Annotated in this window: 49 protein-coding genes, 2 tRNA genes and 2 pseudogenes (1 of these 53 cut by a window edge); 33 read left to right on the top strand and 20 right to left on the bottom strand. The window is 72.2% G+C overall.

Annotated features, from left to right (window positions below; all coding sequences use genetic code 11):
• Positions 1-4277 carry the 5' portion of a pullulanase-type alpha-1,6-glucosidase gene (pulA, locus tag Y09_RS04420; RefSeq protein ID WP_053916434.1) on the bottom strand. The gene continues 1612 nt to the left of window position 1, outside the view, so the window shows 4277 of its 5889 coding nt (coding positions 1-4277); the start codon lies at positions 4275-4277; its stop codon lies off the left edge, out of view.
• A 212-nt stretch (positions 4278-4489) separates the two neighbouring features.
• Between pulA and glsA the strand changes: the two genes are divergently transcribed.
• The 4 genes from glsA to Y09_RS04400 are packed head-to-tail and all read left to right on the top strand — an operon-like array spanning position 4490 to position 8316.
• Positions 4490-5542 (top strand): glutaminase A, encoded by a 1053-nt coding sequence (gene glsA, locus Y09_RS04415; protein WP_053916433.1) that lies wholly within the window; start codon positions 4490-4492, stop codon positions 5540-5542.
• A complete protein-coding gene (locus tag Y09_RS04410; RefSeq protein ID WP_053916432.1) occupies positions 5539-6018 on the top strand; it encodes a GNAT family N-acetyltransferase in 480 nt (159 codons plus the stop codon). The genes glsA and Y09_RS04410 overlap by 4 nt, the downstream gene beginning before the upstream one ends.
• Positions 6019-6028: 10 nt before the next feature.
• Positions 6029-6859 (top strand): DUF5926 family protein, encoded by an 831-nt coding sequence (locus tag Y09_RS04405; protein ID WP_053916431.1) that lies wholly within the window; start codon positions 6029-6031, stop codon positions 6857-6859.
• Positions 6856-8316 (top strand): glycosyltransferase, encoded by a 1461-nt coding sequence (locus tag Y09_RS04400; protein WP_053916430.1) that lies wholly within the window; start codon positions 6856-6858, stop codon positions 8314-8316. The genes Y09_RS04405 and Y09_RS04400 overlap by 4 nt, the downstream gene beginning before the upstream one ends.
• On the opposite strand, the gene Y09_RS04395 is transcribed toward Y09_RS04400, so the two are convergent.
• Positions 8317-10311, bottom strand: a complete 1995-nt coding sequence (locus Y09_RS04395; protein ID WP_053916429.1) for a hypothetical protein — start codon at positions 10309-10311, stop codon at positions 8317-8319.
• Between the two features lie 79 nt (positions 10312-10390).
• On the opposite strand from Y09_RS04395, the gene Y09_RS04390 reads away from it, so the two are divergent.
• From Y09_RS04390 to Y09_RS04360, 7 genes are all read left to right on the top strand, one after another.
• Positions 10391-10795, top strand: a complete 405-nt coding sequence (locus Y09_RS04390) for a GntR family transcriptional regulator (RefSeq protein ID WP_053916428.1) — start codon at positions 10391-10393, stop codon at positions 10793-10795.
• 34 nt (positions 10796-10829) lie between these two features.
• Complete coding sequence (locus Y09_RS04385; RefSeq protein ID WP_053916427.1) at positions 10830-11351, top strand: GNAT family N-acetyltransferase; 522 nt, start codon at positions 10830-10832, stop codon at positions 11349-11351.
• A 168-nt stretch (positions 11352-11519) separates the two neighbouring features.
• Complete coding sequence (locus tag Y09_RS04380) at positions 11520-13148, top strand: 13E12 repeat family protein (protein ID WP_234695626.1); 1629 nt, start codon at positions 11520-11522, stop codon at positions 13146-13148.
• Positions 13149-13165: 17 nt separating this feature from the next.
• Entirely contained in the window at positions 13166-13714 is a 549-nt protein-coding gene (locus Y09_RS04375; RefSeq protein WP_082358630.1) for a GNAT family N-acetyltransferase, read from the top strand.
• Positions 13715-13756: 42 nt separating this feature from the next.
• On the top strand, positions 13757-14734 hold the full coding sequence (gene pheA / locus Y09_RS04370) for a prephenate dehydratase (protein ID WP_053916426.1): 978 nt from the start codon (positions 13757-13759) through the stop codon (positions 14732-14734).
• Between the two features lies 1 nt (position 14735).
• A complete protein-coding gene (locus Y09_RS04365; protein WP_053916425.1) occupies positions 14736-15275 on the top strand; it encodes a YdeI/OmpD-associated family protein in 540 nt (179 codons plus the stop codon).
• Positions 15272-15757 (top strand): hypothetical protein, encoded by a 486-nt coding sequence (locus Y09_RS04360; protein ID WP_148639519.1) that lies wholly within the window; start codon positions 15272-15274, stop codon positions 15755-15757. The genes Y09_RS04365 and Y09_RS04360 overlap by 4 nt, the downstream gene beginning before the upstream one ends.
• Positions 15758-15809: 52 nt before the next feature.
• On the opposite strand, the gene Y09_RS17445 is transcribed toward Y09_RS04360, so the two are convergent.
• Together Y09_RS17445 and Y09_RS04345 are read right to left on the bottom strand one after the other, a co-directional pair.
• The gene (locus Y09_RS17445; RefSeq protein WP_159419634.1) at positions 15810-15983 is read right to left on the bottom strand and encodes a hypothetical protein; all 174 of its coding nucleotides are present in this window, start codon (positions 15981-15983) and stop codon (positions 15810-15812) included.
• Positions 15984-16816: 833 nt separating this feature from the next.
• Entirely contained in the window at positions 16817-17968 is a 1152-nt protein-coding gene (locus tag Y09_RS04345) for a diacylglycerol kinase family protein (RefSeq protein WP_053916421.1), read from the bottom strand.
• Positions 17969-18030: 62 nt separating this feature from the next.
• On the opposite strand from Y09_RS04345, the gene serS reads away from it, so the two are divergent.
• The 3 genes from serS (at position 18031) to Y09_RS04330 (ending at position 21220) form a co-directional block, all read left to right on the top strand.
• Positions 18031-19302, top strand: coding sequence for a serine--tRNA ligase (serS, locus tag Y09_RS04340; protein ID WP_053916420.1), 1272 nt, complete (start codon positions 18031-18033; stop codon positions 19300-19302).
• Between the two features lie 94 nt (positions 19303-19396).
• Complete coding sequence (locus tag Y09_RS04335) at positions 19397-20263, top strand: HAD family hydrolase (protein WP_053916419.1); 867 nt, start codon at positions 19397-19399, stop codon at positions 20261-20263.
• Positions 20264-20338: 75 nt separating this feature from the next.
• A complete protein-coding gene (locus Y09_RS04330; RefSeq protein WP_053916418.1) occupies positions 20339-21220 on the top strand; it encodes a hypothetical protein in 882 nt (293 codons plus the stop codon).
• 16 nt (positions 21221-21236) lie between these two features.
• Here Y09_RS04330 and Y09_RS04325 read toward each other — a convergent pair whose 3' ends face one another.
• Positions 21237-22319: a hypothetical protein gene (locus Y09_RS04325; protein ID WP_053916417.1), complete on the bottom strand. Its 1083-nt coding sequence runs from the start codon at positions 22317-22319 to the stop codon at positions 21237-21239.
• Between the two features lie 138 nt (positions 22320-22457).
• On the opposite strand from Y09_RS04325, the gene Y09_RS04320 reads away from it, so the two are divergent.
• Positions 22458-22961 carry a YcxB family protein gene (locus Y09_RS04320; protein ID WP_053916416.1) on the top strand — a complete coding sequence of 168 codons (504 nt, stop codon included), beginning with the start codon at positions 22458-22460 and terminating at the stop codon, positions 22959-22961.
• Positions 22962-22970: 9 nt separating this feature from the next.
• Here Y09_RS04320 and Y09_RS04315 read toward each other — a convergent pair whose 3' ends face one another.
• Genes Y09_RS04315 through Y09_RS04305 form a run of 3 tightly spaced genes read right to left on the bottom strand, consistent with a single transcriptional unit; the run spans position 22971 to position 25389 of the window.
• The gene (locus tag Y09_RS04315) at positions 22971-23390 is read right to left on the bottom strand and encodes a hypothetical protein (protein ID WP_053916415.1); all 420 of its coding nucleotides are present in this window, start codon (positions 23388-23390) and stop codon (positions 22971-22973) included.
• Complete coding sequence (locus tag Y09_RS04310) at positions 23387-24367, bottom strand: NAD(P)H-quinone oxidoreductase (RefSeq protein ID WP_053916513.1); 981 nt, start codon at positions 24365-24367, stop codon at positions 23387-23389. Before Y09_RS04310 ends, Y09_RS04315 begins: the two co-directional genes overlap by 4 nt.
• 44 nt (positions 24368-24411) lie before the next feature.
• The gene (locus tag Y09_RS04305; protein ID WP_053916414.1) at positions 24412-25389 is read right to left on the bottom strand and encodes an MDR family oxidoreductase; all 978 of its coding nucleotides are present in this window, start codon (positions 25387-25389) and stop codon (positions 24412-24414) included.
• Positions 25390-25483: 94 nt separating this feature from the next.
• On the opposite strand from Y09_RS04305, the gene Y09_RS04300 reads away from it, so the two are divergent.
• Positions 25484-25571, top strand: a tRNA-Ser gene (locus Y09_RS04300).
• 46 nt (positions 25572-25617) lie between these two features.
• Positions 25618-26142 (top strand): PH domain-containing protein, encoded by a 525-nt coding sequence (locus Y09_RS04295; protein WP_053916413.1) that lies wholly within the window; start codon positions 25618-25620, stop codon positions 26140-26142.
• Between the two features lie 6 nt (positions 26143-26148).
• On the opposite strand, the gene Y09_RS04290 is transcribed toward Y09_RS04295, so the two are convergent.
• Together Y09_RS04290 and Y09_RS04285 are read right to left on the bottom strand one after the other, a co-directional pair.
• On the bottom strand, positions 26149-26943 hold the full coding sequence (locus Y09_RS04290; RefSeq protein WP_053916412.1) for a DUF1684 domain-containing protein: 795 nt from the start codon (positions 26941-26943) through the stop codon (positions 26149-26151).
• A gap of 83 nt (positions 26944-27026) precedes the next feature.
• Positions 27027-27968 (bottom strand): SDR family NAD(P)-dependent oxidoreductase, encoded by a 942-nt coding sequence (locus tag Y09_RS04285; RefSeq protein WP_053916411.1) that lies wholly within the window; start codon positions 27966-27968, stop codon positions 27027-27029.
• A 187-nt stretch (positions 27969-28155) separates the two neighbouring features.
• On the opposite strand from Y09_RS04285, the gene Y09_RS04280 reads away from it, so the two are divergent.
• Together Y09_RS04280 and ptsP are read left to right on the top strand one after the other, a co-directional pair.
• Positions 28156-28665 (top strand): hypothetical protein, encoded by a 510-nt coding sequence (locus Y09_RS04280; RefSeq protein ID WP_053916410.1) that lies wholly within the window; start codon positions 28156-28158, stop codon positions 28663-28665.
• A gap of 72 nt (positions 28666-28737) precedes the next feature.
• Complete coding sequence (gene ptsP, locus Y09_RS04275) at positions 28738-30456, top strand: phosphoenolpyruvate--protein phosphotransferase (RefSeq protein WP_053916409.1); 1719 nt, start codon at positions 28738-28740, stop codon at positions 30454-30456.
• Positions 30457-30535: 79 nt separating this feature from the next.
• Here ptsP and Y09_RS04270 read toward each other — a convergent pair whose 3' ends face one another.
• From Y09_RS04270 to Y09_RS04245, 6 genes are all read right to left on the bottom strand, one after another.
• Positions 30536-30808, bottom strand: a complete 273-nt coding sequence (locus Y09_RS04270; protein ID WP_010550035.1) for an HPr family phosphocarrier protein — start codon at positions 30806-30808, stop codon at positions 30536-30538.
• 77 nt (positions 30809-30885) lie between these two features.
• Positions 30886-32037: a mannitol-1-phosphate 5-dehydrogenase gene (locus Y09_RS04265; RefSeq protein WP_053916408.1), complete on the bottom strand. Its 1152-nt coding sequence runs from the start codon at positions 32035-32037 to the stop codon at positions 30886-30888.
• Positions 32038-32042: 5 nt separating this feature from the next.
• Positions 32043-34235 (bottom strand): PTS sugar transporter subunit IIA, encoded by a 2193-nt coding sequence (locus tag Y09_RS04260; protein ID WP_053916407.1) that lies wholly within the window; start codon positions 34233-34235, stop codon positions 32043-32045.
• A 201-nt stretch (positions 34236-34436) separates the two neighbouring features.
• Positions 34437-35078, bottom strand: a complete 642-nt coding sequence (locus Y09_RS04255; RefSeq protein ID WP_234695625.1) for a TVP38/TMEM64 family protein — start codon at positions 35076-35078, stop codon at positions 34437-34439.
• 77 nt (positions 35079-35155) lie between these two features.
• Positions 35156-35467: a putative quinol monooxygenase gene (locus Y09_RS04250; RefSeq protein WP_053916405.1), complete on the bottom strand. Its 312-nt coding sequence runs from the start codon at positions 35465-35467 to the stop codon at positions 35156-35158.
• A 170-nt stretch (positions 35468-35637) separates the two neighbouring features.
• A complete protein-coding gene (locus Y09_RS04245; protein ID WP_053916404.1) occupies positions 35638-36576 on the bottom strand; it encodes a Ku protein in 939 nt (312 codons plus the stop codon).
• Between the two features lie 100 nt (positions 36577-36676).
• Between Y09_RS04245 and Y09_RS04240 the strand changes: the two genes are divergently transcribed.
• Entirely contained in the window at positions 36677-39181 is a 2505-nt protein-coding gene (locus Y09_RS04240; RefSeq protein ID WP_053916403.1) for an ATP-dependent DNA ligase, read from the top strand.
• Positions 39182-39675: 494 nt separating this feature from the next.
• Positions 39676-39879: a cold-shock protein gene (locus Y09_RS04235; protein WP_010550042.1), complete on the top strand. Its 204-nt coding sequence runs from the start codon at positions 39676-39678 to the stop codon at positions 39877-39879.
• A 100-nt stretch (positions 39880-39979) separates the two neighbouring features.
• Here Y09_RS04235 and Y09_RS18080 read toward each other — a convergent pair whose 3' ends face one another.
• Complete coding sequence (locus Y09_RS18080) at positions 39980-40951, bottom strand: alpha-L-rhamnosidase C-terminal domain-containing protein (protein WP_255351640.1); 972 nt, start codon at positions 40949-40951, stop codon at positions 39980-39982.
• A 77-nt stretch (positions 40952-41028) separates the two neighbouring features.
• Positions 41029-42303, bottom strand: a pseudogene (locus Y09_RS18075) (family 78 glycoside hydrolase catalytic domain); the annotation flags it as partial.
• Positions 42304-42410: 107 nt separating this feature from the next.
• Here Y09_RS18075 and Y09_RS04225 point away from each other — a divergent pair.
• The 4 genes from Y09_RS04225 to Y09_RS04210 all read left to right on the top strand — a co-directional run bounded on the left by Y09_RS04225 (position 42411) and on the right by Y09_RS04210 (position 46123).
• Positions 42411-43121, top strand: coding sequence for a M50 family metallopeptidase (locus tag Y09_RS04225; RefSeq protein WP_053916401.1), 711 nt, complete (start codon positions 42411-42413; stop codon positions 43119-43121).
• Between the two features lie 104 nt (positions 43122-43225).
• Complete coding sequence (locus Y09_RS04220) at positions 43226-44710, top strand: lipase maturation factor family protein (RefSeq protein ID WP_082358627.1); 1485 nt, start codon at positions 43226-43228, stop codon at positions 44708-44710.
• Positions 44711-44759: 49 nt separating this feature from the next.
• Complete coding sequence (locus Y09_RS04215) at positions 44760-45377, top strand: biotin transporter BioY (protein WP_053916399.1); 618 nt, start codon at positions 44760-44762, stop codon at positions 45375-45377.
• Positions 45378-45448: 71 nt separating this feature from the next.
• Complete coding sequence (locus tag Y09_RS04210; protein WP_053916398.1) at positions 45449-46123, top strand: helix-hairpin-helix domain-containing protein; 675 nt, start codon at positions 45449-45451, stop codon at positions 46121-46123.
• A 74-nt stretch (positions 46124-46197) separates the two neighbouring features.
• On the opposite strand, the pseudogene Y09_RS18070 reads toward Y09_RS04210, so the two are convergent.
• A pseudogene (locus Y09_RS18070) lies at positions 46198-46281 on the bottom strand (hypothetical protein); the annotation flags it as partial.
• Positions 46282-46478: 197 nt separating this feature from the next.
• On the opposite strand from Y09_RS18070, the gene Y09_RS04205 reads away from it, so the two are divergent.
• The 3 genes from Y09_RS04205 (at position 46479) to Y09_RS04195 (ending at position 48929) form a co-directional block, all read left to right on the top strand.
• A complete protein-coding gene (locus Y09_RS04205) occupies positions 46479-48215 on the top strand; it encodes an NAD-binding protein (RefSeq protein ID WP_053916397.1) in 1737 nt (578 codons plus the stop codon).
• Between the two features lie 41 nt (positions 48216-48256).
• On the top strand, positions 48257-48733 hold the full coding sequence (locus tag Y09_RS04200) for a peroxiredoxin (protein WP_053916396.1): 477 nt from the start codon (positions 48257-48259) through the stop codon (positions 48731-48733).
• Positions 48734-48840: 107 nt separating this feature from the next.
• A tRNA-Ser gene (locus Y09_RS04195) sits at positions 48841-48929 on the top strand.
• 60 nt (positions 48930-48989) lie between these two features.
• Here Y09_RS04195 and Y09_RS04190 read toward each other — a convergent pair.
• Positions 48990-49790 (bottom strand): GntR family transcriptional regulator, encoded by an 801-nt coding sequence (locus Y09_RS04190; RefSeq protein ID WP_010550051.1) that lies wholly within the window; start codon positions 49788-49790, stop codon positions 48990-48992.
• A 265-nt stretch (positions 49791-50055) separates the two neighbouring features.
• Here Y09_RS04190 and Y09_RS04185 point away from each other — a divergent pair, with 265 nt between their 5' ends.
• The 5 genes from Y09_RS04185 to ppc all read left to right on the top strand — a co-directional run bounded on the left by Y09_RS04185 (position 50056) and on the right by ppc (position 56320).
• Positions 50056-51006 carry a transporter substrate-binding domain-containing protein gene (locus Y09_RS04185; protein ID WP_148639516.1) on the top strand — a complete coding sequence of 317 codons (951 nt, stop codon included), beginning with the start codon at positions 50056-50058 and terminating at the stop codon, positions 51004-51006.
• A gap of 46 nt (positions 51007-51052) precedes the next feature.
• Entirely contained in the window at positions 51053-51829 is a 777-nt protein-coding gene (gene ehuC / locus Y09_RS04180; RefSeq protein ID WP_053916395.1) for an ectoine/hydroxyectoine ABC transporter permease subunit EhuC, read from the top strand.
• Entirely contained in the window at positions 51826-52485 is a 660-nt protein-coding gene (gene ehuD, locus Y09_RS04175) for an ectoine/hydroxyectoine ABC transporter permease subunit EhuD (RefSeq protein ID WP_053916394.1), read from the top strand. Before ehuC ends, ehuD begins: the two co-directional genes overlap by 4 nt.
• Positions 52478-53275 (top strand): ectoine/hydroxyectoine ABC transporter ATP-binding protein EhuA, encoded by a 798-nt coding sequence (gene ehuA, locus Y09_RS04170; protein ID WP_053916393.1) that lies wholly within the window; start codon positions 52478-52480, stop codon positions 53273-53275. Before ehuD ends, ehuA begins: the two co-directional genes overlap by 8 nt.
• Before the next feature lie 216 nt (positions 53276-53491).
• Positions 53492-56320: a phosphoenolpyruvate carboxylase gene (gene ppc, locus Y09_RS04165; RefSeq protein ID WP_053916392.1), complete on the top strand. Its 2829-nt coding sequence runs from the start codon at positions 53492-53494 to the stop codon at positions 56318-56320.
• The last annotated feature ends 225 nt before the right edge of the window (positions 56321-56545 follow it).

Raw genomic sequence — 56545 nt, 5'->3', positions numbered from 1 at the left:
ATGGCGCGGAACTCGCGGGTGCGCTCGCCGCCGACCTGGTGGCCCTCGGTCGCGTACGAGCCCTCGGGCGCCCTGTAGTGCAGCGGGTCGTAGCCCCAGTTGTAGGCGTCCTCGCCCGCGACGGCCGCGACGGCCTCCTGCTGCGCGGGGGAGGCGGGGCCGGCGTCGGCGGGGATGTCCGGGCGCAGCTGTGCGGCGCGGTCCTCCTCGATGGTGGCGATGTCGAAGGTGGGCAGCAGGTGCACGGTGGTCATGCCCGCCTCGGCGAGCTCGGCCAGGCGCGCGGAGCCCGCGGAGTCCGGGTGGCCGACGGCGGCGTAGGAGCCGCGGATCCCCTCGGGCAGCGCCTCGTCCCCGGCGGAGAAGTCCCGCAGGTGCATCTCGTAGATGGTCTGGTCGGCGAACTGTGCGACCTCGGGCGCGGGCGTGTCGGTCCACACCTCCGGCGCCCAGCGCGGGTCGTCCAGGTCCACGAGCACCGAGTGGGTCGAGTTCACGGTCAGGCCCACGGAGTACGGGTCGGTGACGACGTTGGTGACGACCTGGTCGAGGGCGGGCACGTACACCTCGACTGCGAACGTATAGGCCTGGCCGGTCCAGTGCTTCCTGCCCTCGAACGTCCACGCGCCGTCCGCGCCGCGCCGCATCGGGTACGTCCGCACGGGGTCCGACGGGGCGGTCGCCTCGTCCGCCGGGCCGTGCAGCTGCAGGGTGACGGAGCGGGCGGTCGGCGCCCACAGCGCGAGGCTCGGCGCGCCGTCCTCCCAACTCGCGCCGAGCTGCCGGTCCGCGGCGGCGTCGGCGTAGAGCGCGTCGAGCACGCCGGGGATCTGCAGCCCGGTGAGCACCTCGAGGCCGTCCGGTCCGTGCTGGGCGACGACCAGCTGGCCGCGCAGCGCCTTCTCGAGCACTCCGCGCTCGAGCTCGGGCAGGGCGAGGGCGAGGTGGCCGGACAGGTGCGCGCGGCCGACGAGCTCGTCCTCGGCGAGGCCGCCGTCCCGCAGGGTCAGCTCGCCGAGGCTCTGCCCGCCGGTGACCTCGTCGCCGTCGGCGGAGATCCCGCCGCCGGGCGCGGTGAACAGCTCCCAGCGCGTCGCCTCCGCATCGGTCACGAGGTCCGCGGGCCAGGCGATCGTGTCCGTGTCGACGAAGTGGGCCAGCTGCTTGCCGGAGCCTGCGGTCAGCGAATCGGAGGCCTCGATGGTCAGCTGATGGGTGGCCGGGTCGTACTCGAAGGTCACGATCTCTCCGTCCTGGGTGGAGAAGGTGTGGTTGGCGCCGTCGAGCACGCCGTCCACGCCGTAGTTCTCCGCCCACGATCCACCATGGGCGACCTTCACCTCGTAGGACCCGCGGGGCAGGTCCCCGGTGGAGAAGGTGTAGATCCCGTCGCCGTCGGCGTCCTGCATCCAGGTGCGCATGCACCCGGGCATCCAGTCCTCGGGGCAGCCGAGCGCGGCGTTCATCGAGCCGGGGAGGGTGAGGAAGGGGCCCTGGGCGCTGTTCTGCACGATGTGGGTGACCGGGTCGTACCAGAAGGTGAGCGGCCCGCCGTCGTGGGTGTAGGTGATATCGCCGCCGCCGGGCACACCGCCTGCGCCGTAGTTCTCGTCCCAGCTGCCGCCGATCGCGACCTTGTAGGCGTAGTCGCCGGCGGGCACGTCGAAGGTGCCGGTGTACTTGCCGGAGTCGGCGTCCAGGTCCAGCTGGGCGGAGGTGCAGTCGGGCTGCCAGTCGCCCGCGCAGCCCATCGCCGCGTTGTGCGATCCGGGCAGGGTCACGGACTGCTCATCGACCTCGCCGGTGTCCTCGTCCTGGGAACCGGTCGCGGAGAGGTCCGCGCCCACCACCGCGGTCGCGGAGTCCGCCACGCGCTCGCCGCTCGCGTCGGTGGAGACGGCGCGGTACTCGATCAGGGTGCCGACGGGCAGGTCCGCCACGTCGTGGAAGATGCGCGGGGTGTCGTCCTCGGCGGTGCCGAGCGGGGTCCACGCCACCTCGCCGGCCAGTCGCCAGCTGAACGAGGTCTCGGCCCAGCGGTCCGCGGCCACGGTCGCGGAGATCGGGGCACGGCCCTCGACCTTCCCTCCGTCGGCCAGATCCAGGGTGATCTCCTGTGCGTCTCCTGCGGCGGCGACGGGTTGATCGGCCATAAGTGCCACGGCGCCGAGCGAGGGGACGGTGACCTCGAGGGTCCCGTCGGCCGCGGCGGTCACCGCGGCGTGGTCGCCGTACAGCGGCGCGTAGGTCGCGCCCGGGGTGAGGGCGGTGAGGGTGACGGTGCGCTCCTCGGGTGCGTTGTTCAGCGCAACCAGGTGCTCGATCTTCTCGTCGCGGTCCACGCGGGAGAAGGCGTAGACGCCGGCGCCGTCCTCGGCGTGCAGCTCGATCTGCGCGCCCGTGGACAGCGCAGGCGTCTCGCCGCGCAGTGTCGCGAGCTCGCTGATCAGCGGGTACAGCTGCGCCTCGGTCGAGAAGTGCTCGCCGCTGCCGTACGGGGTGCCGTCGATCAGGGTGTCGTCGAGGTAGGACGGCACCTGGCTGGCGAACATCGACTGGCGGGCGTCCTTGTCGTTGCCGTCGCCCACGAAGCCCTGCTCGTCGCCGTAGTAGATGACGGGCTGGCCGCGGGTCAACAGCATGGTCTCGTGCGCGAAGGCGGCGCGCTCGTCGAGCCGGTCGGAGCTGCTGAGCAGGTTCCCGATGCGGCCCATGTCGTGATTGCCCAGGAAGGTGGGCAGGTCCGCGGCGGAGGAGTCGGCGGTCGTGTAGTGGTCGTCGGCGGCGAACAGCCCGGCCATGCCCTGCGCGGTGTAGCCCTTGGCCCAGTTGGTCGCGGAGGCCTGGTAGGCGAAGTCGAGCACCGAGTCCATCTCGGTGTCCCGCACGTAGGGGGACAGCAGCGTCGCGTCGGCGTCGTACACCTCGCCGAAGGTGAAGAACTGGTCCCCGGCCGGGGTCGCGGCCTGGTGGTCGACAAGGGCGGAGGTGAAGGTCTGCCAGAAGGCGAAGTCGACGTGCTTGGCGGTGTCGATGCGGAATCCGTCGATCCCGAAGTCCATCCAGGTGGTGTAGATGTCCGTCATCGTCTCGGCCACGCGCGGGTCCTCGGTCATCAGGTCGTCGAGGCCGTCGAAGTCGCCGAAGGTGACGGACTCGCCCTCCCACGTCGAGTTGCCGCGGTTGTGGTACATCGTCACGTCGTTGAGCGCCTCAGGGACCATCACGCGGTTCTGCTCCGAGCGGACCGGGGTGTACGGGAACGAGGTCTCCGCATCGAAGGCGGGGAAGTCCGGGGACTGGGCGAGCGCGGTGACGTCCACCGGCTCGCCGTTCTCGTCGACATAGGGGGCGGTGGCCTGGTCGACGTAGCCGTACTCGCCCTCCTCGTAGTCGATGAGGTCCGCAGTGTGGTTGGTGATGATGTCGAAGTACACCTTGATCCCGCGCGAGTGCGCGTCCTCGATCAGCGCCTTGAGCTCCTCGTTGGTGCCCAGGTGCGGATCGATGGTGGTGAAGTCGGTGACCCAGTAGCCGTGGTAGCCGGCGCTCGCGTCGGCACCCTCGCCCTGCACGGGGTTGTTGGTGAACGAGGGCGTCAGCCAGATGGCGCTCATCCCCAGGCCCTCGATGTAGTCGAGCTGCGAGTGGAGCCCGGCGATGTCCCCGCCCTGGTAGAAGCCCTTGTCGGTGGCGTCGAAGCCGTGGTCGAGGCGGTCTCCCTCGAGGCCGCCGGTGTCATTGCTCGGATCGCCGTTCTCGAAGCGGTCGGTGAGCACGAAGTAGAAGGTCTGCCCGCCGCCGGGATGGCGGTAAGGGGCCGCGGCGAGCTCGTCGTCCGCCTCGGTGTACTCCCCGCCCTGCTCGGCCAGTGCGACGGACAGCCGCGAGGTCTCCGCATCGAAGCGGAAGGTGATCTCGGCGGGCGCGGCGACGGCCAGCGGGATGTTGTCCTCCCCGCCGTCCAGGCCGTAGGCCTCGTCCCAGCTGCCGCCGATCGTGGCCTTGACCTCGAACTGCCCAGCGGGCACCTCGAAGGTCGACTCCCACTGCCCGGCCGTGTCGGTGGGGGAAAGGGCGGTGGCCTCGCAGGTCGGGTCCCAGTCCTCGCCGCAGCCCAGCTCGTCCTGCAGGGAGCCGGTGAGCACCGGCTGCCCGGGGCCGACGGCGTGCACGAGCGGGGCGGTGCCCAGCATCGTCGCCGTGCCCATCGCGAGTGCTCCGGCGATCGCGAGCAGACGGGTTCTCATCGGGCGGGCGGAGGGCTGGATCGACATGCGGGGACTCCTCTGTCCGGGCAGCAGCGTCGACCGGGGCCGACGGGAGAGGCAGGCGGTGCGGAGCACCCGACCTGCAAGAACTTGCAGTGCATCTGCCGCTCCTGTGCGGCCGACGCGTCGACCACCGTAGGCGGGCCAGGTCGCATGCTCAAGGGAACCCGCAAAACCTGCAAGAACTTTCAGGGCGGTGGGGGCGGTACCGTCGAGGCGTGACCAGCGCACTGACCACGTACCTCGACCGGCTCACCGCGGCCCTCGCCTCCGCGCAGACCTCCGATGTCGCCGATGCGCACGACCCCGGCGACCTGGTGCTCCCCGACCGCGGCATCTCCGGCAGCGCGGAGGAGGATGGCGACATCCCCGAGCTGTCCTTCCTCTCCGGCGCCCGGGAGGATCACCTGGGCGTCGCCGTCTGCACGATCGACGGCGAGATCACCGCCTCGGGCACCGGGCACGCCTTCCCGATGCAGTCCATCTCGAAGGCGTTCGCCTACGGCGCGGCGATCGACCTGCACGGCGCGGAGTATGTCGAATCGCTCGTCGACGAGGAGCCGACGGGGGAGGAGTTCAACGCCCTCAGCCTCGACCCGTACACCAAGAAGCCAAAGAACCCGCTGGTCAACATCGGTGCGATCCGCACCCACGCCATGCTCGGCACCACCCGGGAGGAGCGCACGCAGCGGCTGCGCGCGGTGCTCGACGCCGCGGCGGGCCGCCCGCTCGCTCCGCACGAGGTGACCTGGCGCGAGGAGCTCAAGAGCGCCGACCGCAACTACGCGCTGGCCTACATGCTGCGCGCCGCAGGCTCGATGACGGAGGACGCGATCGAGGTGGTCGACGGCTACATCGAGGGCTGCTCGGTGCTGACCACCGTCACCGACCTCGCCGTCATGGCCGCGACGCTCGCCTCCGGCGGCACGAATCCGCTCACCGGCCAGGAGGTGTTCTCCCGCGTCGCCGCCCGCCAGGTGCTCTCGGTGATGCTCACCTGCGGCATGTACGACAACGCCGGCGACTGGGTCAGCGACGTGGGCCTGCCGGCGAAGTCCGGGGTGGGCGGCGGGATCATCGCGGGCCTGCCCTCTCGCTTCGGCGTCGCGAGCTACGCCCCGCAACTGGACCTGCACGGCAACTCGGTGCGCGGCACCCTCTTCTTCGAGCGGCTCAGCGCCGACTTCGCCCTGCACATGCTCGACGGCGTCGAGCCGCGCGAGCTCGAGGAGTGCGCGCGGGAGCTGATGGAGGCGGGGACGCACCCGTGAACGAGGTGCGGGAGATCGACGCCTCGGAGTGGGAGACCTGGCGCGCGTTGCGCCTGAGAGCGCTGCGCGAGGACCCCGACGCCTTCGCCAGCACCCTCGCCACCACCCTCGAGCGGGAGGCGCGGGACGGGGAGGCCTACTGGCGCGGGTACTTCACCCGCACGGGCCCGGCGCTCATCGCCGAGGTCGACGGCGCCCCCGCCGGGACGGCGCGCGTGGTGGTCGAGGACGGCCCCGCGCACCTCTACTCGATGTGGGTCGCACCCGAGGCGCGGGGGAGGGGCGTCGGCGCGCGCCTGATCACGGCCGGTCTCGACTGGCTCGACGCGCACCACCCGGGACGCACGCTGCGCCTGGAGGTGGTCGAGACGAACCTCCCCGCGCGCCGCCTCTACTCCCGCTGCGGCTTCGCCGTCGTCGGCCCGAACCCCGAGGACGCGGCCGAGATCGTCATGGAGCACGTTCCCGATCGGTAGACTCCCCGCCATGAGTTCCCCTTCGCGCAACGAGCTGGTCCGTCGCCCCTTCGAGGGCCTCCCGAACGAGCAGGACCTGGTCGCGATGCGCCAGCTGATCCCCGCGGCGACCATGTCGGCGAGGACCACCGAGGAGTACGGCGCCGTCGACGTCGAGCTCGCCACGATCCTGCCGATGGCCTGGCCCGCCGTGCGCCGCACCGACGGCACCGTCACCGTCGGCGTGCAGGCCCCGTTCCCCGGCGGCGACCTCTCCCGCGGCCTCGGCCAGGCGATCCGCCAGGCGGTCGCGCTCGAGCCGGGCAGCCCGATCACCTCCGTGTCCCTCGAGGACGACTCCCCGCGCCTGCAGGACGTGCTGGACCTCTCCGGCGACTTCACGATCCGGGTCCAGGACACCTTCGAGTTCTGGCTCGACCCGAGCGCCGAGCGCACCGGCGAGATCGAGCAGGCGATCACCCAGGCGAACGACTCGATCATGCCCACCCGCCCGGTCGAGGGCCTGCCCCACGCCTACTGGGTCGACGCCGGCCCCAAGGAGCACGTGCGCTGGGTGCTGGACGCCGACGAGGACCGCGTCATCGACGCCGTCACCCGCTTGCATGCCCGCCGCGAGTCCGCGCTCTGCGAGGGCGCGAAGTACGTCGGCTCCTTCCGCGCCGAGGGCCTGTCGATCCCCGTCTGGGACCTGCCGAAGGGCTCCGGGGTCGAGGCCGCCGAGGCGGAGGCCGAGTCGTTCCGCGCCCGCTTCGAGGAGGCGCTGGCCTCCACCGAGCCGCTCACCGCGATGGAGCGTCGCGCTCGGGGCGGCATCGTCGCCCGTCAGGTGACGCTGCGATGAGCGCCGCGGGGCCGCTGACGGCGCACCGCCCCGAGCGGGTCGCCGTCGTGATCCCCGCCAAGAACGAGGCGGAGCGGATCGAGACGACCATCGCGTCGGCCCGGGGGATCCCGGGGGTCGACCTGGTGGTGGTCGTCGACGACGGGTCGTCCGACGCCACCTCCGCCGTGGCGATGGGGGCCGACGCCCTGGTGGTGCGGCACAAGACCAACCGCGGCAAGGCCGCGGCGATGGCGACCGGCGCGCAGATGGTCGCGATCCAGGAGGGCGCCGAGCGGGCCGACGGCGGGGAGAGCTTCTCCGAGGAGCTGCACGCCGAGCCCCGCTCGCCCGGCCACACCGGCCCGCTGCCCGTGATCGACGACCGCGCCTCCGAGCCCCGCGCCCTGCTGTTCCTCGACGCGGACATGGGCGGGAGCGCCGCCGCCGCGCAGCCGCTGGTCGAGGCGGTCCTCGGCGAGGGCGTCGACATGGCGATCGCGCTGCTGCCGCCGCAGCCCGGCGCCGGCGGGATGGGCGTCGTGGTGCGCACCGCCCGCCGCGGCATCCTCCGCGCGACCGGCTGGGAGGCGACGCAGCCGCTGTCCGGCACCCGCTGCATCACCCGCGAGACCTGGGACGCCTGCCAGCCCCTCGCCCCCGGCTGGGGCGTGGAGACCTCGCTGACGATCGACGCGCTGACCGCCGGCTTCTGGGTCAAGGAGGTCCCCGCCGATCTCCACCACCGCGCCACCGGCAACGACCTGCGCGGCCGCCTGCACCGCGCCGCGCAGCTGCGCGACGTGCTGCGCGCGCTCGTCCGCACGCGCCACCTGAGCCCGGAGCTGGAGGAGGACGCCGCGGCGGAGACGCCCGAAGCCCTCCCGGCGACGGCCGAGGAGCAGGAGGTCGCGGCAGCGCCGTCTCCGTCGGAGGAGAAGACGACGACTGCGTCAGAGGAAGCGACGGCGATAGAGAGGACGAAACCGGCGGAGGCGGCTCCCGCCCCGTCGGCCGGAGTCCCCGCACCCCTCCCCGTCGGCGGCGCCGACCACGACGAGGCGAAGGTCTGGGCCGGCCTCGCGGACCTCGACGAGCCGGACGCCGAGCTCGCCGAGCAGCGACGTCTCACTCTCGCGGACCTCCCCGTCGACGGCGAGTTCTCCGACGACGAGACCCGGGCGCTGGGGGATGTGGACCCCGCCGAGCTCGACGCGCTGCTGCGCGCCCTGAAGGTCGAGGGCGACTTCGCGCCCGACGACATCGTCTATCTCGCCGGCACCGATCTCGAGCAGCTCGCCGAGCGGCTGGACGCCGCGCCCGTCGAGGGCCGCTTCGAGCCGGCGCACGCGGTCATCATCGCCTCCCACCTGCAGGTGGGGGAGCCGGAGATCCCCGCCTCGCTCACCGCGCCGCTCACGCCCGAGGAGTACACCTCCCTGGTCGTGCACGCCGCGGTCGACGCCGAGAACAGCTGATCAGACGCGCTGCTCCGTCGTCCTGCCGGCCGGGAGCGGGTCCGGCAGCGTCGGCGGCAGCAGCGCGAGCCAGATCCCGAGCATCGCGGCGATCAGCACCGGCCCGGTGTCGTTGACGGCGTAGCCCACCCACGCCCCGACCACGAGCGCGATCCGCACCCGGTGCGCGACAGGCTGGGCCGCATCGAGCGCGGCGAGCCGCCGCCACCGCAGCCGGCGCGGCATGAGGATCGCGATCGAGGCGAGCACCGCGAGCACCAGCACCAGCGCGAGCGCCCAGTACCCGGTGGCCATGGCGATGTTCTGGGCGAGCTTGCGCACGATCACGGAGAGCAGCTCGCCGCTGAGCAGCTCGTCGATGAAGCGCCCCAGGTGGGTGCGGTCCTCGGGCGGGCGCAGCCAGTCCAGGAAGGACACCGACAGCACCGCCGCCGCCCCGCCGACGCCGAGGGCGAGCACGTGCCACACCCGCAGCCGGATCCCGGAGACGAGCAGCGCGAGCAGGCCGAAGGCCGGGACCGTGGCGAGGCCCGAGCCGAAGTCCGCACCCATCGACGGCGCGACGCACACCGCGGCGACCGCGAGCCCGACGCCGACGGTCCACAGCACCCGCGCCCGAGGCGTGCGCACCGCCGTGAACAGGCACAGCAGCGCCATCATCGCCGCGGCCAGCACCATCCCGAAGAGGTGGTTGGAGAGCCCGTAGAAGCGCCCACCGGAGATCGGCTGCGCCCCGAGCGGGGAGGAGAGCTGCAGTCGCGACCCGACCGCGGACTCGGCCAGGATGATCCCCGCGACCAGCGCCGCGGAGACGCCGACGGGGCCGAAGCGGCTGCGGCGCCAGGGCCCGGCGAGCACGAGCACGGACAGCAGCGCGCACCCGCCCCACACCACGCCCGCCAGGGCGAGCGTCGGGCTGCCCGACCGCCACCACGGCATGAGCGAGGCGCACACCCCCACCGGCAGCGCGAGCGGCGCGACCGCCGCGAGTGCGCGGCCGACGGCGGCGAGGCGCCGGCGTCGGGCGAGCGCCGGGACCAGCACGATCACGAGGCCGATCACGCCGAGGGCGAGCCAGGACCCGAGCGCGGGGACGGTCGCGGCATCCACCAGCCGGGCCGCCTCGGAGCGGTCCCAGGCGAGCTGCTGCGCGTCGTCGCTCTCGGTGCCGCGGAAGGGCTGGCCGGGGATCAGCCCGTCGGCGCTCGCGTCGTGGGAGGAGAGCACGGTCGCGACCACGTCGGTGATCATCACGACGCCGGTCTGCTTGGTGGCGCCGGAGGTGAGGGCCTGGCCGGGCAGGGCGGTGTCCATCGCGACCTGCAGGCCGACGGTGCGGGAGGCGACCGCGCCGGTGCGCTCGACCTCCTCGGGATGCTCGGGGTCGGTCGCGGCGACGGAGACCAGCAGGGTCCGCGGAAGGTCCGCGGCCTCACAGCCGCCGAGGTCCTCGAGCGCCGCGGCGACGGCGCCGTCGAGCTCCGTGAGCGCCTGCTCGCGCGAGGAGTCGTCGTGGTCGGGGACCGACGGGGCGATCAGCTCGACCACGTCCCCGTCCTGGAGCGCGCCGGCGACGGCGGCGGGGTCGTCGGTCTCGGTCACCTCTCCTGGCAGCTGCTGCCACTGGTCCGTCGGCGGGGTGGGGATGCCGCTGGTGCGCGGCGCCTCCTCGGCCAGGCCCCGGTAGCCGGTGTGCAGGGTCTCGAGACCCTGCCGCTTCGTGGAGACGACGGTGGTGGAGGTGGTGTTCATGGCGCCGACGCCGGAGCGGTCCGCGAGGCACTGCAGCGTCGGCGTACTCTCTGCGTCGATGTCCTCCCAGGTCAGCCCGGCCGTCGCGATCACCAGGCGCACGGGTGCGTCGGCCTCCGCGCCCCCGTCGGCCCGTGCGGAGGCGCCCGGCAGCAGGGCGAGCGCGGCCAGGAGCGCGAGCAGCAGCACCCGCAGGGCGCGGACGACGGGCAGGGAGGCGGAACGGGCGGGGGAGGCGGGCACGCCCCGATGCTACGGGGCGGTCCTCGACACCGGCCGTGACGTGCACGAGGCCTCCACGTCCTCCGCCTATCGTGTCCTCATGCCCTCACCCCAGCCCCCGTACGAGCAGGTCCGCCGCGAGATCGTCGAGCAGGTGCGCGGCGGCGAGCTCAGGCCCGGCGACCGGCTCCCCGCCATCCGGGCGCATGCCGCGGACCTCGGGCTCGCCGCCGGCACCGTCGCCCGCGCCTACAAGATGCTCGAGGAGGCGCAGATCATCGTCACCCGCCGCGGCGCGGGCACGACGATCGCCCCCGGCGCCGTGGAGAGCGCCCGACGGGAGGCCGAGACCGCCGAGCGCGAGGACGGCGGACCCGTCGACGCGGCGCTGTTCTCCCTGTTCGCCGGACCCGTCGCCGAGGCCCGCACCCGCGGCGCCCGTGACGTCGAGATCCTCGCGACCGTGCGGGCGGTGCTCGCGGGGGAGAGAGCGGGCGGGCAGTGAGGCGGTCCAGGAGTCGGTCGTCGAGCCGCGCGGCGTGAGGATCCGCCTCGAGCGCCTGGGCCCGGGACATGCCGAGGAGATCCTCACCGGCCAGGACGAGGCGCTGGCCAGGGAGATCGTCGGCTGCCCCTGGGACCGGGAGCGCCTCGAGGAGTTCCTCGCCCGCTGCGCGCGCTGGCGCGAGGACGGCCCGGTGGTCGAGTTCGCCGCGCTCGAGGAGGGCAGCGGCCGGCTGCTCGGCGGGGGAGGGCTGAACCGGCTCGCGCCCGGGCTCGGACCGGGCCAGGTGGCGCTGACCTACTGGCTGCTCGCCGGTGCCCGGGGGCGCGGCCTCGGGGTGCCGCTCGCAGAGGCACTGGCCGACCGGGCGCGGGACCTGCCTGCAAGGCGCGGGACGACGAGGTCCGAGGCCGTGCTCCTGATCGCCCCGGACAACACCGCCTCGCAGAGCGTCGCCCGCACTCTCGGCGCTCGGCCGACGGGCGAGCTCGTCCCGCACCCCGCGGGCGGCACCTGTCGGGCGCAGCGCTGGGTGCTGGATCTGCGGGAGAGCTGACCCCGGTCAGCGCTTCGACCTCTCCTCCACATCCCGCACGCTTCCACATCTCCCGTCGGTCCGTGGCGGTCGGGCGCTTCGGATGTCAGGGTGGGTCCGTAGGGTGATGAACAGCTGGAACACCCAGCACGGCGGCATCGATGACGAGTCCACGAGGAGGTGGGGGCGATGACCACGACGGACCACCGCTCCGTGGCGTCTCCCGCCTCTGCGCGGTCCTCGCGCAGCTCGTCGGCCGGACCGTCGGCCTCCCGCACTCCCGCCTCGCGCGGCCCTGTGCCGCGCACCGCGACGGCCCCTCCCCGTGCCCGCGTGCGGGCACGGGCACGGCTCACCGAGGACTCCCTCCTGCGCCGCGGCGGCGTCGAGCCCGGCGCCGACGCTCGCACCATCGCGCGCCTGCTCGAGGAGGAGCGGGAGGACTCTCGTCGCCACGCGCGCCGGCTCGCCGACCTCGCCCCTTTCTGGATCGACCACGAGGACCCCGACCTCGACGACGACCGCGAGGAGCGCAGCCTCGCCGTCGCGATCGCGACCCGTACCACCACCGCGATCGCCTCCTATCGGATCGCGGACGCGCACACCGCCGTCACCGAGATGCCCGCGACCTTCGAACGACTCACCGCCGGGGACATGCCTGTCGAATGGCACACGCGCATGCTGAAGGCGGTCCGCGACCTCACCGCCGTCCAGCGCGCCCAGGTCGACGAGATCGTCGCCTCATGGGATCTCGCCTCTGTGCCTGCGGACCGCTTCCGTGACGAGCTGCGCCAGCTGCGCTCCTGGTTCGACCGCGAGATGAGCGCCCCGCGGCCCGAGTCGCTGCGCGACGTGTCCCTCGAGAACTCCCTGCACGACGACGGCACCGCCTGCCTGCGCATCACCGGCCCGATCCCCGAGATCCTCGATCTCGCCCGGCGCCTGGACCGCTCCGCGAAGACCGTGCAGGCGCGTCAGCGCCGCGCCCTCGAGGAGGGCGAGCCGATCCCCTTCGACCTCGACGGGGACGCAGCCCGTGGCGGGAAGGCCATGAGCCAGGCGGCGCTGCGCTATGCGATCCTCCTGCGCACCGAGCTCGACACCGGCGGGGTCGAGATCCCCGCGCCCCGGCACCGCGTGAACGTCGTCGTCCCCGTGCTCACCCTGATGGGCCTCAGCGACATCCCGGCCCTGTACGACGGGATCCACCCGCTGCCCGCGCAGATGGCCCGCGACCTCGCCGCCGCCGAGCCCGTCTGGCACCGCGTCCTCGCCGACCCCGCGGACGGCGGATTCCTCCCGCTGCCCGCCGAGCGCTACCGCCCCTCCGCCGAGCAGGTGGAGCATCTGCGGCTCCTGCACCCGCGCTGCGCCGCCCCCTGCTGCACGCACACCACCACCGACGACGCCGAGAACGACCACATCGAGGAGTTCGACCACGCCGATCCCGCCCGCGGCGGACCGACCAGCCTCCACAACCTCCACCGCCTCGACTGGAGGCACCACGATCTGAAGACCGCCGGGCGCATCGATCCCGTGCGCGAGCCCGACGGCGCCACCACCTGGACGGTCGGCTCCCCGGCCCTGATCACCACCCGCGTCGCACCCCGTGGTGACCTCGCCGCGCCCCACCACGCGAAGGCGCTCATGGAGTCGTGGGAGGAGTTCTGCTGGCACCGGGACCTCGACCAGATGCAGGCGATCGGCGAGATCGACCGGATCCTGCAGGAATGGGGACCGGCGGACCCCCTGCACGACCCACCGCCCGACCCCGAGGACGAGAGCAGGCAGCGCTGGGAACAGGACCCGCCCTTCTGAGCCCGTACGATCATCCGATGCCCATGGACATCGAGCTCGTGCCACCGACCCCCGCCCTGCGCGACGAGGTCTCGGACTGCCTCGCCGACTTCGCCGGGACTGCCGTGGACGGATCCGGCATCACCGACCCCTCCCGCACGCCGCGGACCGACGACGAGCTCAGCGAGTTCATCGCCCGGCGCCTGGCGGAGGAGGACCCCTCCACGGAGCTCGCCGACGGCTGGGTCCACTGCACGAGCCGCTGGATCCGAGAGCCCGGAACCGGGCAGGTGCTCGGCTTCCTCGCCGTCCGCCACCAGCTCACGCCCTTCCTCCGCGAGGTGGGAGGACACATCGGCTACTCCGTCCGCCCCGGTGCTCGCCGCAGGGGAGTCGCCACCGCGGCCCTCGCGCAGGGTCTGGAGAGCGCGGCCGCGCTCGGCATCGACCCCGTGCTGGTCACCTGCGACACCGACAACACCGCCTCGCGCCGCACCATCGAGGGCGCGGGCGGCTCCCTCGAGGACATCCGCGACGGGAAGCGCCGCTACTGGATCGGCGACGGTGAACGTCCCGTGCGGCGCTGACACAAGCCGCGGCGCGCTCGGGGCGCCGAGTACCCTTCCCCCATGCGGTACGGATTCCTCGGTCCCGAGACGACCTTCACCCATCAGGCACTCCTCCAGGCGCTCACGGAGATCCCCGAGGAGTTCCGGGCCACGGAGCCCGAGCTGGTGCCCTTCGCCTCGGTCGCCACCGCCACCACCGACCTGATCGCCGGGGACATCGACGCGCTCATGGCCCCGATCGAGAACTCCGTCGAGGGCGGCGTCTCCGGGACCCTCGACGTGCTCGCCGCGACCGACTCCATCACGATCGTCGCCGAGCAGACCGTGCAGATCACCTTCGTGCTCGCCGCGCGCGAGCAGACCGCGCTCGAGCAGCTGACCACCGTCTCCTCCCACCCGCACGCCCAGGCGCAGGTGCAGGAATGGCTGCGCACCAACGTTCCCGGCGCGCACATCGCCGCCGCCTCCTCGACCGCTGCCGCGGCCCGTGACCTCGCGAGCATGAGCGAGGACGAGGCCTGGGGCCGCGCCGCGGTCTGCTCGCCGCTGGCGGCGGAGCACTTCGGCCTCACCGTCCTCGCCGAGGGGATCGAGGACCATCCCGGCGCGATCACCCGCTTCGTGCTCGTCACCCGCGAGGGCCGGATCCCCGCCCGCACCGGCTCCGACAAGACCACCGTCGTGATCCAGCTGCCGCACAACCGCTCCGGCGCCCTGCTCGAGGCGCTCGAGATCCTCGGCTCCAACGGCGTGAACATGTCCCGCATCGAGTCCCGGCCCGTCGGCGACTTCCTGGGCCGGTACTCCTTCTCCCTCGACCTCGAGGGGCACATCGAGGACCGGCGGGTCTCCGCGGCGCTGCGCGAGCTCCACCGCCTGTGCCCCGTGGTGCACTACCTCGGCTCCTACCCGCGGGTCGTTGGCGAGCAGCCCGAGGTGCGCGAGGACTTCGCCGACGGCGCCTACGACGAGGCGCACGACTGGCTCGAGCGCCTCACCGGCATGATCACCCCCGCCGACCCGACCACGGAGATCTGAGATGGCCCCGAAGGCACCCGTCACCGTCACCGGCACCGCCCAGGTGCGCGCGATCGACGAGCGGCTGATCCTGCCGCTGCCGCAGGAGGCGAGCGCGCAGCTGCCCTCCCGCGGGCAGGTCGCCGTGCACGCCTCCCTCGACGGACACGAGCGCGACCTGGTCGTCGAGCCCGACGGGCGCAAGGGGCACTGGCTCGACCTCGACGCGGAGCTCGTCGGCGCTCTCGGCGCGAGTGAGGGCAGCACCGTCGAGTTCACACTCACCACCACGAAGGACTGGCCCGAGCCGGAGGTCCCCGCCGACCTCGCCGCCGCGCTCGAGGACGCCGACGACCTCGCCGAGACCTGGCCGTCGCTCACCCCGATGGCGCGCTGGGAGTGGGTGCGCTGGATCGGTGCGACCCGCAGCGAGAGCACCCGCGCGAAGAGGGTCGACGTCTCCATCGACAAGCTCCGCAACGGATCGCGCCGCCCGTGCTGCTTCGACCTCTCCTCCTGCACCGACCCGGAGCTCGCCCGCAGCGGCAAGCTGCGGGCGTGAGCGGAACGGTGGCAGTGCTGCAGCGCCGCAGTTCGCGACGTGATCTCGCGGCCGTCGCCGTCTTCTCGGGGGTCGGCCTGGTCCTCGGCGGCTGCGGGCTCCTGCCCGGGCGCCGACGGGAGATCGAGGTGGCCGCGAGCAGCGGTCTCACCGATGCCGTCATCGCGGTCGGCGAGGACCATGAGCCGCGTGACGTCGCCTCGGCCACTGAGGAGGAATTCGACTGGGACCGCTTCGCGATCTACACGATCGGCACGCCCGCGACGACGATCAACGGGGAGTCGGGGGTGATCGTCGAGACCGGCGAGCGCTACTCCACGCAGGAGGTCCTCTTCGTCTTCCATCGGGACGGCACCGCCGTGCGGGGCGCGCCCTCGGGCTTCGAATTCTTGGCGCACGGAGCAGGGACCTGGTGGGGTCCGCGCACGCGGCTCGTGTGGGATTCGGAGCAGGGCACGCGGCTCGAGGACCCCGACGGCTGAGAAAGTGACGCTGATGGGGACGGTGCCGTTCCCAGGATCCCGCCGACCGGTCTCAGCCGCCGCGCTGCCACATCTCGACGGTGTGCTCGCCAGGTGCCAGGGAGTCGTTCTCCTCGATCCGGTGGCGGGAGTCCCCGGGCGGGAGGCTGCCCACGCGGAACCCGATCCGCGAGTCGATCCGGTTGGTGCCCTCGAGCACGAGGCGCCCGCCCAGGGTGAGGTCCACGGCCGCGGTAGCCGTCCACGCGCACGCCGTTGTCGCCGCCGGTGATGGTCAGGCCGCCGCGGAAGCAGTCCACGCCGCGCAGGTCCGTGATCGTCGCGTCCGTCGCCGTCCACAGGTGGATGCCGTCGGAGACCGAGTTCTGCACCGTGACCCCGCTGATCCGCACCACCTGGCGGTACGAGCCGCCCCTCTGCCCGTTGAGGAAGATCAGGGAGGACTGCTCCTGCTCGTAGCCGCGGAACGCGCCCTGCTCGTGGATCGCGCCGTCGACGGTGTGGTCGCGCAGCACGATCGCGCTCGCGTGCTCCTCGGCGGTCCGGGCGGGGCGGTGCTGCGTGGTGAGGGTGCGCACGCCCTTGGGGATGGTGCGGCGGGCGGAGGATCCGCGCGCCGTGGCCCTCCAGAGTGAGACCGTGCTGGATGTCGACGCTGGGGACGAGATAGACCGCGCCCTCGCGGAGCTCGACGGTGCCGGAGCCCGCGTCGCGCACCGCGTCGACCGCGGCCTGCAGCGCGCCGGTGTCGTCCGTCCGGCCGTCGCCGACGGCGCCGAACTCCTCGGGAGACCAGGGGGTGCCGTGTGCGGCGTCGGCTCCGGGGACGGGACGGTCGACGGGATCGCTGGGGGCTGCCGGGGTCTCGGACCTGCTGCTTCCGGCGGCGCCGAGCACGGCGGCGAATCCGCCGGTGAGAGCGGCGGAGCCGAGCAGCCCGCGACGGGAGGGGCGCACCGGACGGGTCGAACGGGGGAGGCGGGGGGTCTCGTTGCCCATGGGGCGAGGCTCGCCGCGCCACCGAGGTAATCGAAGACCTCCGGGACCCTTACCCGCTGGTCACGGCCGGGAAGGCTCCGTGCTCTCCGGGACGCGCAGCCGCAGCACGCCGGGATCGACGGTCGCGATCAGGTGCGTCGCCTCGATGTCGGTGTCCCCGTCGAGCTGGACGGGCTGCGCCTTCGCGGTCGTCACCCGGATGCCGGTGGTCAGGTAGCGCTCCATCGTGGAGAGCTTCGGCCCCATCTTCGGGACGAGCTTCGGGTTGATCACCTGGGTGGCGACCTGGCTGAAGCCCGCCGCGCCGCGCCAGCCGGCGACGACCACCTCGAGGCGGCCGTTGTCGATCGTCGCATCCGGCATCAGCACGAAGCCGCCGGGGAGCTTGCCGACGTTGCCCAGCAGCACGGTGCGGGCCTTGTGGGCGTGGCGGGTGCGGTCGGGCAGCTCGACGACGACGTCGACCGAGCGGCCGAGGATCGTGCGGGCCCCGCCGAAGACGTAGGCGACCCAGCCGATGCGCTTCTTCATCCGCGGGTCGGTGTAGCCGATCATCTCGGCGTCGGCGCCGAAGCCCGCGATCACCAGGAAGATCTGCTTCGGCGCGGACTGCGCGGCCGCGGGGGAGTCCCCATAGCGCAGCCAGCCGACGTCGACCTGGTGGTCGGTTCCGGTCAGCGCCGCGACCATCGCCGCGGCCGGGTCCTCCAGGGGGATGTCGACGTTGCGGGCCAGGAGGTTGCCGGTGCCGGAGGGGATGATGCCCATGCGGGTGTCGGTGCCGGCGAGGACGGAGGCGACCATCCGCACGGTCCCGTCGCCGCCCGCGGCCATGACCAGGTCCGCGCCGTCGGCGACCGCCCGCTCCGTCTGCCCGCGCCCCGGGTCGTCGATCGTGGTCTCGTAGAACTCGACCTCCGCGCCCTCGACCCGCTCGACGACCTCGGAGATCCGTCGGCGGAAGTCGTCGGTGCCCTCGAACTTCGAGGGGTTCAGGACCACGGCGATGCGACGCAGACGCCCCGGGGCGTGCGGGTCCTCGCCGTCGTCCGGGTTCTCGTGCGCCTCGGCCCGGGCTGCGCTCTCGGACTTCAGCGCGGAGAGCTCGCGGCGGTGCCGGCCGAGGCGTCGCAGCACCACGACCAGCAGGACGACGGCGATGATCGTGGTGACCACCGAGGCGATGCTCAGCAGCGGCAGGGTCAGATCCATGTGCCCACCGTAGCGGCGCGGCCCCGCCGCGATCGGCCCGGGCACGCAGGTACCCTGGAGCAATGATCGATCTGCGGCTCCTGCGAGACAATCCCGACGTCGTCCGAGCGGCCCAGCGGGCCCGGCGGCGCGACGCCTCCACCGTCGATGCGGTGCTCGAGGCCGACTCGCGCTGGCGCGAGGCGACCTCCGCCTTCGAGTCGGCGCGCGCCGAGCAGAAGGCCTTCGGCAAGAAGGTCTCGCAGGCCACCGGCGAGGAGAAGCAGGCGCTGCTGGCCGAGGTCAAGCAGCTCGCCGCCGACGTGAAGCGGCTCGAGGCCGAGTCCGGGGAGGCGCTCGCCGTCCGCGACGCGGCCCTGCGCGAGATCCCGAACCTCGCCGAGGGCGCTCCCGAGGGCCTCGAGGAGGACTTCGTCCTCCGCGAGACCGTCGGCGAGACCCCGGGCTTCGACTTCGAGATCAAGGACCACCTCGAGATCGCCGAGGGCCTGCAGGCGATCGACATGGCCCGCGGCGCGAAGGTCTCAGGCGCCCGCTTCTACTTCCTGCGCGGCGTGGGCGCTCAGCTCGAGCTCGCGATCCTGAACTCCGCGATCGACCAGGCCACGAAGGCCGGGTTCACCCCGATGATCACCCCCACCCTGGTGCTGCCCGAGGCGATGGAGGGCACCGGCTTCCTCGGCGAGCACGCCGACGAGGTGTACCACCTCGACAAGGGCGACGACCTCTATCTCGTCGGAACCTCCGAGGTGGCGCTGGCGAGCTACCACAAGGACGAGATCCTCGACCTTTCCGACGGTCCGATCCGCTACGCCGGCTGGAGCGCCTGCTACCGCCGCGAGGCCGGCAGCTACGGCAAGGACACCCGCGGCATCATCCGCGTGCACCAGTTCCACAAGGTCGAGATGTTCTCCTACTGCCGCATCGAGGACTCCTACGAGGAGCACGAGCGGCTGCTGGACTGGGAGCGGGAGATGATGGCGCGGATCGACGTGCCCTACCGCATCATCGACACCGCCGCCGGCGACCTCGGCACCTCCGCCGCCCGCAAGTACGACTGCGAGGCGTGGATGCCCAGCCAGAACACCTACCGCGAGCTGACCTCCACCTCGAACACCACCCAGTTCCAGGCGCGACGGCTGAACATCCGCGAGCGCACCGAGGACGGCCTGCGCCCCGTCGCCACCCTCAACGGCACCCTCGGCACCACCCGCTTCATCGCCGCGATCCTCGAGAACCACCAGCAGGCCGACGGCTCCGTCGTCGTGCCCGAGGGGCTGCGGCCCTATCTCGGCGGGCGCGAGGTCTTCGAGGTCGTGGGCGGCGCTGCCTGAGATGCCCTTCCCCCGTCCCCTCCAGCGACTGCGCGCGGCTCTTCGCCACCGACGGTTCACCCGTTCGTCGGCGGCCGATGGCACACTGCCGCGCATGAGCGCCTCTACCACGACCACCGACCGGACCGCCGCGCGCGAGCGCCTGGCCGAGCACCTCGACCGGCTCGACGGCGAGGCGCTGCTGATCGGCCTCGACGTCGACGGCACCCTCGTCGACCACGACGGGCGGATGACCCCCGAGATGCGGGACGCGCTGCGCGGCGCCGCGAGCACGCACACCGTCGTCATCGCCACCGGCCGCTCCCTCGGCGCGACCCTCCCGATCGTCGAGGCCGCCGGGATCACGCGCGGCTACGCGGTCTGCTCCAACGGCGCGGTCACCGTCGAGATGGACCCCGAGGCCGAGGGCGGGCACCACATCGTCGACACCCGCTCCTTCCAGCCCGGCCACGCCCTGCGCACCCTGCGCGAGGTCGCCCCCGACGCGCACTACGCGGTCGAGACGGCCGACGGCGGCTTCCACTCGACCACCGGCTTCCAGGACGCGAGCTTCGGCGTCGAGGCGACCGAGACCGTGCTCGAGGACCTGATGGAGCTCGAGGCGGTGCGCGTGGTCGTCCACGTCCCCGACCTCTCCCCGCAGGAGTTCTCGAAGGTCATCGCCGAGTCCGGGGTGCACGGCGTCGAGTACTCGATCGGGTGGACCGCCTGGCTGGACATGGCCGCGCCCGGCATCTCCAAGGCCAGCGCCCTCGAGGTGATCCGCGACCGGCTCGGCATCGAGCGGCGGGCGACCGTCGCCGTCGGCGACGGCTTCAACGACACCGAGATGCTCGCCTGGGCCGAGGTCGGGGTCGCGATGGGGCAGGCGCCGCAGGGCGTGAAGGACGTCGCGGACGTGGTCACCGAGTCGATCTACGAGGACGGGACCGTGCTCGTGCTGGAGGGGCTTCAGCGCTGACGGCGAAGACCTCCGCGCAACGGCGCTGGGAGTGGGAGGCTACGGGTGTCAGTTGCTTCAGATCGAGGATTGAGAATGACCGCAGAGATTCCTGAAGGTTTTCGTGAGGTGGCGGCCGCCGGTGCTCTGGCATCGATGCTCGATGAGGATCCGAGCCCACTCATCACCCTCACCGACGAGGAGCTGTTCACCCTCTACGGGAGGGAAGGGGAGGGGAGGTTCGCCTCACCCTGGCTCGACCGATTGGCGGTTGATCGAGGTCAGCGCTTCGACGTCGGAATGCTGACTTCTGTCCTCCGGCGTTCGATGATCGCGCGGGGAATGATCGCCCCGGAGGCGATACTCGCCGCGGCAGAGAAGCGCGAGCAGGTCGGCGACCCGCAGGCGATGAAGGGGAATTTTCTTCTGACTGGGATCCTCACGCGCCGGAATCACGCGGCAGTCCGCCTTGAGGCTGTCGGTCACGCGCCGGAGGAACGAGGTGCTCACGGCATCTACGTGGATCGTGACCGGACCGTGTTGTACGAGCAGACATCGCCGGCCGGCCTTCACCATTTCACGATCCAGAATGTGTCGAACTCAGTGGATCTTCTGCGCACCTTCGTTCTGGGGCGCGTAACCGGTGAGGCGGACGAATCGGCGACGGGGTCCGATCCCGAGGAGCAGGACGCGATCCTCTGGCGCGGCAAGATGGACGGCGCGCATGCCGACCCCGCCCTGCTCGAGCACACAGGAGAGCTGATCGCTGCTACCAAGATCTCGCTGTCCGGATCGCTGGCCGCGCAGTCAGGGGAAATGCACTTCGTCTCCGGCCGAGCAATGTTAGTGATCCTTCAGCCTGATCCAGACAGCGTTGCAGCGGAGGATATGGCCGTCGCACGGTCGATCGCACCGGAGGAGCTGGATGAGCTCCTGGAACTGCTGATCGGGGATATGAACGACTCAGGGGACGAGTAGACCCGGCGCGACTTCTCTACCGGCCGAGACCGCGGATCCACTCATTGACCGCCGTCGCGCCGTCCTCGATCGGGGCGACGAGGGGAGTCTCGGAGATGGCCTCCAGAGGACGCTGCGAGAGGTCGATCATGGGATCGATGATCGGGACGGCGTCCCTGATGCTCGACGTGACATCCGAGTACAAGTCGTTGATGCCGTCCGTGACAGGTTTGGCGAATTCCGTGTACGCCGGGATGCCGGTCGCCTGCTCGAATACGAAGTACGGCGCGGTCATGAGGAACTTCGAGGTTGATCCTCCGCCTGGGCCGCCGGCGATCGCATCGGCCTGTGCAGCCATTGTCATTGCGGACCAGCCCATATCCAGAGAACCCGTGACGATGCCCCCCACCTCGCCGATGCCCTTGAGCGCCAAGCCGACCGGCGGGACGGGCGGTACCATGCTGAGGGCGGCCATGCCGGCGTCGAGCGTGTTGATCCCCCCGGTGACCAGGCCGTCAAGGGTGCCGTAATAGTCGCCGTCCTGGAACGATTGCAGCGCGTCGTAGTAGCCGATGGCGGCCCCCGGGATGTCCATCGCGAGACTGATCGCCGCTGCGGCACCGGTCGGCTCGACGAAGATCCCGGCGATGTCACCACCGATGGAAGCTGCGTTCCAGATCAAGTTCCCCCAGTAGCCGGCTTCAGGCCCGCCCAGCAGATCACCCCAGAAGCCGTCGCTCTCCAGAGGGTCGTAGTCCTCGAGAGCCTTCCTGATGGCCTCGAGGGGGTTGAGCGGATCGCTCTGGCCCCCGTCGCCTCTGTCGCCCTCGTTTCCTTGATTGCCGCCGGAGCCCCCGTCCTCGCTCGCCGAGTCCTGCTCCTCCGAGTGCTGCTCACACTCCTTCGCGAGGGAGAACAGCCGAGATGTGGCCGGATCGACTCTCTCCCCGCACATCACCTGGAACGAGCTCCGAAACTCGTCGGCGTCGGGTCCGATCCACTGCACGCTCTCCACCGTGGAGGAAAGAGTCACGATCAGTTCCTCGATCCGCCTCGCGCCGCTGCTGACCGCCGTCCCGTGCTCACGGAGCTGGTCCGTGTCTGCTCCCCAGAAGTTCATGTGTGATTCCGTCCCCTGTGCGTGCGTATGTCCTGAGAGTAGGTGGGTTGGCGCGCGGGGGACATGGGGAGAAGTCCCCACTAGGCGATATCGTCCTGTGGGGTGCCAGGTGTAGCACAGTCGGGAAGGGCAGTGGGGATGGAGCAGATGAGCTACCGAGCGATCAGGACGGGGTGGGTTCGCGGTGCCCTCGGGTGCCTCATGGGCGTGCCCCTGCTGGTCGTTCTCGGCGCCGGGGCAATTCTGTTGACCCTCGACTCCGTTGCTGGTGTGCTGGGCGCTCTGCTGTGCCTGGTCATCGTGCTGATCTGCGCTCTTCTTCTGGTGGTCGCCACCCGGCGTCAGTTCATCGTCGATGACCAGGGCATCACGCTCGTCCGCTCCTTCAGCACCCTCCGCATCCGGTGGGAGGAGATCGCCGTGATCGAACAGGACAGTGGGTACTGGGCCACGGGTGCGGTGATCATCGTGCTGCGGCACCCGCCCGGCAAGAGGATCATCGCTTGGCCCACCTCGGACCGGAGGGCGATGTTTCGCGGCGAGAATCCCGTCGCCCTCGGCGACCCCGCCACAGTTCTCCGCCCGCCCGCCAGGGCCGCGATCGACGGACACCGCCGGTGGCTCTCCCGCCAGCCCCGATAGCGAAGTGGATCACTGACCGCGACGGCGCCGGAACTCCTGTTTCCAGGCCGCCTCGACGCGACGGTTCCGATCCCGCAGCGAGCGGGCCCAGCGGGGGGAGAAAAGGTCGGGGAGCGGGATGAAGTACATCATCGCCCACAGGAAGAGGACGAAGGACAGCGCGGCGAGCGGCAGTGTGACGAGGCCGAGGTAGATCCCCACCACCGGCAGCACGAAGGCAGCGAAGCACAGGCACATGACGCCGAACATCGATGCGCCGAGCACCGCCCAGCGCTCGTCGCGCAGGCGTTCGCCGAACTCGTCGCCCATCCAGGCGCGAGCTCGCTCGGAGCGGCCTCGCCGGGCCCAGGCCGTGTAGGCGAGGCAGAAGACGCCGACGAGCGTGAGGCCTGCGGATACGAGGAGTCGGGTCGTGAGCTGGTCGCTCATGCGCTCCGGCGGCGGCGCCCCCGACGGTGCCCGGCGGCCGACTCCTCGACCTCCAGGATCACCTTGCCGAGGTGGCCTCCGGTGCGGAGGATCTCGTGGGCGCGAGCGGCCTCGGCCAGCGGGAGCCGCTCGTGGATCGGGATCTGCAGCTCCCCGGAGGCCAGCAGCGGCCAGACCAGGTAGCGGGTCGCCTCGAGGATCGCGGCCTTGTTCTCCACCGGGCGGGAGCGCAGCGTCGAGCCGATCACGCGGGCGCGCTTGGCCATCAGCTGCCCGATCGACAGCTCGCCGCTCGCCCCGCCGAGCGTCCCGATGATCACCAGGCGGCCGCCCTCGTTCAGCATCGAGACGTTGTCGGCCAGCGCCGAGCCGCCGACGACGTCGAGGATCACGTCCGCGCCGCCCGCCTCGCGCACCGCGGCGGGCAGGTCGATGATCCGGCGGTTCCACGCCTGCTCGGCGCCGAGCTGGGCGACGATCGGCAGTGCGTCGTCGCTGCCGACGGCGGTGAGCACCCGGGCGTCCATGGCCTTGGCGAGCTGGATGGCGACCGTGCCGATGCCGCCCGTGCCGCCGTGGACCAGGACTGTCTCGCCCTCGCGCATCCCCGCCTCGAGCACCAGGTTCGACACGACCGTCGCGGCGGCCTCGACCACCCCGGCCGCGTCGATCAGGCCCATGCCCTCCGGAGCCGGGAGCAGCTGCGCCTCGGGGACCGCGACGACCTCGGCGTAGCCGCCGCCGGCGAGCAGGGCGACGATCTCCTCGCCGGTGTCCCGTCGGCGGCCGGAGACCTCGAGGCCCGGCAGCTCGGAGGCGCCGGGCGGCGGCGGGTACTTCCCTGCGGCCTGCGCCAGGTCGGCGCGGTTCACGCCCGCGGCGACGACGTCGACCAGCACCTCGCCGGGGCCGGGCGTGGGTTCGGGCAGCTCGGCGAGCTCGAGCTCGCCCTCGCCGACGATGGTGATCGCGCGCATGGTCCTCTTCTCGGTCATCGGGCTCTCAGTGTCCGGGCTCGCCGTCATCGTCCCACCTCGACGACGGTGCGGCCGCGGACCTGGCCGGCCAGCACCTGCTGCGCGGCGGGGATCGCGTCGGCGAGGCCGATGGTGGTGGTCATCGAGTCCAGCAGGGCCAGGTCGAGCTCGCTCGCCAGCGCCGCCCAGGCCCGCTCGCGCAGCGGCAGCGGGCACTCGACGGAGTTGATGCCGGCGAGGGTGACGCCGCGCAGGATGAACGGCAGCACCGTCGCGGGCAGGTCCGGTCCCTGCGCGAGGCCGTAGGCGGCGACCGTGCCTCCCCACGCGGTCTGCGCGAGGACGTTCGCGAGCGTCGTCGAGCCGACCCCGTCGACCGCGGCGGCGAAGCGCTGGGACTGCAGGGGACGGCCCGGCTCCTCCGACAGCTCGCGGCGGTCCACGACCTCGGCGGCGCCGAGGGAGCGCAGGTACTCGCCGTGCTCCTCGACGCGCCCTGTCGAGGCGATCACGCGGTGGCCGCGTCCGGCGAGCAGCGCGATCGCGACCGAGCCGGCGCCGCCGGAGGCGCCGGTGACCAGCACGTCCCCGTCGGCCGGGGTGAGGCCTGCGTCCTCGAGGCGCAGCACGGCGAGCATCGCGGTGAAGCCGGCGGTGCCGATCGCGGCGGCGCGGTGCGCGGTGAGGGCCGCGGGGAGGTGGACGAGCGCGTCCGGGCGCACGCGGGCACGGGTCGCGAAGCCGCCGTGGCGGGACTCTCCGATCCCGTCGCCGTTCAGGACCACGGCATCGCCGGGGGAGAAGCGCTCGTCGCCGGACTCCGACACCGTGCCGACCAGGTCGATGCCGGGGACCAGCGGGTGGGTGCGGGCGATGCCCTTGCCGGCCAGGGCCATCGCGTCCTTGTAGTTCAGCGAGGAGAACTCCACGTCGAGCGCCACCTCGCCGGTCAGCAGGGATTCGTCGGCGTCCTCGACCAGGCGCGGGGAGGCGCCCTCGGACTCGATCAGGATCGCGCGCATCAGGGCTCCTCCGTCGGTGGGGGCGGGTGGGGCCAGCCTAGCCCCGGCGGCCCCGGCGGCGACGGTAGACTCGTGCGGGTGCCTTCGGGCACCGGGAGGGTTGTCAGAGCGGCCGAATGAGATGGTCTTGAAAACCATTGTGCAGTGACCCTGTACCGCGGGTTCGAATCCCGCACCCTCCGCTCATCTGCACTGCAGTGTTCATCCGGGCACCATCGGAGGGGGAGCGTGGCCGAGGTCGGGTATCGCGCCATCAGGACCTGGTGGGTCCGCGCCGCGCTGGGCGTCGTCCTCCTGCCGGTCTCCTTCGTCGTGCTGGGCAGCGGCGTCATGCTGCTCACCACGGAGTCCCTCGCCGGGGTCCTCGGGCACCTGCTGAGCCTGTCCCTCGTGCTCTTCATCGGCCTGGTCTGGTTCGTGGGCACCAGGATCCAGTTCCTCGTCGATGACGAGGGGATCACGATCGTCCACTACGTGAAGACCCATCGGATCCCGTGGGAGCAGGTCGCCGTGATCGAGCAGAGCGGCTCCTACTGGACCATGGGCGCCGCGGTCGTGGTGCTGCGCGGGCCCGTCGGCCGACGGATCACCGCGCTCGCGACCACGGATCGCATGATGCTGTACCGCGGGGAGAACCCCTTCGCCTTCGTCGACGCCTCACGCGCGTACGCCCCGCGCCCTCCGACGGCGGCCGCTATCGAGGCGCACCGCCGCTGGATCGCCGCGACGAATGCGCGGAGGCAGGGCCGGTAGGAGCACTCAGCGGTCCGTCGGCTCCACGCGGCGCTCGCCGGCGCGGACCGGGACGGGCAGGTGGTTGCCCTCCGGCGGGCGGGGGCAGGTCGCCGAGGTGCTGAAGGCCGAGGGGAAGTTCAGCGCCCGGTTCACGTCCACCTCGATGCGGTCCCCGTCGATCCGCGCCTCCACCTGGCGCCAGTCCGCGCTCTCCGCGCCGGAGGTCTCGTCGGTGAACACGAGGGTGGAACGGCCGGTCACCACGAGCTCCACGTCCTGGCCGCCGACCGTGAAGCGCGCGACGCCGGGGGAGGGGACCTCCGAGGTGAGCCAGGGCAGGACCGAACCGACCGTGACCTCCGCCGGGTGCGGGACGAAGGTGCCGGTCAGCACCGCGTCCGGGTCGTGGTCGAAGGTCGGCACGCCCTCGAAGGCGGTGCGTCGCGGGGCCGACGGGTCCAGCAGGCGCAGCCCGATCCGGTCGCCGCGGCGGATCACGTCGATCTGCACGTCCTCGCCGAAGCGGGCCAGGCGCACGTCGGCGGCCGCGCCGACGGTGACGCGGGTGTGCTCACCATGGTGCTCGACGAGTGCCTCGGGGGCGTCCGCCAGCAGCTCGAGCGCCTCGCCCTCCCACTCCGCCTCGAGCACGTCGCCCTCGCGCCGCCAGGTGCCGGGCACGCCCTCGATCTCGTGCGCCCCGTCGGCCGGGTCGATCCAGTGCAGCCCCACCTGGGAGAGGATCCCGTGCGGCTCGGCCAGGCCGCGGTCGCGACGGTCGCGGAAGGCGAGGAAGTCCTCGGGGGCGGATGCGGTCATGGGAGCCTCCTGCAGGTCTCGGACGGGACGCTCGCAGTCTGCTCCCTCTTACCCCGCGCGTCGAGGGCTCGCGTCATGCGCGGTCATCCGCCGACGCCGTCGACCTCCGCACGCGCCCATGCGGCGACCTCCCGGGCCAGGCCGCGGTCGAGCGCCGTGGGGGAGCGGCGCAGGAACGTCGGCCGGCCGTGCAGCGCGCCGGGACCATCGGGGCCGAGATAGGAGCCGGGCGGGAGCGACTGCGTCGCGGCGAGCAGCACCGAGGCCGCGCCCTCCTGCGCCGTCATCGCCAGCGGACGGGACGCGGCGGTCACCAGGGCGTCCAGCCGGTCGGAGCCGGTCGCGTTCTGAAGGTTCGTCAGCACCCAGCCGGGATGGACCAGCTGGAGGTCCACCGGGGAGCCCGTCGCGGTCAGCTGCTCGGCGAGGTCGAGCCCCCACAGCATCGTGACCAGCTTCGAGCGGCCGTAGGCGGCGCGCAGCGACCATCCGCCTCGGCGGAAGTGCGGATCGGCGCGGTCGATGCGTCCGAAGGTGTGGGCGTGGGAGGCCACCACCACGACCCGCCCCCGCACCGAGGGGAGCAGCAGGTCCGTCAGCAGCAGCGGCGCGAGGGCGTTGACGCCGAGCATCCGCTCGAAGCCGTCGGCCGTCTCCTCGCGGCGGCGGGTGACCAGGCCCGCGACGTGGATCAGATGGTCGATCCCGGTCCCGGCGGTCACGCGGCCGATGGCCTCGGCGGCCGCGCGGACCGAGGCGAGGTCGTCGAGGTCCAGGTCGACCAGCCGCACCGCCCCGGGCCGCCCCGTCTCCGCCGTGATGCGGGAGCGGACGATCCCGCCCTTGGCCCGGCTGCGCACCCCGAGCACCAGATCGGCACCCCAGAGCGCCAGCTGCAGCGCGGCCTCGCGGCCCAGCCCGTCGCTCGCGCCGGTCATGACGACGGTCCTGCCGCGCAGGTCCGGGGCGGGCAGGTGCTCCCAGCCCAGCGGAGTGCCGGAGCGTGCGGATCGGGACCGGATCACGGGGGCTCCTGAGGGGTGCGGCGGCATCGCGTGCTGCGGCGGACGCTAGCGGTGCGCCGCGGACAGGTCAACGACTTCGCACGAGAGGCGCCTCATCACCGTCTGGGGCGTCTCTCATCGGACCCGTGTTCTCTGTGGTCATCGAGAAGAGGACCCGGGCGACCGGGCCCACGAAGGAGTGATCACGATGCGTGCGAAGACGACGATCTGGACCGTGGCGGCCGGCACCACCGCGGCCGTGCTGATCCCGGGCGTGGCCTATGCGATGGTCGGCGGCGGCGACAGCTCCCCGCGCACCGCCGGGGACGCGGTCGTGCAGCCGGCCGACGGCGCCGCGCAGGCCTCCGCGGCCTCCGCCCCGTCGGCGCCGAGCCCGGCCGGGCCCGCCGCGGCGCTCCCGGCGGTGGAGACGATGCAGAGCGCGGGGACCGCCGGTGGCGAGGTCAGCGCCGTGACGGCGGTGAGCGCGCCGACGGCGGTGAGTGCGGGCTCGGCGGCTCCGGCGCCTGCGAAGGCCGCTCCTGCGCCCTCCCCTGCGAAGCCTGCCCCCGCCCCCGCGAAGGTCGGCGATGTGCAGTCAGCGCAGTCGGCGCCCACGGCGCAGTCCGCGCCGACGCCGCAGTCTGCGCAGTCCGCCCCGTCGGCCCCGAGCCCGGCCTCCGCGGATTCGCCGCAGTCGCCCGACTCCCCGCACTGAGCCGGTCCTCTCTCCGCCGCGTAGCATGTGCGCCAACCAGGAGCATTCGGCCGGATCGAGGAGATGACGACGATGGCGCAGTACACAGGTGTGGCAGTGAGCCCCGGACGGGTGATCGGCACCATCCGGACGATGGCCCCGCCGGTCGCAGAGCCCGCGGCGGACGCGACGCTCCCCGAGGGCGCCGATGCGCAGGCCGAGTCCGAGCGGATCCCCGCCGCGGCCGCCGCCGTGCAGGCCACTCTCGCCCGCCTCGCCGAGCGCGCGAACGGCGACGGGAAGAAGATCCTCGAGGCGACTGCGCAGATGGCCGCCGACCCCTCCCTCACGCAGACCGCCCAGGGCCTCGTCCTCTCCGGCGGGAAGACGCCCGAACGGGCCGTGTGGGAGGCCGGCGACCAGGTCGCCTCCATGCTCGAGAACCTCGGCGGGTACATGGCCGAGCGCGCCACCGACGTGCGCGACGTGCGCGCCCGCATCGTCGCCGAGCTGCGCGGCGAGCAGGCCCCCGGCATCCCCGAGGTCGACGAGCCGTTCGTGCTCACCGCCATCGACCTCGCCCCCGCCGACACCGCCACCCTCGACCCCGCGCGGGTGCTCGCCCTGGTCACCTCCGACGGCGGCCCCCAGTCGCACACCGCGATCCTCGCCCGCCAGCTGGGCCTGCCTGCGATCGTCGCCGCGAAGGGGATCCACGAGTTCTCCGACGGCACCGAGGTGTTCATCGACGCCGGCTTCGGCACCATCACCGACGAGGTCACCGAGGAGCACCAGCGCCTCTCCGAGGCGTGGGCCGAGCTGCAGCGCAACCCCCTGACCTACGAGGGCGGGGGAGGGGTGCTCGCCGACGGGACCCGCGTGCAGCTGCTGGCCAACATCGGCGGCGCCAAGGACGCCGAGAAGGCGGCCGCCGCGCACGCCGACGGCGTGGGCCTGTTCCGCACCGAGTTCCTGTTCCTGGACCGCGCGGACGAGCCCGGCGTGGAGGAGCAGACCGCCGCGTACTCGGAGACGTTCGCGCACTTCCCGGGCAAGAAGGTCGTGGTGCGCACGATCGACGCGGGCGCCGACAAGCCGCTGCCCTTCCTCACCGACGCCGACGAGCCCAACCCCGCCCTCGGCGTGCGCGCGTATCGGACCTCCTGGGAGAAGCGCTCGGTGCTGACCAATCAGCTCGACGCGATCGCCGCCGCGGCGAGGAGCACCGAGGCGAAGCCCTGGGTGATGGCGCCGATGATCGCGACCGTCGACGAGACCGAGGACTTCGTGGGCCTGTGCCGCGAGCGCGGCCTCGAACCGGCCGGGATCATGGTCGAGACCCCCTCGGCCGCGATCACCGCCGACCGCCACCTCGCCGAGTCCGACTTCGCCTCGATCGGCACCAACGACCTCACCCAGTACACGATGGCCGCCGACCGCCAGCTCGGCTCCCTCGCGCACCTGAACTCGCCCTGGCAGCCCGCCGTGCTCGCGCTGGTGAAGGCCACCTGCGACGGCGCTCGTGCGGCCGGCGGCGACCCGGAGGCGTTCGGGGAGAGCGCGAACAAGCCCGTCGGCGTGTGCGGCGAGGCGGCAGGCGATCCCGGACTCGCGGTGGTGCTCGTCGGCCTCGGCGTGAACTCGCTGTCGATGACCCCGCGCTCCCTGCCCGCGGTCGCGAAGGTGCTCTCGACCGTCACCTTCGAGCAGGCCAAGGACCTCGCCGCGAAGGCGCTCGAGGCCCGCACCTCCGAGGACGCGGTGAGCCTGGTCCGCGCGAACCTGCCGATCCTGGGCGAGCTGGGGCTGTGAGAGGCTGACCGGCCCGGACGCGAGAAGGGCGCTCCACCGTGACGGTGGGGCGCCCTTCTGCATCGGGCGAGGCTCTCGCTCACTCCTCGGCGTCGAGGTCCTTCTCGAGCAGGTCCGCGAGGGCGTTGACCGACTCCTCGGCTCCCTCGCCCTCGGCGCGGAGGGTCACCTCGTCGCCGTGACCGGCGCCGAGGGTCATGAGCATCAGCATGCTCGAGGCCTGCACGGCGCTGCCGCCGGCCTTCTCGATGGTGACGGTGGCCGGCTGCTGCGCAGCGGCCTGGGCGAAGATGCCGGCGGGGCGGGCGTGGAGCCCGGAGGCGCTGGCGATCGTGACGGTGCGCTCTGCCATGGTGGATGCCTTTCGATCGGGTGGTCCCGCGGCCGCGGGCCGCGGGCGAGAAGTCGGGGACGGCTCGGGCGGGGTGCTCAGTCCGTGTGACGCGAATATACCGGGGACGCGATCCGCTCGCGCACCTCGGCGTACAGGGGGTGGGACGGCTCGAGCCCGGTGATCTCCGCGGTGGCGGCGTCCGGATCGGCGGAGGCGAGGATCTCCTGCAGGCGATCGACCTCCTCGTCGCCCTCAGGGGTGAACACGAGCGCGGCGGAGAGGGAGTTCAGCAGCGCCTCGTGGCCGAGCCCGCGCTCGGCGAGCTCCGCGGCCGGGCCGATGATGCGGTCCTGGCGGGAGAGCTTGCGCAGCGGGGAGCGGCCGACGCGCTCGACCGGGTCCGGCAGGGCCTCGTTCGCGAAGCGGCCGAGCACCTTCGAGCGGTAGGCGGCCATCTCCTCCTCGGCGAAGCCGTGCTTGGCGACCAGCAGCGAGGAGGTCTCCTCCAGCACGGCCCCGACCTGCTCGGCGACCTCCGGGTCCGCGATGGACTCGGAGATCGTGGCGTGGCCCGTGCGGGCGCCGTGCCAGGCCGTGGTGGCGTGGCCGGTGTTCACCGTGAACAGCTTCCGCTCGATGTACGGGCCGAGGCTGTCCACCCAGGTGATGCCCGGGACGTGCGGCTCGGTGCCCTCGAAGGGACCGCGCTCGACGGCCCACTCGTGGAAGTCCTCGACGGTGACGTCGAGGCCCGCGCCCTCGGCCTGGACCGGGACGATCCGATCCACGGCGGTGTTCGCGAACAGCGCCTTCTCGTCGACGTCCTCGCCCTGGTAGGCGGCGCGCACCTCGGCCTCCAGCAGATCGGTCGCGTTGATCGCGTTCTCGCAGGCGAGGACCGCGATGCGGGGAGCGCCCGCGGGGCGCGCCGCGATGCCGGCGGCGATGTTCGGGGCCACGAACCTCAGGATCCGGGCGCCGACGGCGGTGGTGACCATGTCCGCCGAGGCGATCTCCTCGGCCAGGCCCTCCGGGTCCTCGCTCGAGTTGATCGCCCGGAAGCCGTCGACCACCGTCGAGGTCGGGTCCTGGCCGACGGTCCGGACCGTGTACGAGTCCGCCGCCTGCAGCGACTCGACCAGCGGCGCGGCGACGTCGGAGAACACCACCTCGAAGCCGGCCTCGTGCAGCAGCAGGCCCACGAAGCCGCGGCCGATGTTCCCTGCGCCGAAGTGCACTGCCTTCATGGTGCTCACTCCTTCTCGTCCCCGAGGATCTCGAGGATCTCGTCGGTGGTGGTGGCGTCCTCGAGACGCTTGACCTGGGCGGGGTCGGAGAAGGTCATGGCGACCTTCTGCAGCAGCGTGAGGTGCTCGTTGCCGACCCCGGCGATGCCGATCACGAAGGTGGTCGAGTTGCCGTTCCAGTCGATCCCGCCCGGGTAGCGCACGAAGGACATCGCCGAACGGGTGATCGAGGACTTCGCCTCGTTCGTGCCGTGCGGGATCGCCAGGCCGTTGCCCATGAACGTGGAGACCGTCGCCTCGCGGTCGTGCATCGCCCGCACATAGCCCTCGTCCACCGCGCCGGCGGCGACCAGCAGGGCGCCGGCCTCGTCGATGCCGGAGGCGGAGTCGGTGGCGGTGCCGTCCAGGACGATGCTGGAGGGGGCGAGGATCTGCGGGGCGGAGTCGGTGGAGTCCTCCGCGGCGGCCTCCGTCCCTGCCGTGCCCTCTGCTTCCGCCGGCTGCTCGTCCTCCGGGCGCGGGGCCGCGTGGCGGCCGCGAGGGGCGTCGTCGGCCGACGGGGCGGCTGCCGCCGCGCCTGCACCTGCGCCCGTCGTCGCTGCGGCCTCCGCGCTCGTGTCGTCGGCGTCGTCGGGCGCATTGCGCTGCGCGACCAGCTCGACGACCTCGTCGTAGCGGGGCGAGTTCATGAACTGGTCGACGCTGACGTGGACGGCCGAGTCGGTGCGCTGGCGGGCGCGGTCGGTGAGCTCCTTCTGGGTCACCACCACGTCCCACTCGTCGGAAAGGCTCGAGATGGCCTTGTTCGTGACCTCGACGTCGCCGAAGCCGGCCGCGCGCACCTTCTTGCGCAGCACGGTCGCACCCATGGCGGAGGAGCCCATGCCCGCATCGCAGGCGAAGACGATCTTCCGGATCGGGCCGGTGTGGCCGGAGGCGTCGGCCGCGGCGGCCGCACCCGCGCCCGCGGCGCCTGCCGCGCCGGCGCCGGTGAGCGCGCCCGCGACGGAGGACTTCTTGCCCTTCATCTGCTCCATCTTGGCGGTGGCGGCGGCGATGTCGCCGTCGTCCTGCTTGCCGATCTTCAGGAAGAGGGCGGAGAGCAGGAAGCTGACCGTGGCCGCGCCGAGCACCGCCAGGGCGATACCCAGGTAGGAGTCGCGGGCCGCGACGCCGAAGATCGCGAAGATCGAGCCGGGGGAGGCGGGGGCGATGAGGCCCGTGCCGAACAGGACGTTGATGAACACGCCGGTCATGCCGCCGCCGATCGCGGCGAGGATCAGCAGCGGCTTCATCAGCACGTAGGGGAAGTAGATCTCGTGGATGCCGCCGAAGAACTGGATGATCGCGGCACCGGGGGCGGAGGCCTTCGCGGCTCCGCGGCCGAAGAAGGTGAAGGCCAGCAGGATGCCGACGCCCGGGCCGGGGTTCGACTCGAGCAGGAACAGGACGGACTTCCCGTTGATGGCCGCCTCGGAGATGCCCAGCGGGGTGAGCACGCCGTGATTGATGGCGTTGTTGAGGAAGAAGACCTTTGCAGGCTCGATGAGGATCGAGACCAGCGGGAGCAGCCCGGCGTTCACGAGCGCCGCGACGCCGTTGGAGAGCAGGGTCATCAGGCCGTTCACCAGCGGGGCGAGGCCGAAGAAACCCGCCACCAGCAGGCCGAAGCCGACGATGCCGGCGGAGAACATGTTCACGAGCATCTCGAAGCCGGCCGGGATGTGGTCCTGCCAGAGCCGGTCGAGCTTCTTCATGACCCAGGCCGCCAGCGGCGCCATGATCATCGCGCCGATGAACATGTGCACCTGGCCGAGCTCGGCGTAGTCACCGGCGGCGTTGCCGGCGGCGACCCACTCCTCGAGCAGCTTGGCGTTCTCCTGCGCGATCAGCCAGTCCGAGCCGCCGATCACGCCCATCGTCGCGATCACGCCGACCACGGCGCCGCGCGCCTCGTAGACCATCCGGCCGCCCGTGTTCGCGATGAGCAGCGGCAGCAGGTAGTGGATCATCGGGTCGACGACGCTGGCCAGCGGCTCGTTCGGGGTCCAGCCGTCCGGGATGAAGAAGGCGGTGAGGATGCCCCACGCGATCAGGGCCGGGATGTTCGGCATCACCATGTTCGACAGTGATGTGCCGACCTTCTGCAGGACGACGCGCGGGCTGGCCCCGCTCTTGGTCTCGGTCGTGGTGGTCATGAGCCATCCTCACGGGGGTGCGGGACCACGGGGCTGGTCCTCGGTGGGCGACGGCACGGGCCGGGCGGCCCGCTGCGGCCGGTCGGTGCCGTGCCCTCTCGAGGAACCGTGGGCCTGCTCCGTCGGCGTGCCCCGCAGTCTAGACCCGGACCGGGCTCTGACGGCGGTCGCCGGTCCTGCGTCGTGCGAGGTGAGCGCGGATCAGACCGCGCCGGCCGCCTCGCCGTCCGCGGCGGCGACGGCACGGGTTGCCCGCCAGCGCCGGTAGGAGAAGACCGTCAGGGCGAGCACGATGATCCAGGAGATCCCCACGACCGCGCCGTGGAGAACGTCCGGGGAGGCGAGGAAGGCGCCGATCGCGATGAGGGAGACCTGGCCGGGCAGCGCTGAGAGCGCTGTGGCCAGCAGGAACTCTTGGCTCGGGATGCCGAGCGCGCCGCTGCCGTAGTTCACCGGCCAGTAGGGGATGCCGGGGATGAGCCGCAGCGTGCACACCGCGTAGAAGCCGCCGCCCTCGAGGCGCTCCTCGACGACGCCCCGGTGCGAGCCGAGCGCCCGCATCACCGTCTCGCGGCCCAGGGCCCGGGCGAGCCAGTACGCACCGAGGCAGCCGGCCGTCACCCCGATCATCGACAGGAGCGTGCCGGGACCCAGGCCGAACAGCATCCCGCCGGCGACCGCCATGATCGTCACGGGGATCGGGGTCAGCGCCACCAGGGCGTAGAGGGCGATGAAGGCCAGCGGCGCCCAGGCGCCGAGGTCGTCGATGTCCGCGCGCAGCTCGTCCAGCGAGGGCAGGCGCACGTTCAGCGCGAGCCACACCATTACCAGCGCCGTCACCACGAGCGCGACGTTGCGCGCGATGGAGCCCCAGGGTGTGCTGTCCCGCTCCGCCCCGGGGCTCGTGCGCTCGGAGGTGCTCAGAGGGCGCCCTGCGCCTCGGTGCCCGCGGGGATCGGGGTCATGCGGGTGACGGTCGCAGGACCCTCGATGAGGTCGGCGATGTCGGCGCGGAGGATCTTCACCTGGTCGCTGTCGCCGTGGACGTCGAGGTCCTCCACCGTCGTCCACTTCTCGATCATGGTCACGGTGCCGTCCTCGGCATCGTGGATCGCGTAGAGCTCGCAGCCCTTCTCGGTGTGGACGGCCTCGATGCCGCGGCGCATGGCCTCGGCGAGCTCCTTCTGCTTGCCGGGCTTGGGCTGGAACACGGCGGTGACGACGACGGTCATGGGAACTCCTCGGGGTGCAGGAACACTGATCGTCCCCCATGGTGCCGTGCTCGACTGAACCGTTCCACCGCGTCCCACGCGGCCGGTCCGTCGTGGTCCTTCGCGGAAGACGTCCCCGGGGTGCAGTCCTCGCGCGCCGGCGCGGCGCTCCTCCCGGTCACCGCGCGGCCTCACGCGGACTTCTTCGAACCGCCTGATCTCTTGGCGGTACCGGACTTCTTGGTGCTGCCGGATTTCTTGGTGCCGCCGGATTTCTTGCTGCCGCCCGACTTCGTGGTGCCGCCCGACTTCTCTCCGTCGTCGCTCGCTCCCGTGTCGCCGCCGCGGCGCTTGCGCACGCTGCGCTCGAGGGCGTCCATGAGGCTGATGACCTTGCCGCTCTCCTCCGAGTCCTCCCCGGAGCTCTGCTTCCCGAAGGTCGCGTCGGTGTCCACCGTGTCTCCCTCCTCGAGCTTCGCCTCGAGCAGCCGGCGCAGCTCCGCCTGGTACTCGTCCGTGAACTGCTCGGGATGGAAGTCGTCGCTGAACTGCTCGACCAGCGCGGCGGACATCTCCATCTCCTTCGCGGAGACCTTCGACCTCGAGGGGCCGAAGTCGACCTCCTTGAGATCGGTCGGCCACCGCAGCGTCTGCAGCGCCAGCAGGTCCTCGTGCACCCTGAGCACGCCCAGGCGCGTCTTCGTCCGCAGCGTGAAGGTGACGATCGCGGTGCGCTCGGTCTCCTCGAGGGTCCGCCGCAGCAGCACGTAGGCCTTCGAGGAGCGGCCGACGGGCTCGAGGAAGTACGAGGTGCCCAGCAGGATCGGATCCACCTGGTCCGAGGGCACGAACTGCACCACGTCGATCTCGTCGTTCTCCTCCGCCGGGAGGGCGTCGAGCTCCTCATCCGTGAGCACGACGGTCTTGTCGCCGTCCTCGTAGGCCTTGTCGATGTGCTCGTAGTCGATCTCCCGCCCGCACACCTCGCAGCGCCGCTCGTAGCGGATCCGCCCGTGGTCGTCGTCGTGCACCTGGTGGAAGGAGATGTCGTGCGAACGTGTCGCCCCGTAGAGCTTCACCGGCACGTTCACGAGTCCGAAGGTGATCTCACCGCTCCATATCGCGCGCATGCCCCATGACACCACGCGGTGCGGCGCGCCGCGTGGAACGATCGGTCGGCGCCGCGGCCCGGCGCGTGACGGATCCGGTGATCGGGGGCACAGTGGGGACATGGCCACTCGAGAGCAGCAGGTGGAGATCGACGGGCGCCGGCTGAGGCTGTCGAACCTCGACAAGGTCCTCTACCCGGCCACGGGCACCACCAAGGGCGAGGTGATCGACTACTACCACCGCATCGCCCCGGTGATGGTCCCGCAGGCGATGCGTCGCCCGGCGACGCGCAAGCGCTGGGTGGACGGGGTGGGCACCGCCGAGTCGCCGGGCAAGGTGTTCTTCCGCAAGGACCTCGAGGACCACGCCCCCCACTGGATCCCACGCGCCGACATCCAGCACAGCGACGGCGTCTCCACTTACCCGCTCGTGGACGAGCCGGCCGTCCTCGTCTGGCTCGCCCAGCTCGCCGCGCTCGAGGTCCACACGCCCCAGTGGCGCTTCGACGCGGACCTCGAGCCCGCCCATCCCGACCGGATGGTCCTGGACCTCGACCCCGGCGAGGGGGCCGGCCTGGCGGAGTGCGCCCGTGTGGCGGCCTGGTGCCGCGAGATCCTCACCGACATGGGCCTCGAGAGCTTCCCGGTGACCTCCGGCTCCAAGGGCATACACCTCTACGCGCCGCTGGACGGCAGTGCGAGCTCCGAGGAGGTCGACCAGGTCGCGCACGAGCTCGCCCGCGCGCTCGAGACCGACCACCCCGAGGAGGTGATCAGCACCCAGACCCGTTCGAAGCGCACCGGCAAGGTCCTCGTGGACTGGTCGCAGAACAACGGCAAGAAGACCACCGTCTGCCCCTACTCCCTCCGCGGACGCCTGCGGCCCACCGTCGCCGCCCCGCGCACGTGGGAGGAGATCGAGGACCCCGCGCTCGCACACCTCGAGATGGCCGAGGTGCTCGAACGGGTCGAGGGCGGGATCGACCCCCTCGCGCCCCTCGGGCAGGACGAGGAGGGCGGCGGCGCGCCGGCCGGGCAGGCCCGCGACCGGCTCGAGGTGTACCGCTCGAAGCGCGACCCCGAGCGCACGCCCGAGCCCGTGCCCGGCCCCGGGGTGGGCAGCGAGGCCGCGCAGGAGGCGCTCGACGGCGCCGAGCCGATGTTCGTGATCCAGGAGCACCACGCCACGCGCCTGCACTACGACTTCCGCCTCCAGCACGAGGGGGTGCTCGTCTCCTGGGCGGTGCCCAAGGGACCGCCGCTCGAGACGGACGTGAACCGCCTGGCCGTGCAGACCGAGGACCATCCCCTCGAGTACGGCACCTTCGAGGGCACCATCCCCAAGGGCGAGTACGGCGGCGGGGACGTCACCATCTGGGACACCGGCACGATCGAGATCGAGAAATGGCGCGAGGGCCGCGAGGTGATCGCCGTCTGCCACGGACGTCCTGACGGCGGGCTCGGCGGCGTGCCCCGACGCTTCGCCTTCCTCCACACCGGCGGCATGGGAGGATCGCGCCGCTCCGCCGCGGCGCAGGAGAAGGCCGAGGCGAACTGGCTGCTGCACCTGATGAAGGACCAGCCCGAGGCCGACGGCGCAGAGGGACCAGGCCCCGCCTCCACGGGGACCTCGGAGGCCGCCCAGATGGGCGACCCGATCGCGCCGATGCTCGCCACCCTCGGGCGCCGTGAGGACATCCGCGACGAGGACGAGTGGGCCTTCGAGATGAAGTGGGACGGGGTGCGTGTCATCGCGACCGTCCTGGGCGACCGGGTCCGTCTGACCAGCCGCGGCGGCAAGGACCTCACCGTCACGTTCCCCGAGCTCGCCGAGCTCGTCGGCGCCGTGGCGCCGCCCCTGCGGGAGGCGGGGGAGACCGTCCTCGACGGGGAGATCGTGGCCCTGGACGGCCGTGACCGGCCCTCCTTCTCCCGCCTCCAGCAGCGGCTCGGCCTCACCCGGGAGCGCGACGTCGAGCGGGCCCGGAAAGACGTCGAGGTCCACGTCATGCTCTTCGACCTGCTCGTGCAGGGAGGCGACTCGCTGCTGCGCACCCCCTACCGGCAGCGGCGCGACCGGCTGTTCGAGGCGGTGCACGCCACCGACCACGTCCAGCTCCCGCACGCCGACCATGGCGACGTGGACCAGGCGATCGCCCTGTCGAAGGAGCTCCAGCTCGAAGGGGTGATGGCGAAGACGGAGAGCGGCGTGTACCGGCCGGGCAAGCGCACCCGCACCTGGATCAAGCTCAAGAACGCCCGTCACCAGGAGGTCGTGGTGATCGGGTGGCGCCACGGCAAGGGGGAGCGTTCCGGGACGATCGGCTCCCTCCTGGTCGCCGTCCCCGACCCGAACGGGGACCTGCACTACGCCGGCCGCGTGGGCACCGGGTTCTCCGCCCGCGACCTCGAGGAGATCGCGGGCCGGCTCCGCTCCCGCTCCCGGAAGACCCCACCGGTCGACGACGTCCCCTCCGCGGACCGGCGGGACGCCGAATGGGTCCGCGCCGACCTGGTGGGGGACGTCCAGCACACCGAGCGCACCGAGGACGGCCGGCTGCGCCATCCCGTGTGGCGCGGATGGCGCCCTGACAAGCACGCCGAGCAGGTGCGGTGGGAGACGTGAGGAGGGCTCCCGCGGTCCGCGGCCGGGTCCGCTGGATCACACCCGGGCCCCCGCACCCCGGCCGATGACGTAGTCTTGGCGTGCACGGCGCAGGATGCCTCCCTCGGGGGCGACCGACGACGGTCGCGCATCACCGACGAGACAGGGACTCCATCACCTCCTCCGCACTGCCCACGAACTCCTCTCCGCACCATCCCCGGTCGCTCGCAGTCCCCGCCGAGCGCTCCGCCCCCTCCCGGCTCCGAGCCGATGCCGACGCCCTCGTCGCCGCGCTCGCCGGAGGGGCACCCACGGCCTCCGGGCCCCAGAACGGCCGCATCGGCGACGTCACGTCGTCGGCCGCGGCTCAGGCGGCCCCCGTGGCCGCACCCGCAACCCGCCACGACGACCACACCGGTCGCCGTGCTCCCGGGATGCTCCCATCCGCGACGGCGCCGCCGTCACGGATCTACGGGTCACGGACCGTGACTCACGACAACGAAGGAAATACCGCCATGGCTACTGGCATCGTCAACTGGTTCAACTCCGACAAGGGCTACGGCTTCATCGCCCCCGAGGACGGCTCCGCTGATGTGTTCGCGCACTTCTCCGCGATCGTCGGCACCGGCCGTCGTGACCTCGAGGAGAACCAGCGCGTGGAGTTCGACGTCGAGCAGGGCCCCAAGGGTCTGCAGGCGACGAACATCCGCGCTCTCTGAGCTTCCGCACCACTTCGACGCCCGTCGTCCCGGCACCTGCCGGGGCGGCGGGCGTCGTCGTTCCCGGGGGAGCCGCGCAGCGCCCGCGTCCGCGGCGCGGTCACCAGCGGAGCAGGTGCTCTCCGGAGCCGAGCTCCTGCGGTGCCGCAGTGTCCGGCTCCTGCGGGAGCACGACCGTCGCGCGGGTGCCGTCCGGGACCGTGAGGACGAGGGTGCGGGCCTCGCGGTCGAGGTCCAGGACGATCTCGCCGGCGTCCGTCGCGCGGGTCATCACGATGCGGCCGACGGGGATGTCCGGATCGGGGGCGACGAGGAACTCCTCCCAGCCCTCCGGCCCTCGCCGCAGACCGGCGACGTGCTCGTGGAGCCAGGTCACGGGCGTGCCCATGAAGTAGTGGGAGTGCGAGCGCGGCTGCTCCCACATCTCCGCGAAGGGCGAGTTGCCGGCCTCGAGCCAGGCCCGCCAGCCGGGCGCTGTCGGGTTCGAGAGCACCCGCCACGCGAGCGCGCCGTGTCCGTGCGCGGAGAGGACCGGGAGCAGGAAGCGGACCCCGAGGTGCCCGCAGTCGTGGTGGTCGCCGCGGGTGGTGAGGTCGGCGACGAGGTGATCGACGACGACGCCGCTGTGCTCGCGCGGCACGATCCCGAAGGCCAGGGGGAGGATGTTCGAGGTCTGGCGGCAGGCGCTCGTGCCGGGCTCGCCGTCGGAGCCCGGGTCGCGGTAGAGGCTGCGATTCGTGTCGAGGAAGACGATGTTCACCGCCTGCTCGAGGGCGGCGGCGTCGGCGCGGAGCGTGTCCGGGGCGGGGAGGTCCGGTGCGAGCGGTTCGCCGGCCGATGTCGCGCGCTCGAGCGCATGGGCCAGGCGGCGCAGGGCGTGGGCGACCAGGAGCGTTCCCGACAGGCGCCTGTCCTCCGGGGCCGGGCCCGGGCTGCCGGGGGAGAGGTAGTCGCCGAGCACCGAGGAGACCAGCCCGTCCTTGTCCCGTCGGCCCAGCTCATGGGCGAGATACCGGGCCGCGGCCGCAGCGTGCCGAGTGACGAGGTCCGTCTCCCCGTACTCGCACACCATCTCGTCCAGCAGCACCGGCAGCAGGCACGTCCACTCCGGGGCGGGGAGAGCTCCTCGTAGCCCCAGCCGGGGCTCGGGGAGATCACCGCGAGGGAGCCGTCGTCCCGCTGGCCGTCCACCTGGTCCTCCAGCCACTTGCGCAGCATCCGGCGCATGTCGAAGCCTGTCGTCATCGCCGCGAGCGACGTCAGCGCGTCCCCCGTCCAGCCGTTCTTCTCCTGGCTCGGGGTGTCGGTGGGGACGTGGTGCATGTTGTTCAGCAGCGAGGCGCGCATCGCGCGATCCATCGCCTCGACGTGCGGGTCCGAGCTGGACAGCGTGCTCGCGGGGCGCAGGTCGGCATGGGCGAGGATCCCGGTGACCTGCACGCGCGCGAGGTCCCCGGGCGATGCCTCGAGCTCGACGTAGCGGAAGCCCTTGTAGGAATGGCGGGGCGCGAAGGAGCGGGCGCACCCGGGCTCCAGGCGGAGGCGGTCCTCCTGGAAGCGGTCCGTGTGCACGTGCTCGTTGCGCGCGTCGACCCGGCCGTCCTCCCGCAGCTTCTCCGCGTGGCGGGCCACGAGCAGCAGCGGCGGGTCGTCGGCCGGGACGTCCGCGCGCAGCTCGACGCGGCACCAGCCGGCGATCACCCGCCCCATGTCCAGCACGGTGCGGGTGGGCGAGGAGGAGACGACCTCGGGCGTGATCTCCTCCTGCTCCCGGATCGGCTCCTGGACCTGTCGGACCATCAGCGGCTCGGGGACCTCGCGGCCGTGGCCGCCCCGTCGGGCGCCGCGCCGGGAGGACGCCGCCAGCACCGGCGCCCAGTCCGAGTCGTCGTAGCCGGGGAGCAGCCAGGCCTCCGGGTCCTCGGCCGGGGCGAAGGTCTCGCCCTCGTACATCGAGTCGAAGGCCACCGGGCCCGGCCGGGTGCGCCAGTCCGGGCCGGTGGCGACGGCGCGCGAGGAGCCGTCGGCCAGATGCATCCGCAGATGCGCCCAGGCCCGCACCGGGCCCCGCCAGGGCGCCAGGTGCCAGCGCCACACGTTCGGGGTGGTCATCGCATGGAAGCCACGACCCAGCTCGATGCCCAGCACGTTCTCGCCGCGGTGCAGCAGCGCCCCCACCTCGAGCTCCCGCACCTGGATGCGCGCGCGGGGATCGGTGAGGCCGGGGTCCAGGCGCGCATCGTCCACCTCGGCGCCGTTGAGCGCGGCACGGAAGCTGCCGAGGCCCGTCACCAGCAGGCGGGCCGAGACCGGCGGGGCGGCCAGCTCGAAGGAGAGCCGCAGCAGCGGGTTCTGCGGGTCCTCGCCGGGGGCGGTGATCCAGGAGGCCAGCGCGGGGGAGAAGTCCTGGTCGACGTCGGGCATGCGGCGCCATCTGCTCCTCGGGGTCGTCGTCGACGGCTCCCGTCAGTCTTCCACGCCACCCGCTGAGCTCCCAGCAGCCTCCGGGCATGCGGTGCCACCATGGCCCGATGGACATCGGCGAGATCCTCGACGCGATCGGAGGGCGCCTCGCGCCCGGACCCGCCCCCGACGACGGGCCCTGGATCCTGCTCGCCCTGGCCGTCGCGGCGCTCGTCGTGGTGGTGCCGCCGCTGTGGCGGCTGCTGCGCCCCGGCGTGACGATCGTGCACGAGCTCGGCCACGCCGCCGTCGGGATCCTCATGGGCCGGCGCTTCACCGGCTTCGTCGTCTCCGCCGACATGTCCGGCCACGCCGTGACCGTCGGCCCCCGCCGCGGGATCGGCCGGATCCTCTCGACCTGGGCCGGCTATCCCGCACCCGCGGTCGTCGGCGCGCTGCTGGTGCAGATCGCGCTGCACGGCTGGGCGCGCACCGCCCTGTTCGCGGCGCTCGTCGTGCTGGTGGTGTCCCTCGTGTTCACCCGCTCCGGGCACACCGTCCTCGCCGTCCTCGCGAGCGCCGCCGGGATCGGGGCGCTGTGGTGGTGGGGCAGCCCTGCGCTCACCGCGCTGCTCACCCTCGCCGCCGGGGTGTTCCTGCTGCTGGGGGCCTGGCGCCACCTCGGCTCCGTGCTCCGCCGGGGCGGGCGGCAGGACGACCCCGGCCAGCTCGCCCAGCTCACCCCGATCCCCGCCGCGCTGTGGAACCTCAGCTTCGCGCTCGTGATCGCGCTGGGCAGCTGGTGGGCGGGGGCGACACTGGTGGATCTGCTGCGCTGAGGTCCGCCGAGAGGAACCTCGCCCAGGAGCGCGGCCGACGCGATGGCGCGCGCAGGCGGCGAGGGTGAGAATCGGGGAGCACCCGTGGCGCGGAGGTGAGGAGCATGGACTGGACGAGCTGGATCGGCCTGCTGGACGCCCAGGACTCGTGGATCGCCCGCGAGATCGTGCAGCGGGGCGTCGCGGCGGTGTACGTCCTCGCCTTCCTCTCGACCCTCCACCAGTTCCCCGTGCTGCTGGGGGAGAAAGGGCTCCTTCCCGTCCCTGACTTCCTCGAGCGGGCGGGGAGACGCGCCGGGCCCACGCTCTTCCGCCACGTCCCCTACAGCGATGCCCTGCTGCGCGGCATGTGCCTGGTCGGGATGCTGCTCGGGCTCGCCGTCGTGCTCGGACTGCCGCAGCAGGGACCCGCCTGGACCATGCTCGCGGTGTTCGGGGCGATGTGGGCGATGTACCTGTCGATCGTCTCGGTGGGGCAGATCTTCTACGGCTACGGCTGGGAGTCGATGCTGCTGGAGTGCGGCGCGCTCGTGGGACTGCTCGGCTCGCACGCCGTCCCGCCGCCGCAGCTGATGATGCTGTTCCTCCTCTGGCTGCTGATCCGCCTGGAGTTCGGGGCCGGGATGATCAAGATGCGCGGGGACCGCTCCTGGCGGGACCTCACCGCGATGGACCACCACCACGAGACCCAGCCGATGCCCGGCCCGCTCAGCCGCACCGCCCACCTCATGCCCCGCTGGTGGCACCGGGCCGAGGTGCTCGGCAGCCACGCAGTGCAGCTCGGGATCATCTGGCTCGTGCTCGCCCCGCAGCCGGTCGCGTCCTTCGCCGCCTGCGCCGTGATCGCCACCCAGCTGTTCCTCGTCGTGACCGGGAACTACGCCTGGCTGAACTGGCTGACGATCCTCGTGGCCTGCGCCGCGATCTCCGACGGGTTCTGGCGCTGGCTGCTCGGGGGCCCGTTCCCGGGGTGGAGCTGGTTCGGGGTGCCGCTGAAGGCCGACGGCGGCGGCGCGGGCGCGGACGTGTCCTCGCCGCTGTGGTGGACGGTGCTGGTCGCCGCCGCGTTCGCGGGTCTCGCCGTGCTCTCCAGGAAGCCGCTCGCGAACCTGTTCTCCTCGCACCAGCTGATGAACGCGAGCTTCGACCGCTTCCACCTCGTGAACGCCTACGGCGCCTTCGGCTCCATGACCGAGCGGCGGTACGAGGTGCTCATCGAGGGGACGGAGGACGCCGCGGGGCACCACGCCGACGAGGAGACCTGGCGGGCCTTCGAGTTCCGCGGCAAGCCCGGCGACCTGCGCCGCCTGCCCCGGCAGGTCGCGCCCTATCACCTGCGGCTCGACTGGCAGATGTGGTTCCTCGCGCTGCGGCCCGGCGCCGAGCCGTGGTTCGTGGTGCTGCTCGAGCGGCTCGCCGACGGGAATCCCGGCGTGCGCCGCCTGCTCGCCCGCGACCCCTTCGACGGCCGGGGGCCGACGGCCCTGCGGGTGCGGTACTGCCTCTACCGCTACGCCCGGCGCGAGGAGCGGCGGGACGGCGGCGCACGATGGGTCGCGACGGACCTCGGGGTGATCGCGCGGCGGTGAGTGCGTACCCTGGGACCTCGTCGTAGCTTCCCAGCCCCCGAGGAGTCCCATGTCCGCGATCGCCGTCCCGGCTCGCCGTCCCGTCCTGGCCGACGCCCTGGCCCCGCACCGCAGCCTGCTGCGCGACGCCCTGCTCGTCGTCGCCGGTGTCGCGGTCGTCGCGGTGCTCGCCCAGGTCACGATCCCGCTGCCGCTCGTGCCGATCACCGGGCAGACGCTCGGCGTGATCCTCGTCGGCGCGGCGCTGGGCTCCCGCCGCGGGGCGATCTCGCTGGCGACCTACATGGTCGTCGGCCTCGCCGGCGCGCCCGTCTTCGCCGAGTTCTCCGGCGGGCCGGCGATGGTCCTCTCGCCGAGCTTCGGCTTCGTGCTCGGCTTCATCCCCGCCGCCTTCGTCGCCGGCTGGTTCGCCGAGCGTGCCTGGGACCGCCGCCCCGTGCTCGCCATGACCGGTTTCGTCGCCGCGAGCGTCGTGCCCTTCCTCGTCGGCGTGCCGTACCTCGCGATGATCCTCAACGCCGTGATGGGCGCGGGCGCCGACCTCGGCGCCGTGCTCGCCGCGGGCCTGTGGCCCTTCATCCCCGGCGGCCTGGTCAAGGCCGCGCTCGCCGCGCTTCTGATCCCCGCCGCGTGGAAGGGCGTGCGCGCCCTCGACGAGCGCCGCTGAACCCCGCAGCCCCGACGAGCCCCGCCGCCGACGCCTTCCCGTCGGCCGCGGGGCTCGGTCATACTCCTGCCATGAGCGCACTCGATACCCCCATCGGCGCCGTCCCCGGCGTCGGCGCCCCCGCTGCCCGCGCCCTCGCCGAGCAGGGGATCACCACCGTCGACCAGCTCGTCGAGCGCGACTGGGCGGAGCTCGCCGAGCTGCACGGGGTGGGTCCCGCCTCGGGCAGGCGGCTGCAGGCCCTGCTGCTCGAGCACGGCGAGGGGATGACGAACCCGCCTGCGCCGGACCGCGGCCGCACCACGGCCACCCAGGGCGCGACCGGGAAGAGCGCGAAGGACATCACGACCCACGCCACCTCGATGGGCCCGGCCGACTACGTCGACGGCCTTGAGGGCAGGCGCCGCGAGGAGGGAGCGCGGCTGCTGGAGCTCTTCGGCCGCGCCACCGGCGAGCAGGCCACGATGTGGGGTCCGAGCATGATCGGCTACGGCGAGGTGCACTACCGCTACGCCACCGGCCGGGAGGGCGACACCTTCCAGCTCGGCTTCAGTCCTCGCAAGGCCGACCTCGCCCTCTACGGCATCCAGGGCTTCCCCCGCTCCGACGAGCTGCTCGAGAAGCTCGGCAAGCACCGCCGCGGGGTGGGCTGCGTGTGGGTGAAGAAGCTGCCGGACATCGACGAGTCGGTGCTCGAGGAGCTCGTCGCCCATGCCTGGCAGAGCGGGCCCGGCACCGTGTGCTGAGCCCGCAGCCCTCGGGTCGGCCGACGAACAGCCAGAGCAGCAGGACCATCCCGGGGCCCACCGGCGGGGATCGCCAGCTTGATGAACGGCATCTTCGCCTGGTGCGCCACTGCGATGATCAGCGGGGCCAGCACGATGAAGGCGATATCATGGAACATCGCCAGGCCGATCCGGTCGATCAGGGTGAAGGCGATCTGGTCGGCCGCGCCTCTCCGGGCGCCGGGGCGGTGCGCGGGCGAGGTGAGGCTCGGCTCAGGCATCGGGAGCGGGGTCGCCCTCGGCCCGCCATGGGCCTACGATTCGAGCGGCCGCGACCGCGCGGCCGCAGGAGACCGACCGGAGAGCGAGGGCAGCCATGGGCCAGACGGCGCGCGAGCGCCGACGTGCGGAGCGGCATCCGCTCGTCGGCCGACGCTCCAAGGCGGGGTTCGTGATCCTCGGCGTCGGGGCGACGATGGTCATCGCCCATGCCGCGGGCTTCAAGCTGCTCATGCACCTCGAGGGCGACGAGCACTCCTGGGTGAGCGCGATCTACTGGACCATCACCACGATGTCCACGCTCGGCTACGGCGACATCACCTTCGACGACGACGCGGGGCGCCTGTTCTCCCTGTGGGTGCTGCTCAGCGGCGTGGTCTACATGCTCGTGCTGCTGCCCTTCTTCGTGATCCAGTACCTGGTCACGCCGTGGCTGGACCATCGCCGCGCCACCCGCACCCCGCGCAAGGTCGCCCCCGCGCTCAGGGACCACGTGCTGCTGGTCGGCTCCGACGCCGTCACCCAGGCCTTCGCCGCCCGCGCCGAGCGCTCCGGCATCCCCGCCGTGATGCTGCTGGAGGACGCCGTGAAGGCGGGGGAGCTGCACGACCAGGGCCGGCAGGTCGTGGTCGGTCCTCTCGACTCCGCGTTCACCTATCGCAACGCGGGCGCGGCACGGGCGCGGCTGGTGATCTCCACCCTCTCCGACCACGCCAACACCAACGTCGCCTTCACGGTGCGCCAGGCCGCCGCCACCGTGCCCGTGGCCGTGACCGCCTCGAAGCCCGCCTCGGTGGACGTGCTGAACCTCGCCGGCGCCGACCACGTGCTCGAGCTCGGGCAGGTCCTCGGCCGCGAGATGGCCTCCCGCGTGCTCGGCTCCACCGGCCGTGTCCACGCGATCGGCACCATCGGCGACACGATCATCGCCGAGGCCGCGGCGCGCGGCACCGAGCTGGTGGGGAAGTTCCTCGGCGAGGCCGTCGAGATGCAGCGCTCCCGGGTGCGGATCCTCGCCGTGCTGCGCAAGGGTCGGCTGCGCGCGATGACCCCGGACCTGCGGATCACCGACGGGACCGTGCTGGTCCTGGCGGGCACCGCCGAGGACCTCGCCCAGTACGACCGCCGGTTCCAGTGCGGCGAGGTCTCCGAGGAGCAGCCGGTCGTGATCGTCGGCGGCGGGCGCGTGGGCCGCGCCGCCTCCCGGGCGCTCAGCGACGGGGGCGTCCCGAACACGATCGTCGAGATCGAACCGGGCCGGGTCGAGAACTCCTACTCGGTGCTCGAGGGGACCGCGAGCTACGCCGTGGTCCACGGGGACGCCGCCGACCAGCGGATCCTGCGCCGCGCCGGCCTCGAGCACGCCTCCGCCGTGCTGGTCACCCCGCGCGACGACGACCTGAACGTCTACCTCACCCTGTTCTGCCGGCGCCTGCGGCCCGAGCTTCAGATCGTCTCCCGTGCCACCTACGAGCGCAACGTCGCCACCCTCTACCGCGCCGGGGCCGACGGGGTGCTCTCCTACGCCACCATCGGCGCCACCGACCTGTGGAACCACGCCGGCTTCAGCCACCGCGTGCTGCTGGCCGAGGGCAACGAGCTGTTCCTCGCCCCCTGCCCGGCCTCCCTCATGCGCCGCCCCCTCCGGGACGACGAGGTGCACCGCCGCACCGGCTGCGACATCGTCGCGGTGCTCGAGGCGGACGGCACCCTCGGCTACGACGTCGAGTCGATCCCCGCTTCCTCGGAGGTGCAGCTGCTCCTGCTCGGGGACCGCCACGCCGAGCGGCGCTTCCGCGAGACCTATCTGGGCCGCCGCCTGCGCCGTCGCTAGGCTGGACGTCCTGCCCCGCCCCTGACCCGTTTCGGAGGATCATGTCGCCCGCCCCCGTGAAGCTCGCCGTCGGCGACGCCGCCCCCGCCCTCGACCTGCCCACCGCAGGCGGCGGGAGGATCACCCTCGAGGACCTCCGCGGCGCGCCGGCGCTGCTGTGGTTCTACCCCGCCGCGAACACCTCGCTGTGCACCAAGCAGGCCTGCGACCTGCGCGACAACCACCGGATGTTCCTCGACGCCGGCTACCGCGTCATCGGGATCTCGCCCGATCCGGTCCCCGAGCTCGACCGCTTCGTCGCCGAGCAGGACCTGCCCTTTACCCTCGCCTCCGACGAGTCCCACGAGGTGATGACCGCCTACGGTGCCTGGGGCGAGAAGAACATGTACGGGAAGATCGTCCAGGGCACGATCCGCTCGACCTTCGCGATCGACGAGGCGGGCGTCCTCACCTTCGTGAAGTACCGCGTGGGCACCCCGAAGCACATCGCGCTGCTGCAGGAGAAGCTCGGCCTCTGAGCCACGGGCGGGCAGGGGGAGGTGTGACGCGAACCGCTCCGCCTCGCTTTGGCGCACCCCGCTCGCTCCCGTATGCTGGCTCGGCGTGCCGCGACACCGCGGCGCCAGGAGACGTGGCAGAGCGGCCGAATGCGCTCCCCTGCTAAGGGAGTAGGCGACTACAATCGCCTCGGAGGTTCAAATCCTCTCGTCTCCGCCGAAAAGGCCCCTCACCAGCGATGATCTCGCCGGGAGGGGCCCTTCTCGTGTCCGGCCCTCACAGGGCCGGCGACTCGCCCTCCAGGGTGGTCCACTCCGGCCCGTCGGACTCCAGCAGGTCCGGGTCGCGCACCAGGTCCTGCTCCTCCACGTCCCCGCGCAGCCGTGCCGCGAGCGCCCGCAGCGACTCGCGCAGGAGTTTGCGCGCGGTGGAGGCGTCGCCCGCCTCGAGTGCGGCGACGAGCTGCTCATGGGTGTCGGTGAGGTCCGCGCGCACGCCGTAGCCGCGAGGATCGGAGAAGGTGCCCATGCGGGTGAGGATCACGATCGTGTTCATCGCCGTGACCAGGAACCGGTTGCGGGAGATCTCCGCGAGGCGCTGATGGAGGTCGAGGTCGGCGTTGCCCGCCTCGATCACCTCGCCCGCCGCGAGCGCGCGACGGGTCCGCTCCACACACTCCCGCAGCGGGAACAGCAGGGCCGGGATCTGCTCCTCGTCGCCGTCGGCGCGCAGAGCGGCCACGTGCTCGGCGACGTTGGTCGCCGCCTGCATCTCGATGCCGAGGCGGTAGTCGATGAAGTCCGACAGGGTGCCTGCGTCCATCGTCGTCACGAACAGGCCGCGGCCCGGGATCTGCGTGAGCAGCCCGTCGCGCACCAGGCGCTGGCACGCCTCGCGCAGCGAGGAGCGGGAGATGCCCATCTGCTTGGAGACCTGGACCTCGGGGATCGTGTCCCCGGGGCGGAGGTCGCCGACGAAGATGGCGTTGCGCAGCTCGAGCTCGGCCTGGTCGATGATCGAAGGACGGCGGATCGGCTGCATCATCGGCAGCCGGACGGAGTCCTGACGAGGGGGCATGGGTCCTCCTGAGTCTGTGCGCCGCCTGGGGGCGTGCGAGGACACCATCATCCGCTCCCGCCCCGGCCCGGCGCACGCCCGGGAGGAGTCATCGCTGTCACAGTCGCGGGCGACGCGGGCGGATCACGACCCCATCACGAATGGGCGGCGAGTCGTGGACGCCTGTCGATCCGCCGGTACGGTGACCAGGAATCCGATATCCAGAGATCCGATTGTCCGACACGACGAGCGTGCGCGGCAACGATCTCCCGTCGAGAGGGACCCCATGCACAAGGGCCGCACCACGCAGCGCAGCGCGCACGACCGACGAACCTTCTTCCGCGGCACGGGCCTGGTGCTCTCCGCCGCGGCCCTGGGCGGCGGGCTCGCCGCCTGCAGCCGCACAAGCACCGGGGGCGGTGGCGGGACCGGCAGCGACGGCGGCGGCGGGGACCTGCTCAGCCGCCTGCAGGAGGCAGGCACCATCACCGTCGGTTTCGCCGGCGAGGCGCCCTACAGCTTCGAGGAGGGCGGCGAGGTCATCGGCGCTACCGTCGCCCTGCACCGCGAGATCTTCGGCGAGCTCGGCATCGACACCGTCGAGGGCAAGCTCACCGACTGGGGCTCGCTCATCCCGGGCCTGAACGCCGGCCAGTTCGACGCGGTCAGCGCCGGGATGTCGATCCTCCCCGACCGCTGTGCGCAGGCCGCCTTCAGCGAGCCCGAGTTCCAGTACACGACCGCCCTGATGGTCCCCGTGGGCAACCCCGAGGGGCTCGAGACCATGGACTCCTTCGTCGACTCGGGCCTGACCGTCGCGACCATGGCCGGCGCGGTCGAGTCCGACTACGTCGCCGCCCTCGAGCTCGACGCCATCGAGGTGGGCGGGCCGCAGGACGGCGTGGACGCGCTGAAGTCCGGCAACGCCGACGCCTTCGCCCTGACCGCCATCTCCCTGAACTACCTCGCCGACAACACCGTCGACGACGTCGAGGTCACCGAGAGCTTCGTGCAGGAGATCGACGGCGTGAAGCAGGTCGGCGCCGGCGGCACCGTGTTCCGGCAGGAGGACACCTCTCTGCTGGACGCCTACAACGAGAAGCTTGCCGCGATCATCGCCGACCCCGAGCGGTACCTCTCCATCGTCGGCGAGTACGGCTTCGGCGAGGAGGAGCTGCCGCCCGAGGAGATGACCACCGAGATCCTCTGCTCGGGCGATCTCTCCTCCCTGCAGTGAGCCCCGCACCCTTCCGCGCCGCCCCGGCGCGAGAGGCGAGGCGTCGATGGACGGCGTGATCGGCTTCCTCCACGACATCGGGCCGAACCTGCAGATCCTGCTCGACCGCTCGCCGCAGATCCTGCAGGGCCTGCGGACCACGGTGCTCGCGACCGTCCTCGGCGGGCTGCTCGCGCTGCTGATCTCGTTCGTGTTCGGCATCGCGCAGGTCGCGAAGCCGGCCGCGGTGCGGGTTCTCGCGCGCATCTTCGTGGAGTTCTTCCGCGGCACCTCGCTCGTGGTCCAGCTGTTCTGGCTCGCGTTCGTGCTGCCGCAGCTGCCCTATCCCTTCGGCTTCCAGCTCGAGCCGCTGCTCATCGGCGTGCTCGCGCTGGGGCTGAACTACGGCGCGTACGGCGCCGAGGTGGTGCGCGGCTCGATCGGATCGGTGCCCAAGGGCCAGTACGAGGCGATCAGCGCGCTGAGCCTCAGCCCCGCCCGCGGTATGTTCCGGATCGTGATCCCGCAGGCGTGGGCGCTCATGCTGCCCTCCCTGTCCAACCTCTGGATCCAGCTGCTCAAGGGCAGCGCGATCGTCAGCGTCGTCTCGCTGTACGACCTCTTCTTCCAGGTCGAGCAGGTCCGTGACCGGACCGGCACCTGGTTCGCCTATCTCTTCGCGCTGCTGGCCTACTACCTGATCGCCTGGGTCATCGTGATCATCATGAACGGCCTGGAGATCCGAGCGAAGCACAGGATCGGACGCGGCCCCGCCCTCAGCTCCTCCTGGCGCGCGCTCTTCCAGGCGCCCGGAGCGAACACCAAGGAAGGAGCCGTGGCATGAACCCGTCCACGTCCTGGTGGGACTGGAGCCACGCCGCTGCCGTCCTGCCCTCGCTCCTCCTCGAGGGCCTGAAGATCACGCTGATCGCGACAGTGCTCGGCACCCTCATCGCGCTCGTGCTCGGCCTGGCCGTCGCGATCATCCGCCGCACATCCCCCACCGCGATCGCCACGCCCTTCACCTGGGTGGTGGAGTTCATCCGGATGACGCCGCTGGTGGTCCAGCTCGTGTTCGCGAACCTCGTGCTCTCCCCGTACATCGACTCGACCCTCGCCATCGGCATCTGGGTGCTCGGCATCCACTACACGACCTACATGGCCGAGGTGTACCGCGCCGGCATCGACTCGGTGCCGACGGGCCAGTGGGAGGCGGCCACCGCGCTGTCCCTGCCGCGACTGCGCACCTGGCGGGCGGTCGTGGTGCCGCAGGCGATCCGCAACACCCTGCCGGCGCTGGGCAACTACGCGATCTCGATGTTCAAGGAGACCCCGTTCTTCGTGGTCATCTACATCCCCGAGCTGGTGCGGGTCGCGCAGAACTACGGCTCGACCTACTTCCGCTACACCGAGGCGATCACGCTCGCGGGCCTGATCTTCCTCGCCGCCAGCTATCCCACCTCCCTCCTGATCCGGAAACTGGAGAAGAAGCTTGCCTGAGAACACTGCCCCGCCCGATCCCGGGACCGCGCCCCACATCGAGTTCCGCGACGTCGTCAAGCGGTTCGGCGACAACACCGTCCTGCAGGGCCTGGACTTCACCGTCTCCCGCGGGGAGCGGGTCACCCTCATCGGGCCCTCCGGCTCCGGCAAGACCACGATCCTGCGCCTGGTGATGACCCTCGAGGAGCTCACCGACGGATACATCCGCGTCGGCGGCGTGCCGCTGCAGTACGAGGAGCAGGGCGGGAAGCGGGTGCGCATCCCGGACAAGCGCCGGCGCCGCACCACCACGGACATCGGGATGGTCTTCCAGCACTTCAACCTGTTCCCGAACATGACCGTGCTGGAGAACATCGTCGAGGCGCCGATCCACGTCAAGGGGCTCTCCCGCGCCGACGCGGTCTCGAAGGCCGAGGGGCTGCTGGCGAAGGTCGGGATGGGGGAGAAGCGGGACATGAAGCCCTCGCAGCTCTCCGGCGGCCAGCAGCAGCGCGTCGCGATCGCCCGCGCGCTCGCGATGGACCCCGAGATCCTGCTGCTGGACGAGGTGACCTCGGCGCTGGACCCCGAGCTGGTGGGGGAGGTGCTCGCAGTGCTGAAGGACATCGCCGCGGAGACCGACATCTCGATGCTCATCGTCACCCACGAGATGCAGTTCGCCCGCGACGTCTCCGACCGCGTGATGATGTTCGACCAGGGCTCGATCGTGGAGGAGGGCCCTCCCGCGCAGATCTTCTCCGAGCCCGCGCACCAGCGCACCCGCGACTTCCTCCGCGCGGTGCTCTGAGCGGGTGCGGCCGACGGGATCCAGCGTCCGTCGGCCGCCCCTTCTGCGACCGACGCGCCCGCCCGCGTGCTGTCCGCCCAGTGAGGACCGGGACGGCTCCGCTGCGAGCGCCTGTAGTCTGTGCCCGTTCGTTCCGCGCCGACGCGGTCGCCCTGAGCGCGCCCTCGGCGCGTCGGAAGGCGGCCGTCCGTCGACGTGCCGACCCCAGGAGGCCCTGTGCCACATTCCGACGCCATCGCCGTCCCGACACTGACGAGCGAGTTCCCCGTCGTCGGCGACGACCCCCATATCGACGCCCCGCTGCGGGCGACGGTCCGCCGCCTCTCGACCCTGCTCGGCCGCACTCTGGCCGACCAGCACGGTCAGGAGATGCTCGACCTCGTCGAGCAGGTCCGCAAGCTGACGAAGGAGGCGAAGTCCGCCGACTCCGAGGCCAGCGCCCAGGACGTCCAGGCCCGCCTCGCCTCCCTGCCCATCGAGCAGGCGACCGCGCTGACCCGCGCCTTCACCCAGTACTTCCTGCTGGCGAACGCCGCGGAGCAGGTCTACCGCGTCCGCGCACTCGAGGAGCGGCCCTCGAGCGAGTCGTGGGTGCCGCGCACCGTGCGCGCCGTCCACGAGGAGCTCGGCGCCGAGGGCCTGCAGAAGGCCGTCGACTCCCTCGACGTGCGCCTGGTGTTCACCGCGCACCCCACCGAGGCCTCGCGACGCGCCGTGCTGACCAAGCTGCGCCGCATCTCCGACCTCCTCGCCGAGGAGACCGAGGAGGACACCCCCGAGCGCCGTCGCCAGGACCGCGACCTCGCCGAGCTGATCGAGACGCTCTGGCAGACCGACGAGCTGCGCCGCTCGCGCCCCACCCCGCAGGACGAGGCCCGCAACGCCCTCTACTACCTGCGCCAGATCTTCCGCCAGACCATGCCGGAGATGCTCGACGACCTGCGCGAGGAGCTGCGCGCCCACGGCGCCGACCTGCACGACGGCCAGGTGCCGCTGCGCTTCGGCTCCTGGATCGGCGGCGACCGCGACGGCAACCCCTTCGTGACCGCCGAGGTCACCCGCGACGTGCTGAAGCTCCAGGCCGAGGCCGCGATCGACGTGTCCCTGGAGATCATCTCGGACCTGATCCTCGAGCTCTCGGTCTCCTCCGAGCTGACCGGGGACGACGAGGAGCTGCGCGCCAGCCTCGCCGAGGACCTCTCCCACGACTCCGAGGTCGACAGCACCCAGCAGTCGCTCTACGACCAGGAGCCCTACCGGCTCAAGCTCGGCGCGATGCGCTCCAAGCTCAGCGCCACCCGCGAGCGGATCCGCTCCGGCGAGGCGCACGTCCACGGCGCCGACTACGGCGACACCCAGGAGCTGCAGGACGACTTCCAGGTCCTGCGCGCGGCGCTGCGCCGCCACGGCGGCCGCCGCGCCGCTGACGGGGCGCTCGCCATCGCCCAGCAGGTGCTGGCCGCCTCCGGCCTGAACCTCGCCGCCCTCGACGTGCGCGAGCACTCCGAGAAGCACCACGAGGTCGTCGCGCGGCTCTTCGACCGCGTCGGCGAGCTGGACCGCCCCTACACCGAGCTCGACCGCGCCGAGCGCACCACCGTGCTCTCCCGCGAGCTCGGCAGCCGCCGCCCGCTGGTCGGCTCCGCGATCACCGAGGACGAGTCGATCCTCGACGACGCGACGCGCACCACCTACGGGGTGTTCCGCGAGATCCGCGATGCGCACCGCCTGTACGGCACCTCCGTCATCGAGACCTACATCATCTCGATGACCCACGGCGCCGACGACGTGCTCGCCGCCGCGCTGCTCGCCCGCGAGGCCGGGCTGCTCGACCTCACCGGTCGCGAAGAGAAGCGCGCCGACCTGGGCTTCGTGCCGCTGCTGGAGGAGGTCTCCGAGCTGCGCCACGCCGGCGAGATCCTCGACCAGCTGCTCTCGGACCCCTCCTACCGGGAGATCGTGCGCCTGCGCGGCGACCGCCAGGAGGTCATGCTCGGCTACTCCGACGGCAACAAGGACGCCGGCGTCATCACCAGCCAGTGGGAGATCCACCAGGCACAGCGCGCCCTGCGCGACACCGCGGCCCGCCACGGCGTCACCCTGCGCCTCTTCCACGGCCGCGGAGGCTCCGTCGGCCGCGGCGGCGGCCCGACCTACGACGCGATCCTCGCCCAGCCCTACGGGGTGCTCGAGGGCGAGATCAAGTTCACCGAGCAGGGCGAGGTCATCTCCGACAAGTACATGCTCCCCTCCCTCGCCCGGGAGAACCTGGACCTGTCGCTCGCCGCGGTGCTCGAGGGCTCGGCCCTGCACACCGCCCCGCGCACCCCGGAGAAGACCCTCGAGCGCTTCGGCGAGGTGATGCAGCACGTCTCCGACGCGGCCTTCACCCGTTACCGCACCCTGGTCGACGACGAGAACCTGCCCGAGTACTTCGTCTCCTCCACCCCCGTGGAGCAGCTCGGCGACCTGAACATCGGCTCGCGCCCCTCCAAGCGCACCACCTCGGACAAGGGCCTGGACGGCCTGCGGGCGATCCCGTGGGTGTTCGGCTGGACCCAGTCGCGCCAGATCGTGCCCGGCTGGTTCGGCGCCGGCTCCGGCCTGAAGGCCGCCCGCGAGGCCGGCCTCGAGCCCGACCTGCACGAGATGTACCGCTCCTGGCACTTCTTCCGCACCGTCATCAGCAACGTCGAGATGACGCTGGCGAAGACGGACATGCAGATCGCGGCGCACTACGTGCACTCGCTGGTGCCGGAGAACCTCTGGTACCTCTTCGACCGTATCCGCGAGGAGTACGAGCTCGCGGTCTCGGAGATCGAGCGCCTCACCGGCGTGCTGAACCTGCTGGACAACCAGCCGATCCTCAAGCGGACCCTCGCCGTGCGCGACCGCTACCTGGATCCGATCTCCTACATGCAGGTCGCGATGCTGCAGCGGGTCCGCGCGGCGAAGGAGCGGGGCGAGGAGCTCTCGCCCGAGCTGCAGCGCGCGCTGCTGACCACCATCAACGGCGTCGCCGCGGGGCTGAAGAACACCGGCTGAGCCGGCAGCACGTCACCCCCTGGGCCGCGCCATCGCAGCGGCCGACGGGGCCGGGCAGGGCAGACGCCCCGCCCGGCCCCGTCGTCAGGTCGGCCGGGTCCCCGCGTCGGTCGGGTGGGGCGGGGCCTGTCTGGCTTCCGACGGTCGTGGCCTCGAACCGAAAGGCGTATTTCGACCGGTATGGGGGAGGCCGCCTCAACGGGTGAGTGCGACTCCTGAGGAGGG

The organism is Brachybacterium sp. SW0106-09 (assembly GCF_001293905.1).
Classification (GTDB): Bacteria; Actinomycetota; Actinomycetes; order Actinomycetales; family Dermabacteraceae; genus Brachybacterium; species Brachybacterium conglomeratum.
The sequence above is the reverse complement of the archived record's forward strand: the minus strand, read 5'-3'. Positions and strand labels throughout refer to the sequence as shown.

Coding starts and splice junctions, on each gene's coding strand:
- Y09_RS04190 (WP_010550051.1), bottom strand. CDS start 49,790: ATGCCCCCTCGTCAGGACTCCGTCCGGCTGCCGATGATGCAGCCGATC.
- serS (WP_053916420.1), top strand. CDS start 18,031: ATGATCGATCTGCGGCTCCTGCGAGACAATCCCGACGTCGTCCGAGCG.
- Y09_RS04375 (WP_082358630.1), top strand. CDS start 13,166: ATGCCCATGGACATCGAGCTCGTGCCACCGACCCCCGCCCTGCGCGAC.
- Y09_RS04400 (WP_053916430.1), top strand. CDS start 6,856: ATGAGCGCCGCGGGGCCGCTGACGGCGCACCGCCCCGAGCGGGTCGCC.
- ehuC (WP_053916395.1), top strand. CDS start 51,053: ATGGACGGCGTGATCGGCTTCCTCCACGACATCGGGCCGAACCTGCAG.
- Y09_RS04365 (WP_053916425.1), top strand. CDS start 14,736: ATGGCCCCGAAGGCACCCGTCACCGTCACCGGCACCGCCCAGGTGCGC.
- Y09_RS04220 (WP_082358627.1), top strand. CDS start 43,226: ATGGACTGGACGAGCTGGATCGGCCTGCTGGACGCCCAGGACTCGTGG.
- ptsP (WP_053916409.1), top strand. CDS start 28,738: ATGGCGCAGTACACAGGTGTGGCAGTGAGCCCCGGACGGGTGATCGGC.
- Y09_RS04235 (WP_010550042.1), top strand. CDS start 39,676: ATGGCTACTGGCATCGTCAACTGGTTCAACTCCGACAAGGGCTACGGC.
- Y09_RS04320 (WP_053916416.1), top strand. CDS start 22,458: ATGGAGCAGATGAGCTACCGAGCGATCAGGACGGGGTGGGTTCGCGGT.
- Y09_RS18080 (WP_255351640.1), bottom strand. CDS start 40,951: ATGGTGTGCGAGTACGGGGAGACGGACCTCGTCACTCGGCACGCTGCG.
- Y09_RS04215 (WP_053916399.1), top strand. CDS start 44,760: ATGTCCGCGATCGCCGTCCCGGCTCGCCGTCCCGTCCTGGCCGACGCC.
- Y09_RS04390 (WP_053916428.1), top strand. CDS start 10,391: ATGCCCTCACCCCAGCCCCCGTACGAGCAGGTCCGCCGCGAGATCGTC.
- Y09_RS04325 (WP_053916417.1), bottom strand. CDS start 22,319: ATGAACTTCTGGGGAGCAGACACGGACCAGCTCCGTGAGCACGGGACG.
- Y09_RS04185 (WP_148639516.1), top strand. CDS start 50,056: ATGCACAAGGGCCGCACCACGCAGCGCAGCGCGCACGACCGACGAACC.
- Y09_RS04265 (WP_053916408.1), bottom strand. CDS start 32,037: ATGAAGGCAGTGCACTTCGGCGCAGGGAACATCGGCCGCGGCTTCGTG.
- Y09_RS04315 (WP_053916415.1), bottom strand. CDS start 23,390: ATGAGCGACCAGCTCACGACCCGACTCCTCGTATCCGCAGGCCTCACG.
- Y09_RS04270 (WP_010550035.1), bottom strand. CDS start 30,808: ATGGCAGAGCGCACCGTCACGATCGCCAGCGCCTCCGGGCTCCACGCC.
- Y09_RS04200 (WP_053916396.1), top strand. CDS start 48,257: ATGTCGCCCGCCCCCGTGAAGCTCGCCGTCGGCGACGCCGCCCCCGCC.
- Y09_RS04225 (WP_053916401.1), top strand. CDS start 42,411: ATGGACATCGGCGAGATCCTCGACGCGATCGGAGGGCGCCTCGCGCCC.
- Y09_RS04240 (WP_053916403.1), top strand. CDS start 36,677: ATGGCCACTCGAGAGCAGCAGGTGGAGATCGACGGGCGCCGGCTGAGG.
- Y09_RS04405 (WP_053916431.1), top strand. CDS start 6,029: ATGAGTTCCCCTTCGCGCAACGAGCTGGTCCGTCGCCCCTTCGAGGGC.
- Y09_RS04260 (WP_053916407.1), bottom strand. CDS start 34,235: ATGACCACCACGACCGAGACCAAGAGCGGGGCCAGCCCGCGCGTCGTC.
- Y09_RS04345 (WP_053916421.1), bottom strand. CDS start 17,968: ATGGATCTGACCCTGCCGCTGCTGAGCATCGCCTCGGTGGTCACCACG.
- Y09_RS04210 (WP_053916398.1), top strand. CDS start 45,449: ATGAGCGCACTCGATACCCCCATCGGCGCCGTCCCCGGCGTCGGCGCC.
- ehuD (WP_053916394.1), top strand. CDS start 51,826: ATGAACCCGTCCACGTCCTGGTGGGACTGGAGCCACGCCGCTGCCGTC.
- Y09_RS04330 (WP_053916418.1), top strand. CDS start 20,339: ATGACCGCAGAGATTCCTGAAGGTTTTCGTGAGGTGGCGGCCGCCGGT.
- Y09_RS04205 (WP_053916397.1), top strand. CDS start 46,479: ATGGGCCAGACGGCGCGCGAGCGCCGACGTGCGGAGCGGCATCCGCTC.
- Y09_RS04305 (WP_053916414.1), bottom strand. CDS start 25,389: ATGCGCGCGATCCTGATCGAGTCCGAGGGCGCCTCCCCGCGCCTGGTC.
- Y09_RS04335 (WP_053916419.1), top strand. CDS start 19,397: ATGAGCGCCTCTACCACGACCACCGACCGGACCGCCGCGCGCGAGCGC.
- Y09_RS04310 (WP_053916513.1), bottom strand. CDS start 24,367: ATGCGCGCGATCACCATCGTCGGCGAGGGCGAGCTCGAGCTCGCCGAG.
- Y09_RS04280 (WP_053916410.1), top strand. CDS start 28,156: ATGCGTGCGAAGACGACGATCTGGACCGTGGCGGCCGGCACCACCGCG.
- pheA (WP_053916426.1), top strand. CDS start 13,757: ATGCGGTACGGATTCCTCGGTCCCGAGACGACCTTCACCCATCAGGCA.
- Y09_RS04290 (WP_053916412.1), bottom strand. CDS start 26,943: ATGACCGCATCCGCCCCCGAGGACTTCCTCGCCTTCCGCGACCGTCGC.
- Y09_RS04250 (WP_053916405.1), bottom strand. CDS start 35,467: ATGACCGTCGTCGTCACCGCCGTGTTCCAGCCCAAGCCCGGCAAGCAG.
- Y09_RS04245 (WP_053916404.1), bottom strand. CDS start 36,576: ATGCGCGCGATATGGAGCGGTGAGATCACCTTCGGACTCGTGAACGTG.
- Y09_RS04380 (WP_234695626.1), top strand. CDS start 11,520: ATGACCACGACGGACCACCGCTCCGTGGCGTCTCCCGCCTCTGCGCGG.